The sequence below is a fragment of the Mycobacterium sp. 1245111.1 genome, from assembly GCF_001673405.1.
GTDB lineage: Bacteria > Actinomycetota > Actinomycetes > Mycobacteriales > Mycobacteriaceae > Mycobacterium.
On record NZ_LZLV01000119.1, the window covers coordinates 1 to 55,529 of the forward strand.

The 55,529-nt window shown below is 66.4% G+C and carries 57 protein-coding genes and 1 pseudogene (1 of these 58 running past the window's edge); 36 read left to right on the forward strand and 22 right to left on the reverse strand.

The genetic code is table 11. From position 1 onward, the window contains the following. Window positions 1-175 (reverse strand): annotated as a pseudogene (locus tag A5658_RS28225) (hypothetical protein); the annotation flags it as partial. Window positions 176-243: 68 nt separating this feature from the next. On the opposite strand from A5658_RS28225, the gene A5658_RS19395 reads away from it, so the two are divergent. Further along, window positions 244-1,647: a PH domain-containing protein gene (locus A5658_RS19395; protein WP_067339010.1), complete on the forward strand. Its 1,404-nt coding sequence runs from the start codon at window positions 244-246 to the stop codon at window positions 1,645-1,647. Window positions 1,648-1,660: 13 nt separating this feature from the next. On the opposite strand, the gene A5658_RS19400 is transcribed toward A5658_RS19395, so the two are convergent. After that, window positions 1,661-3,349: a DEAD/DEAH box helicase gene (locus A5658_RS19400; protein WP_067339012.1), complete on the reverse strand. Its 1,689-nt coding sequence runs from the start codon at window positions 3,347-3,349 to the stop codon at window positions 1,661-1,663. A 126-nt stretch (window positions 3,350-3,475) separates the two neighbouring features. Between A5658_RS19400 and A5658_RS19405 the strand changes: the two genes are divergently transcribed. Together A5658_RS19405 and A5658_RS19410 are read left to right on the forward strand one after the other, a co-directional pair. Beyond that, window positions 3,476-3,955 carry a VOC family protein gene (locus tag A5658_RS19405; RefSeq protein WP_067339014.1) on the forward strand — a complete coding sequence of 160 codons (480 nt, stop codon included), beginning with the start codon at window positions 3,476-3,478 and terminating at the stop codon, window positions 3,953-3,955. Between the two features lie 34 nt (window positions 3,956-3,989). Continuing rightward, complete coding sequence (locus A5658_RS19410; protein WP_082993303.1) at window positions 3,990-4,691, forward strand: M24 family metallopeptidase; 702 nt, start codon at window positions 3,990-3,992, stop codon at window positions 4,689-4,691. On the opposite strand, the gene A5658_RS19415 is transcribed toward A5658_RS19410, so the two are convergent. Further along, on the reverse strand, window positions 4,688-5,599 hold the full coding sequence (locus A5658_RS19415; RefSeq protein WP_067339016.1) for an SDR family NAD(P)-dependent oxidoreductase: 912 nt from the start codon (window positions 5,597-5,599) through the stop codon (window positions 4,688-4,690). The genes A5658_RS19410 and A5658_RS19415 overlap by 4 nt on opposite strands. A 104-nt stretch (window positions 5,600-5,703) precedes the next feature. Here A5658_RS19415 and A5658_RS19420 point away from each other — a divergent pair, with 104 nt between their 5' ends. The 4 genes from A5658_RS19420 (at window position 5,704) to A5658_RS19435 (ending at window position 9,562) form a co-directional block, all read left to right on the forward strand. After that, window positions 5,704-6,279: a TetR/AcrR family transcriptional regulator gene (locus A5658_RS19420; protein ID WP_067339018.1), complete on the forward strand. Its 576-nt coding sequence runs from the start codon at window positions 5,704-5,706 to the stop codon at window positions 6,277-6,279. 178 nt (window positions 6,280-6,457) lie between these two features. Beyond that, the gene (gene groL, locus A5658_RS19425; protein ID WP_067339020.1) at window positions 6,458-8,083 is read left to right on the forward strand and encodes a chaperonin GroEL; all 1,626 of its coding nucleotides are present in this window, start codon (window positions 6,458-6,460) and stop codon (window positions 8,081-8,083) included. Between the two features lie 122 nt (window positions 8,084-8,205). Next, window positions 8,206-8,568: a heme-binding protein gene (locus tag A5658_RS19430; RefSeq protein WP_231997379.1), complete on the forward strand. Its 363-nt coding sequence runs from the start codon at window positions 8,206-8,208 to the stop codon at window positions 8,566-8,568. 130 nt (window positions 8,569-8,698) lie between these two features. After that, window positions 8,699-9,562 carry a DUF559 domain-containing protein gene (locus A5658_RS19435; protein ID WP_067339024.1) on the forward strand — a complete coding sequence of 288 codons (864 nt, stop codon included), beginning with the start codon at window positions 8,699-8,701 and terminating at the stop codon, window positions 9,560-9,562. A gap of 70 nt (window positions 9,563-9,632) precedes the next feature. Here A5658_RS19435 and A5658_RS19440 read toward each other — a convergent pair whose 3' ends face one another. Then, the gene (locus A5658_RS19440) at window positions 9,633-11,366 is read right to left on the reverse strand and encodes an amidohydrolase family protein (protein ID WP_067339026.1); all 1,734 of its coding nucleotides are present in this window, start codon (window positions 11,364-11,366) and stop codon (window positions 9,633-9,635) included. 46 nt (window positions 11,367-11,412) lie between these two features. Here A5658_RS19440 and A5658_RS19445 point away from each other — a divergent pair, with 46 nt between their 5' ends. Genes A5658_RS19445 through A5658_RS19460 form a run of 4 tightly spaced genes read left to right on the forward strand, consistent with a single transcriptional unit; the run spans window position 11,413 to window position 14,734 of the window. Then, window positions 11,413-11,778, forward strand: coding sequence for a VOC family protein (locus tag A5658_RS19445; protein WP_067339028.1), 366 nt, complete (start codon window positions 11,413-11,415; stop codon window positions 11,776-11,778). Between the two features lie 11 nt (window positions 11,779-11,789). Continuing rightward, on the forward strand, window positions 11,790-12,308 hold the full coding sequence (locus tag A5658_RS19450; RefSeq protein ID WP_067339030.1) for a mycothiol transferase: 519 nt from the start codon (window positions 11,790-11,792) through the stop codon (window positions 12,306-12,308). A 48-nt stretch (window positions 12,309-12,356) separates the two neighbouring features. Then, window positions 12,357-13,892 (forward strand): aldehyde dehydrogenase family protein, encoded by a 1,536-nt coding sequence (locus A5658_RS19455; RefSeq protein ID WP_067339032.1) that lies wholly within the window; start codon window positions 12,357-12,359, stop codon window positions 13,890-13,892. Further along, window positions 13,892-14,734: a hypothetical protein gene (locus tag A5658_RS19460; protein WP_067339034.1), complete on the forward strand. Its 843-nt coding sequence runs from the start codon at window positions 13,892-13,894 to the stop codon at window positions 14,732-14,734. The genes A5658_RS19455 and A5658_RS19460 overlap by 1 nt, the downstream gene beginning before the upstream one ends. On the opposite strand, the gene A5658_RS19465 is transcribed toward A5658_RS19460, so the two are convergent. The 5 genes from A5658_RS19465 to A5658_RS19485 are packed head-to-tail and all read right to left on the reverse strand — an operon-like array spanning window position 14,699 to window position 19,495. Next, window positions 14,699-16,126: an NAD(P)-binding protein gene (locus A5658_RS19465; RefSeq protein ID WP_067339037.1), complete on the reverse strand. Its 1,428-nt coding sequence runs from the start codon at window positions 16,124-16,126 to the stop codon at window positions 14,699-14,701. The genes A5658_RS19460 and A5658_RS19465 overlap by 36 nt on opposite strands. 30 nt (window positions 16,127-16,156) lie before the next feature. Continuing rightward, entirely contained in the window at window positions 16,157-16,846 is a 690-nt protein-coding gene (locus A5658_RS19470; protein ID WP_067339039.1) for an anti-sigma factor, read from the reverse strand. Further along, window positions 16,843-17,403 (reverse strand): sigma-70 family RNA polymerase sigma factor, encoded by a 561-nt coding sequence (locus A5658_RS19475; RefSeq protein WP_067339161.1) that lies wholly within the window; start codon window positions 17,401-17,403, stop codon window positions 16,843-16,845. Before A5658_RS19475 ends, A5658_RS19470 begins: the two co-directional genes overlap by 4 nt. Before the next feature lie 35 nt (window positions 17,404-17,438). Then, window positions 17,439-18,254 carry a DUF1295 domain-containing protein gene (locus A5658_RS19480; RefSeq protein WP_369830549.1) on the reverse strand — a complete coding sequence of 272 codons (816 nt, stop codon included), beginning with the start codon at window positions 18,252-18,254 and terminating at the stop codon, window positions 17,439-17,441. After that, a complete protein-coding gene (locus A5658_RS19485; RefSeq protein ID WP_067339165.1) occupies window positions 18,224-19,495 on the reverse strand; it encodes a class I SAM-dependent methyltransferase in 1,272 nt (423 codons plus the stop codon). Before A5658_RS19485 ends, A5658_RS19480 begins: the two co-directional genes overlap by 31 nt. A gap of 335 nt (window positions 19,496-19,830) precedes the next feature. Here A5658_RS19485 and A5658_RS19490 point away from each other — a divergent pair, with 335 nt between their 5' ends. The 4 genes from A5658_RS19490 (at window position 19,831) to A5658_RS19505 (ending at window position 24,113) form a co-directional block, all read left to right on the forward strand. Further along, window positions 19,831-20,352 (forward strand): fasciclin domain-containing protein, encoded by a 522-nt coding sequence (locus tag A5658_RS19490; RefSeq protein WP_369830550.1) that lies wholly within the window; start codon window positions 19,831-19,833, stop codon window positions 20,350-20,352. A gap of 106 nt (window positions 20,353-20,458) precedes the next feature. After that, window positions 20,459-22,165, forward strand: coding sequence for a cytochrome c biogenesis protein DipZ (locus A5658_RS19495; RefSeq protein ID WP_067339167.1), 1,707 nt, complete (start codon window positions 20,459-20,461; stop codon window positions 22,163-22,165). Between the two features lie 86 nt (window positions 22,166-22,251). Beyond that, on the forward strand, window positions 22,252-22,821 hold the full coding sequence (locus A5658_RS19500; protein ID WP_067339043.1) for a fasciclin domain-containing protein: 570 nt from the start codon (window positions 22,252-22,254) through the stop codon (window positions 22,819-22,821). 5 nt (window positions 22,822-22,826) lie between these two features. Continuing rightward, the gene (locus tag A5658_RS19505; RefSeq protein WP_369830551.1) at window positions 22,827-24,113 is read left to right on the forward strand and encodes a class I SAM-dependent methyltransferase; all 1,287 of its coding nucleotides are present in this window, start codon (window positions 22,827-22,829) and stop codon (window positions 24,111-24,113) included. A gap of 31 nt (window positions 24,114-24,144) precedes the next feature. On the opposite strand, the gene A5658_RS19510 is transcribed toward A5658_RS19505, so the two are convergent. From A5658_RS19510 to A5658_RS19525, 4 genes are all read right to left on the reverse strand, one after another. Continuing rightward, window positions 24,145-25,047: a crotonase/enoyl-CoA hydratase family protein gene (locus tag A5658_RS19510; protein WP_067339047.1), complete on the reverse strand. Its 903-nt coding sequence runs from the start codon at window positions 25,045-25,047 to the stop codon at window positions 24,145-24,147. Window positions 25,048-25,325: 278 nt separating this feature from the next. After that, window positions 25,326-25,970, reverse strand: a complete 645-nt coding sequence (locus A5658_RS19515; RefSeq protein WP_067339169.1) for a hypothetical protein — start codon at window positions 25,968-25,970, stop codon at window positions 25,326-25,328. A 17-nt stretch (window positions 25,971-25,987) separates the two neighbouring features. Next, window positions 25,988-28,015 (reverse strand): prolyl oligopeptidase family protein, encoded by a 2,028-nt coding sequence (locus A5658_RS19520; protein ID WP_067339049.1) that lies wholly within the window; start codon window positions 28,013-28,015, stop codon window positions 25,988-25,990. A 26-nt stretch (window positions 28,016-28,041) separates the two neighbouring features. Continuing rightward, complete coding sequence (locus tag A5658_RS19525) at window positions 28,042-28,872, reverse strand: class I SAM-dependent methyltransferase (protein ID WP_067339051.1); 831 nt, start codon at window positions 28,870-28,872, stop codon at window positions 28,042-28,044. Window positions 28,873-28,969: 97 nt separating this feature from the next. Here A5658_RS19525 and adh point away from each other — a divergent pair, with 97 nt between their 5' ends. The 6 genes from adh to A5658_RS19555 all read left to right on the forward strand — a co-directional run bounded on the left by adh (window position 28,970) and on the right by A5658_RS19555 (window position 33,670). Then, window positions 28,970-30,493, forward strand: a complete 1,524-nt coding sequence (gene adh / locus A5658_RS19530) for an aldehyde dehydrogenase (RefSeq protein ID WP_067339171.1) — start codon at window positions 28,970-28,972, stop codon at window positions 30,491-30,493. Next, entirely contained in the window at window positions 30,493-31,026 is a 534-nt protein-coding gene (locus A5658_RS19535; RefSeq protein WP_067339054.1) for a DUF779 domain-containing protein, read from the forward strand. Before adh ends, A5658_RS19535 begins: the two co-directional genes overlap by 1 nt. Further along, complete coding sequence (locus A5658_RS19540) at window positions 31,023-31,301, forward strand: putative holin (RefSeq protein ID WP_067339056.1); 279 nt, start codon at window positions 31,023-31,025, stop codon at window positions 31,299-31,301. Before A5658_RS19535 ends, A5658_RS19540 begins: the two co-directional genes overlap by 4 nt. After that, a complete protein-coding gene (locus A5658_RS19545; protein WP_067339058.1) occupies window positions 31,294-31,884 on the forward strand; it encodes a hypothetical protein in 591 nt (196 codons plus the stop codon). Before A5658_RS19540 ends, A5658_RS19545 begins: the two co-directional genes overlap by 8 nt. A 78-nt stretch (window positions 31,885-31,962) precedes the next feature. Further along, the gene (lpdA, locus tag A5658_RS19550) at window positions 31,963-33,357 is read left to right on the forward strand and encodes a dihydrolipoyl dehydrogenase (protein WP_067339060.1); all 1,395 of its coding nucleotides are present in this window, start codon (window positions 31,963-31,965) and stop codon (window positions 33,355-33,357) included. Between the two features lie 31 nt (window positions 33,358-33,388). Further along, the gene (locus tag A5658_RS19555; RefSeq protein WP_067339064.1) at window positions 33,389-33,670 is read left to right on the forward strand and encodes a hypothetical protein; all 282 of its coding nucleotides are present in this window, start codon (window positions 33,389-33,391) and stop codon (window positions 33,668-33,670) included. Here A5658_RS19555 and A5658_RS19560 read toward each other — a convergent pair. After that, window positions 33,661-34,221, reverse strand: a complete 561-nt coding sequence (locus A5658_RS19560; protein ID WP_067339173.1) for a carboxymuconolactone decarboxylase family protein — start codon at window positions 34,219-34,221, stop codon at window positions 33,661-33,663. The genes A5658_RS19555 and A5658_RS19560 overlap by 10 nt on opposite strands. Window positions 34,222-34,271: 50 nt before the next feature. Beyond that, window positions 34,272-35,693 carry an acetate metabolism transcriptional regulator RamB gene (gene ramB / locus A5658_RS19565; protein ID WP_067339066.1) on the reverse strand — a complete coding sequence of 474 codons (1,422 nt, stop codon included), beginning with the start codon at window positions 35,691-35,693 and terminating at the stop codon, window positions 34,272-34,274. Between the two features lie 131 nt (window positions 35,694-35,824). On the opposite strand from ramB, the gene A5658_RS19570 reads away from it, so the two are divergent. From A5658_RS19570 to A5658_RS19595, 6 genes are all read left to right on the forward strand, one after another. Further along, complete coding sequence (locus A5658_RS19570) at window positions 35,825-36,619, forward strand: acyl-[acyl-carrier-protein] thioesterase (RefSeq protein WP_067339068.1); 795 nt, start codon at window positions 35,825-35,827, stop codon at window positions 36,617-36,619. A gap of 263 nt (window positions 36,620-36,882) precedes the next feature. Continuing rightward, window positions 36,883-38,169 carry an isocitrate lyase gene (aceA, locus tag A5658_RS19575; protein ID WP_067339071.1) on the forward strand — a complete coding sequence of 429 codons (1,287 nt, stop codon included), beginning with the start codon at window positions 36,883-36,885 and terminating at the stop codon, window positions 38,167-38,169. 178 nt (window positions 38,170-38,347) lie between these two features. After that, window positions 38,348-39,208 (forward strand): 3-hydroxybutyryl-CoA dehydrogenase, encoded by an 861-nt coding sequence (locus A5658_RS19580; protein WP_082993299.1) that lies wholly within the window; start codon window positions 38,348-38,350, stop codon window positions 39,206-39,208. A gap of 72 nt (window positions 39,209-39,280) precedes the next feature. Beyond that, window positions 39,281-40,531, forward strand: coding sequence for a KasA/KasB family beta-ketoacyl-ACP synthase (locus A5658_RS19585; RefSeq protein ID WP_067339076.1), 1,251 nt, complete (start codon window positions 39,281-39,283; stop codon window positions 40,529-40,531). Window positions 40,532-40,655: 124 nt separating this feature from the next. Then, window positions 40,656-41,582 (forward strand): cyclopropane mycolic acid synthase family methyltransferase, encoded by a 927-nt coding sequence (locus A5658_RS19590; RefSeq protein WP_067339078.1) that lies wholly within the window; start codon window positions 40,656-40,658, stop codon window positions 41,580-41,582. Between the two features lie 89 nt (window positions 41,583-41,671). Then, window positions 41,672-42,559, forward strand: coding sequence for a cyclopropane mycolic acid synthase family methyltransferase (locus tag A5658_RS19595; RefSeq protein ID WP_067339081.1), 888 nt, complete (start codon window positions 41,672-41,674; stop codon window positions 42,557-42,559). Here A5658_RS19595 and A5658_RS19600 read toward each other — a convergent pair. Both A5658_RS19600 and A5658_RS19605 read right to left on the reverse strand, forming a co-directional pair. Then, window positions 42,556-43,575, reverse strand: a complete 1,020-nt coding sequence (locus A5658_RS19600) for a prenyltransferase (RefSeq protein WP_067339083.1) — start codon at window positions 43,573-43,575, stop codon at window positions 42,556-42,558. The two genes, A5658_RS19595 and A5658_RS19600, sit on opposite strands and share 4 nt — an antisense overlap. Window positions 43,576-43,670: 95 nt before the next feature. Beyond that, window positions 43,671-44,372, reverse strand: coding sequence for a TetR/AcrR family transcriptional regulator (locus A5658_RS19605; RefSeq protein WP_067339085.1), 702 nt, complete (start codon window positions 44,370-44,372; stop codon window positions 43,671-43,673). A gap of 231 nt (window positions 44,373-44,603) precedes the next feature. Between A5658_RS19605 and A5658_RS19610 the strand changes: the two genes are divergently transcribed. From A5658_RS19610 to deoC, 6 genes are all read left to right on the forward strand, one after another. After that, window positions 44,604-45,941 carry a DUF445 domain-containing protein gene (locus A5658_RS19610; RefSeq protein WP_156751562.1) on the forward strand — a complete coding sequence of 446 codons (1,338 nt, stop codon included), beginning with the start codon at window positions 44,604-44,606 and terminating at the stop codon, window positions 45,939-45,941. Between the two features lie 117 nt (window positions 45,942-46,058). Then, a complete protein-coding gene (locus tag A5658_RS19615; protein WP_067339087.1) occupies window positions 46,059-46,451 on the forward strand; it encodes a helix-turn-helix domain-containing protein in 393 nt (130 codons plus the stop codon). A 59-nt stretch (window positions 46,452-46,510) separates the two neighbouring features. Continuing rightward, window positions 46,511-47,119 (forward strand): heparin-binding hemagglutinin, encoded by a 609-nt coding sequence (locus A5658_RS19620; protein WP_067339091.1) that lies wholly within the window; start codon window positions 46,511-46,513, stop codon window positions 47,117-47,119. 129 nt (window positions 47,120-47,248) lie between these two features. After that, the gene (locus tag A5658_RS19625) at window positions 47,249-47,476 is read left to right on the forward strand and encodes a DUF2516 family protein (RefSeq protein WP_067339177.1); all 228 of its coding nucleotides are present in this window, start codon (window positions 47,249-47,251) and stop codon (window positions 47,474-47,476) included. Window positions 47,477-47,480: 4 nt separating this feature from the next. Next, window positions 47,481-47,906 (forward strand): DUF2599 domain-containing protein, encoded by a 426-nt coding sequence (locus tag A5658_RS19630; RefSeq protein WP_067339093.1) that lies wholly within the window; start codon window positions 47,481-47,483, stop codon window positions 47,904-47,906. Further along, window positions 47,906-48,571 carry a deoxyribose-phosphate aldolase gene (gene deoC / locus A5658_RS19635; RefSeq protein WP_067339096.1) on the forward strand — a complete coding sequence of 222 codons (666 nt, stop codon included), beginning with the start codon at window positions 47,906-47,908 and terminating at the stop codon, window positions 48,569-48,571. Before A5658_RS19630 ends, deoC begins: the two co-directional genes overlap by 1 nt. Window positions 48,572-48,625: 54 nt before the next feature. On the opposite strand, the gene A5658_RS19640 is transcribed toward deoC, so the two are convergent. Genes A5658_RS19640 through A5658_RS19650 form a run of 3 tightly spaced genes read right to left on the reverse strand, consistent with a single transcriptional unit; the run spans window position 48,626 to window position 51,547 of the window. Next, window positions 48,626-49,774, reverse strand: a complete 1,149-nt coding sequence (locus A5658_RS19640) for a DUF2993 domain-containing protein (RefSeq protein ID WP_082993300.1) — start codon at window positions 49,772-49,774, stop codon at window positions 48,626-48,628. Beyond that, on the reverse strand, window positions 49,767-50,726 hold the full coding sequence (locus A5658_RS19645) for a DUF2993 domain-containing protein (protein WP_067339098.1): 960 nt from the start codon (window positions 50,724-50,726) through the stop codon (window positions 49,767-49,769). Before A5658_RS19645 ends, A5658_RS19640 begins: the two co-directional genes overlap by 8 nt. Continuing rightward, window positions 50,723-51,547 (reverse strand): carbon-nitrogen hydrolase family protein, encoded by an 825-nt coding sequence (locus tag A5658_RS19650; protein WP_067339100.1) that lies wholly within the window; start codon window positions 51,545-51,547, stop codon window positions 50,723-50,725. The genes A5658_RS19645 and A5658_RS19650 overlap by 4 nt, the downstream gene beginning before the upstream one ends. Window positions 51,548-51,662: 115 nt before the next feature. On the opposite strand from A5658_RS19650, the gene A5658_RS19655 reads away from it, so the two are divergent. Next, window positions 51,663-52,097, forward strand: coding sequence for an SRPBCC family protein (locus A5658_RS19655; RefSeq protein ID WP_067339180.1), 435 nt, complete (start codon window positions 51,663-51,665; stop codon window positions 52,095-52,097). 3 nt (window positions 52,098-52,100) lie between these two features. Here the strand turns inward: A5658_RS19655 and A5658_RS19660 are convergent, their stop codons facing one another. Next, window positions 52,101-52,607: a DUF2505 domain-containing protein gene (locus A5658_RS19660; RefSeq protein WP_067339102.1), complete on the reverse strand. Its 507-nt coding sequence runs from the start codon at window positions 52,605-52,607 to the stop codon at window positions 52,101-52,103. Here A5658_RS19660 and A5658_RS19665 point away from each other — a divergent pair. Continuing rightward, the gene (locus tag A5658_RS19665) at window positions 52,588-53,721 is read left to right on the forward strand and encodes a UDP-N-acetylmuramate dehydrogenase (RefSeq protein WP_082993301.1); all 1,134 of its coding nucleotides are present in this window, start codon (window positions 52,588-52,590) and stop codon (window positions 53,719-53,721) included. The two genes, A5658_RS19660 and A5658_RS19665, sit on opposite strands and share 20 nt — an antisense overlap. Window positions 53,722-53,768: 47 nt before the next feature. Then, window positions 53,769-55,088: an Ig-like domain-containing protein gene (locus tag A5658_RS19670; protein WP_067339107.1), complete on the forward strand. Its 1,320-nt coding sequence runs from the start codon at window positions 53,769-53,771 to the stop codon at window positions 55,086-55,088. On the opposite strand, the gene A5658_RS19675 is transcribed toward A5658_RS19670, so the two are convergent. Next, a protein-coding gene (locus A5658_RS19675) for an SDR family oxidoreductase (RefSeq protein ID WP_067339109.1) crosses the window boundary here: on the reverse strand, window positions 55,063-55,529 show its 3' portion. 322 nt of this gene lie beyond the right edge of the window; 467 of the gene's 789 nt are visible here — the last part of the coding sequence; the start codon falls outside the window, past its right edge — the gene reads right to left on this strand; it ends in the stop codon at window positions 55,063-55,065. The genes A5658_RS19670 and A5658_RS19675 overlap by 26 nt on opposite strands.

Consider the following 55,529-nt stretch of genomic DNA (forward strand, 5'->3'; position numbering starts at 1 on the left):
CGGCCACGGTCCACGACTGGTTACCTGTTGTGGTACCCAGCACGATGGCGCCGATCAGAAACGGCAGTTCGCGCAGCAGCTCGTGTACCGGGTGGACCAACAACATCCTGGGACTCAACCGCTGCCAAGCGGTTTCGATGACTTGGCGCCGCTCCTCAGCACTGGCGCCGCTCATGCGGCGCACGGCCGGGTCTTCGGCGCTCACGTCGCGTCCTCGGCGCCGATCGCCGCGATGTCGGTCAGCTGCGCGAACTGCCGTTTCTGATCGGCGCCATCGTGCTGGGTACCACAACAGGTAACCAGTCGTGGACCGTGGCCGTGGTCGCCTACACGGTCGTGATCGGTGTGGCGCGCTGGGTCACCACCAGCTACCGCATCGATGCCAGTCAGCTGCAGCTTCGGACGGGCCTGCTGCAGCGCAAGGTATTGTCGTTGCCGCTCAACAGGATTCGCTCGGTGAGCAGCGATGCGCGGCTGCTGCACCGTCTGATGGGCTTGGCGGTCGTGCGGGTGAGCACCGGACGGGAGGCCAAGGGCGAGAGCGGGTCCGGCGTCTTCGAGCTCAACGCCGTCGAGGTCGGTCGGGTGCCGCGGCTGAAGGCGATTCTGCTGGCCGACTCGGCCGAGCCGGACGAGGTCACGACCGCGCAGCCGGACGACGTGTTGGCCCGCTGGCAACCCGCCTGGCTGAGGTATTCGCCGTTGAGTGTGTCCGGTCTGCTGTCTCTTCTCGCCGCGTCCGGAGTGATCTATGAGAGCGGATTCGTTGGGCCTCTGCAGCATTCGCGGATCGTCGAGTCATTCATCGACGAGTCCCGACAGCTGGGCACGGCCGGCACGATCGGGGTCATCGGCGGCGTGATCCTGGTTGCGTCGGTGTTGCTTGCCGTACTGCGGTCGCTGCTCACCTGGGGCAATTTGGTGCTGCTGCGCCAAGGCGATGTCCTGCACCTGCGGCACGGGCTGCTGCGCCTTCGCGAGCGCTCCTACGACATGAGCCGGCTGCGCGGTGGGACTCTGCGCCAACCGCTGTTTGTGCGGATCTTCGGCGGCGCCCGCTTGGATGCGGTGATGACTGGTGTGCACGGTGCCGGTGAGGCGTCGGTGTTGCTGCCGCCATGTCCGGCGTCGACCGCCGAGGCGGTGCTTACCGAGTTAGTCGGAGATCGCGAGGTCGTCTCGGGCCCGTTGCGTGGCCATGGCGGGCGGACGGCGACTCGGCGCTGGACGCGGGCTCTGAGCTTACCGGCGCTGATCGGTCTGGGGCTGGCGCTTTTGGTCGTCGTCGAGGGGAAAACCGCTGTGCCCGTGTGGGTTTGGCCCGCCTGGATTGCGGTGACGGCGTGGTGCGCGTTGCTGGCTGTGGACCGGATCGGCGCGCTGGGGCACCGGCTTCACGACGGCTGGCTGGTGATGCGCTCCGGGAGTATCGAGCGACGCCGCGACTGCCTCGCGACCGCGGGGATCATCAGCTGGACGGTGCGTCAGACGCCGTTTCAGCGCCGGGCCAAGGTCGCGACTTTGGTGGCGGCCACCGCTGCGGGCGTCAAGCGCTATCCGCTGATCGACGTGCCGGATGACCTGGTGTGGTCGATCGCGGCAGAGGCGTCGCCGTGGGTGGCCGACAGCATCTGGGCGACGCGCTAGACGGTCAGGCGCGCTAGGCCGTCAGCCCGCGGACCGCGATGATGCGGGCCGCGAGTTGTTCGCTGGTGGCCGCGGCCACCGGTGGGCCACCGCACAGCCGGCGCAATTCGTTGTGAATCCAGCCGTGCGGCTTACCAAGTCGATAATGCGCGGCCGACACCAGCGCGTTGAGTTCGCGGCGCAGGTCGCGTAGTTGGCCGTGGCGGGTGACCGGTTCGACGGTGGCGGCGCCGTCGCGGGTACGACGGTCGAACTGCTCTTCTTGCTGGCGGCGCAACAGCTCTCGCATCTGTCCGGCGTCCAGCAGTCCGGGGATGCCGAGGTAGTCGGCCTCTTCGTCGCTGCCGGCCGGCGTCGCGGTACCGAACGACGAGCCGTCGAAAATCACCTGGTCCAGCTCGGCGTCGGCGCCCAGCGACTCGAATGTGTTGTCGATCTCGGACGGCTCGTCCTGGCGGCGCTGCGCCTCCTCAAGCTCGTCCTTGGGCTCCCGATCCGGTTGACCGAGAACGTGATTGCGCTGTGCCTCCAATTCGCTGGCCAGCAGCAGCAGTGAGGGCACCGACGGCAGGAAGACGCTCGCGGTCTCCCCGGGCCGCCGCGACCGGACGAACCGGCCGATGGCCTGGGCGAAGAACAGCGGGGTGGATGCGCTGGTGGCGTACACGCCGACCGCCAGCCGCGGCACGTCGACGCCTTCGGACACCATCCGCACCGCGACCAGCCAGCGGGTGTTCGACGCGGAGAACTGCGCGATGCGCTTCGAGGCGCCCGGATCGTCGGACAACACGACCGTCGGCTCTTCGCCCGTAATCCGTTTCAGCAGAACGGCATACGCGCGGGCGGCCTTCTGGTCTGAGGCGATCACCATGCCGCCGGCGTCCGGAACGCCGCCGGCGCGCAGTTGTTGCAGCCGGGTATCGGCCGCGGTGACGACCGCGGGCATCCATTCGCCGGCCGGGTCCAGCGCGGTTCGCCAGGCCCGCGCGGTGTGCTCGGCGGTGGCCGGCTCACCGAGTCGCGCGGCATACTCCGCGCCGGCGCTGTCGCGCCACCGCGTCTCGCCCGAGTACGCCATGAACACCACCGGGCGCACCACGCCGTCGGCGAGCGCGTCGGTGTAGCCGTAGGTGTGGTCGGCCTGCGACCGCAACACGCCCGCGGCGTCCGGCTCGTACCGCACGAACGGGATCGGGGAGTCGTCGCTGCGGAACGGCGTGCCGGTCAGTGCCAGCCGGCGGGTCGCGTCGCCGAACGCTTCCAGGAGCGCGTCGCCCCAGCTCTTGGCCTCGCCGCCGTGGTGGATCTCGTCGAAGATGACCAGCGTTCGTCGGGCCTCGGTCCGCACCCGGTGGCGGCTGGGATGGCTGGCCACCTGGGCGTAGGTGACCACGACGCCGTGATACTCCGCGGAGGTGTGTGCCGCGCTGTTGCTGAACTTCGGGTCCAGCGCGATGCCGTCGACGGCGGCCGCCGACGCCCACTGCACCTTCAGGTGTTCTGTGGGCACCACGACGGTGATCGCGTCGACGCTGCGGTCGGCCAGCAACTCCCCGGCGATCCGCAGGGCAAACGCGGTCTTACCCGCGCCAGGGGTGGCGACCAGCAGATAATCGCGCGGTTTGGCGGTCAGATAACGCACCAACGCGCGACGCTGCCAGCCCCGCAAAGCCCGGGTGCTGGGCGCTTCAACTGCCCGCACCCGAGACTCCAATCTGATCGAGATGCAGTCTAGGGCAAGGACATCGGGCCACGCATCTTGGCACGACGGCGGCGAGTCGTGGCATTCCTCTGGCGCCGCGACCACACTTTTGACATCGTCAGATCGATGATCACCGGACTGGCCCACAGCGGCGTGTGCGTGCCCGACTGCGAGGCCGCGGTCGCGTTCTATCGGGACGTGTTGGGCATGCGGGTGCTCTCGCCGCCCTACGTGATGGCCGGCGACGCGATCCGCGAGGACATGGGCGAGCTGGTCTCCGATCCGACGATGAAAGCGGCGATCGTGGGATTCCACGACGACGGTGACCGGGTCCTCGAGGTGATCGAATACCTCGGCGTCGAAGGCGGCGCTCAGCGAAGCTCCGCGGCCCTGACCGACCATGGTTTGTCGCATGTGGGGCTGATCTGTGCGGACCTCGACGCGACCCGCGCCCAGCTCGAGGCCAAAGGCGTCCGCTTTCTGGTCGACGGCATCGCAGATGTGGCGGGCGTGCGCACGACGTGGTTCGTCGATCCCTGGGGCGTGGTGTTCATCCTCGTCGAGAAGAGCAAGCCGGGACGGCCGTACTTCGCGCAGTGGGGCTGACGCCTAGTCTGCTCCCGTCCGTAGCATCGGTGTGGTGACCGAGCCGATCGTCGACGAAAACGCCCGCACGGAACGGTTACTCGATGCGCAGGACAAGGCGGCGCAGCTGTTCGACGAGATCGAGCGCCGCGGCCTGATCCGTCCGAGCGTGGGCGAGAAGGAGCTGTCCGACGAGATCAACCAGTTGGCCGCGGAACTGCTCGGCGTCACCCGGCATTGGCACCGGCGGATCGTGCGCGCCGGCGAGAACACGTTGCAGCCGTTCAAGGAACGGCCACCGGACCGGGTCGTCGCCGATGACGACATCGTGTTCCTCGACCTCGGCCCGATCTTCGAGGAGTGGGAAGCCGACTTCGGCCGGACCTTTGTCCTCGGCGACGACCCGGACAAGCTCGCTCTGCGCGACGCGCTGCCGAAGGTGTGGCAGGCCGGGCGCGACTACTTCGACAGCCATCCCGACGTCACCGGCGCCGAGTTATTCGACGCCACAGTCGAAATCGCTCGTCGAGAAGGCTTCGGGTGGGGCAGCCACATCGCCGGCCATCTCGTCGGGGAGTTTCCGCACAAGAAGATTCCCGGGACGGACACCGAGTGGTACGTCATGCCCGGATCCACCAAACCGATGCGGCGGCACGACCCCAGCGGCCGGCGGTGCCACTGGATTCTGGAAATCCATCTGATCGATCCGCAGCACCGGTTCGGCGGGTTCTACGAGCAGCTGCTCGATCTGGCTTAGACGGGGTACGTGACTCCGGTCAGCTCTTCCGACACCGCCCATAGCCGGCGCTGCCGATCGGCGTCGTGCGACTTCTTGCTGGAGCCGACGACCTTCGGGTAGCCCTGCGTCTGACCGAATCCGTCGGGGCCGTAGTACTGGCCGCCGAGCACGGACGGGTCGGTGGCGGCACGCAGGGTCGGCAACGCGCCCATTGCGGCTTCCTGCGACAGTCGCGAGAAGAACAGTTCGACGGCGGGCCGCAGCGGCCCGGTCATGTAGCGACCCAGCTCGGTATTCGAACCGCCAGGATGGGCCGCCGCCGCGATCGTGCTGCCATGCGCGGCGAGCCGGCGCTGAAGCTCGTAGGTGAAGAGCAGGTTGGCCAGCTTGGCCTGCCCGTAGGCGCGCACTCGGTTGTAGCTGCGCTCCCACTGCAGATCGTCAAAGTGAATGTCAGCCAGGATGCGGTGGCCGATGCTGCTGACCGTCACGACCCGCGAGCCGGCCACCGGGAGCATCCGGTCGAGCAGCAGGCCGGTGAAGGCGAAGTGGCCGAGATGGTTTGTGCCGAACTGCAACTCGAAGCCGTCCTTGGTTTTCCCCTTCGGGGTGTACATCACGCCGGCGTTGTTGATCAGCAGGTCGATGCGGTCGTGGTCGGCACGTAATTGCTCAGCGGCGGCGCGCACGGACTCCAGCGAGGTGAGGTCGAGCTCCTGCAGGGCCAGGTCTGCGTTGGGGGAGCGCCGCTTGATCAGGAGCTCGGCGTCCTTGCCCTTGTCGAGGTTGCGCACCGCGAGCACGACGTGCGCGCCCTTGTCGGCCAGCGCCGCGGCGGTCTCAAAGCCGAGGCCGGTGTTGGATCCGGTGATGACGGCGACGCGGCCGGTCTGGTCGGGGATGTCGGCGGTCGTCCACTTCGCCATGAAAAGCTCCTTAAGCTGTAAGGTAAACGGGGCGTGCGCCCCGGTTGATCCCTCGACTATACGGAACGTACGCCCCGTTTTGTCAACCCGCTAGGTGGTGAGCAATGTCCGTACCCGCTAAGCCGCTGCGTGCTGACGCGGCCCGCAATCGGGCCCGGGTGCTGGAAACCGCCTACGAGACCTTCGCGGCCGAAGGCCTGTCGGTGCCGATCGACGAGATCGCCCGTCGGGCCGGCGTGGGCGCCGGCACCGTCTACCGGCATTTCCCGACCAAAGAAGACCTGTTCATGGCGGTGGTCGACAGCCGGCTCCGGCACATCATCGCCGGGGGTCACGCGCTGCTCGGCGACCCCGGCCCGGGAGAGGCGCTGTTCACCTTCCTGCGGTCGATGGTTCTGGACTTCGGCGCCACCGACCAGGGTCTGGTCGACGCGCTCGCTGGAATGGGTATCGACATCAACTCCGCCGCTCCCGACGCCGAGCAAGGCTTCCGTGACCTGCTCGGCGAGCTTCTGCGGGCCGCGCAGCGGGCCGGGACTGTGCGGGCCGATGTCGACGTTCCTGAGGTCAAGGCACTGCTGGTGGGTTGCCAGGCAATGCAGGGCTACGACCAGGAGCGGGCCGAACGGGTCACCGATGTGGTCATCGATGGTCTACGAACGCCCCGCGACAAGGGGTGACCTCTTCTTGCACTCGATATAGGCGAGTGCTAAAAATGACACTGGCACTCGCGACCGGCGAGTGCTAGGTCGGGACGGTGAGGCAAGGGCCGCGCCAGCGGAGACACCCAAGCCGTCCGTCGCGGGCACTGCACCCGGCCACAGACTCGTCATCCCCTATCGGAGGAATCACTTCGCAATGGCCAAGACAATTGCGTACGACGAAGAGGCCCGTCGCGGCCTCGAGCGGGGCCTGAACAGCCTCGCCGACGCGGTAAAGGTGACGTTGGGTCCCAAGGGCCGCAACGTCGTCCTGGAGAAGAAGTGGGGCGCCCCCACGATCACCAACGATGGTGTGTCCATCGCCAAGGAGATCGAGCTGGAGGACCCCTACGAGAAGATCGGCGCCGAGCTGGTCAAGGAAGTCGCCAAGAAGACCGACGACGTCGCCGGTGACGGCACCACCACGGCGACCGTGCTTGCACAGGCGCTCGTCAAGGAAGGCCTGCGTAACGTCGCGGCCGGCGCCAACCCGCTGGGCCTCAAGCGCGGCATCGAGAAGGCCGTCGAGAAGGTCACCGAGACCCTGCTGAAGTCGGCCAAAGAGGTCGAGACCAAGGAGCAGATCTCGGCCACCGCAGCAATCTCGGCCGGTGACACCCAGATCGGCGAGCTGATCGCCGAGGCGATGGACAAGGTCGGCAACGAGGGCGTCATCACCGTCGAGGAGTCCAACACCTTCGGCCTGCAGCTGGAGCTCACCGAGGGTATGCGCTTCGACAAGGGCTACATCTCGGGGTACTTCGTCACCGACGCCGAGCGTCAGGAAGCGGTCCTCGAGGACCCCTACATCCTGTTGGTGTCGTCGAAGGTCTCGACGGTCAAGGACCTTCTGCCGCTGCTCGAGAAGGTCATCCAGTCGGGCAAGCCGCTGCTGATCATCGCCGAGGACGTCGAGGGCGAGGCCCTGTCGACCCTGGTCGTCAACAAGATCCGCGGCACCTTCAAGTCGGTCGCCGTCAAGGCGCCGGGCTTCGGTGACCGCCGCAAGGCCATGCTGCAGGACATCGCGATCCTGACCGGTGGCCAGGTCATCAGCGAAGAGGTCGGCCTGTCGCTGGAGACCGCGGACATCTCGCTGCTGGGCCAGGCCCGCAAGGTGGTCATCAACAAGGACGAGACCACCATCGTCGAGGGCGCCGGTGACTCCGACGCCATCGCCGGCCGGGTTGCTCAGATCCGCGCCGAGATCGAGAACAGCGACTCCGACTACGACCGCGAGAAGCTGCAGGAGCGCCTGGCCAAGCTGGCCGGTGGTGTTGCGGTGATCAAGGCCGGTGCCGCCACTGAGGTGGAGCTCAAGGAGCGCAAGCACCGCATCGAGGACGCCGTGCGTAACGCCAAGGCAGCCGTCGAAGAGGGCATCGTGGCCGGTGGTGGCGTGGCCTTGCTGCAGTCGGCTCCTGCGCTGGACGACCTGAAGCTGAGCGGTGACGAGGCGACGGGCGCGAACATCGTGCGCGTGGCACTGTCGGCTCCGCTGAAGCAGATCGCGTTCAACGGTGGGCTCGAGCCCGGCGTCGTCGCGGAGAAGGTCACCAACTCCAAGCCGGGCGTCGGCCTCAACGCCGCCACCGGTGAGTACGAGGACCTGCTCAAGGCCGGCGTTGCCGACCCGGTCAAGGTGACCCGTTCGGCGCTGCAGAACGCGGCGTCCATCGCGGCGCTGTTCCTGACCACCGAGGCCGTCGTGGCCGACAAGCCGGAGAAGGCCGCCGCTCCCGTCGGCGACCCGACCGGTGGCATGGGTGGTATGGACTTCTAGTCCGCGTCAGTCAACGGAAGGCCCGGTCCCCATGTGGGGCCGGGTTTTTCGTATTTCTGGGTAACTGGTCTACTGAGGTTTCAAACGGTTGGGGATGAAGGGGCTAGACAATGCGTAAATCGATGCGAACAATCCTCGGAGTAATCCCCGCCTGCATTCTCGGCGTCCTCGTCGCGCCAACCGCGGGTGCGGCACCTGATCCGTGCTCGGCGAGCGGGCTGGCTGCGACCTCCAGCGGGGTGTTGAACGCGGCGAGCGGGTACCTCGACGGCCACCCGGACGCCAACAACGTGCTGACCGCTGCGGTCAACCAACCGCCCGCCGAGGCCAAGTCGTCGGTGCGGGGGTATTTCCTCGGCCACCCGGGCGAGGCGCTGGAGCTGAAGGGCATCGCCCAGCCGCTGCTCGACCTGCGCGGCCGGTGCAACGCCTCGGTGTCGCCGGATCAGTTGGCGGCGCTGTTCGACGCGCTATCGACCAACTGACGCCCATCCGCCACGAGTGTGCAGGTTCTGCACGCCGTCACGCGGTTTTCACGAACAAAAGCTGCACACTCGAATGCCCCGGTGCATAGTCGCGCGCGGCTTCGGCCTGCCCTGATCGAAGATCTCGGCCATGAGCGAGGACGAGTGGCCAATTCTCGGACGCCATGCCGTCCCGCGAGGCGAGCTCTCGTCCTGGCAGCTGCAGCGCGATTACCGGCGCGTCTACCGAAACGTCTACGTATCGAAGCGATCGACGCTGACAGCACTCACCCGGGCTCGCGCGGCTTGGCTTTGGTCAGGGGGCGACGCCATCCTGACCGGGCTTTCCGCGGCGGCGGTGCTGGGCACCAGGTGGCTAGACGCCGGGGAACCTGCAGAGTTATGCCGTCCCAACCGGCACGCCCCAACTGGGATCGTGGTCCGTTCATACACCTTGGACACCCGAGAAACCAGCATCCGCAACGGGATTCGGATAACCACCCCTGAGCGGACTGCATTCGATATCGGACGATCAGTGTCGGCGAACCGCTCGATCATCATCCTGGATGCACTCGCCAACGCGACCAATTTCAAGGTCGACGACGTCGTCGCCCTGGCCGTTGCCAACCCAGGCGCTCGGGGTATTCGACGGCTGCAGTCGGCGTTGGCGTTGGTTGACGGCGGGGCAGAGTCTCCGCAGGAGACTCGGGTGCGGTTACTGCTAGTCGATGCGGGTTTGCCGGCGCCCGAGACCCAAATCGAGTTCACCGACGAGTTCGGCGTCGCGCGGATCAGGGTCGACATGGGCTGGCGCGAATGGCGGGTGGCTGTCGAGTACGACGGCGTGCAGCACTGGTCCGACCGATACCAGCGATCATGGGACATCGACCGCATCGCGATGCTTGAGTCGATGGGATGGTCTGTCATCAGGATCAGTGCCGAGATGCTGTCCAGACCAGAGGTAATCATCGAACGCGTGCGCAGAAAGCTCAGGGCGGCGGGCTGTGCCGTCTAGCGCCGAGCGTGCGGGTTATAGGCGTAGATATTCCATATTCGCGTGCACAACCTGCACAGTCGGCACGGGATCAGGCGGGCACCGGCTGGCGGCCGCGGACCAGCTTGCCGGGACGCGCGTCGGTCGGCACACCGTTCTCGGCGATGATCTCACCGCTGACGATCGTGGCCACGTAGCCGTCGGCGGTCTGGTCGAGCCGCCGCCCGCCGGCGGGCAGGTCGTGGGTGATCACCGGCTTGTGGATCCGCAGCGCCGAGTGGTCGATGACGTTGAGGTCGGCCTTGTATCCGACGGCGATCCGGCCGCGGTCGGCGAGCCCGGCGACCCGGGCCGGCACCGAGGTCAGTCGGCGCACGGCTTCGGGCACCTCGAAGCGGCCGGACTTGCGGTCGCGGGCCCAGTGCGCCAGGAAATACGTCGAATAGCTTGCGTCGCAGATCATTCCGTAGTGGGCGCCGCCGTCACCCAATCCGAGCACCACGTCGTCGCGGTGCAGCAACTCGCCGACGGTGTCGAGTGAACTGTTCTCCAGGTTGCTGGTGGCGACCAGCAGCATGGCGTGGCCGTCGTCGTCGAGCAACCGGTCGTAGGCCTCTTCCATCGGATGCACTCCCCGCGCCCGGGCCCGCGCGCCGATGCTGGTCGACGGGTCCGGCTCGTAGTCGGGGTTGTCGCCAAGCGGGAAGATCCAGTCCCACATCTGGGTCACGATGAGGATCGGGTGTCCCACGCCGGGCTTGTCGGCCAGGATGCGGTCCCGGACCTCGGGCTTGCGCATCTCGGCGACCCGCTCGGCCAGCGGCAGCCCAGCGATCTCCTGGTAGGAGGGGTAGAGCACGAACGGGTTCGCCGAAAGCTCCAGCCCCATCACCAAGCCGATCGGCCGCGGCAGCAGCTGTGCGGTGACGTCACCGCCGGCAGCGTTGGATTTTTCGATCATGTTGATGGCGTCCGGCCAGGTCGGGTCACCGGCATTGGCGACGACGAGCGTGAAGGTGACCGGCAGCCCGACGTCCTCGGCCACCTCGAACACCGTCTGCAGCACCGACTGGTAGCCGCCGGCGGGGATGTCCGGCACGAACTGCAGCAGGCCGCCGCCGCCGTCGACGACACCGCGGGCGATCTCTTCGATCTCCTCGCGCGCCGCTTCGTAACTCGGTATCGGCGAACCGCTTTCGGTCTTGTGGATGGTGAAGCGCGACGTGGCGAAGCCCAGCGCGCCGACCTCGATCGCCTCCTTGGCCAGCTTCCGCATCATCGCGAGGTCCTCGGCGGTGGCCGGCTCGCGGTTGGCGCCGCGCTCGCCCATCACGTAGACCCGCAGCGGGGAGTGCGGCAGGTAGGCCGCTACATCAATGTCGCGCTTACCGGCATCGAGGGCATCCATGTACTGCGGGAAGGTCTCCCAGTTCCAGGGCAGGCCGTCGGTCATCACCACGCCGGGAATGTCTTCGACCCCGGCCATCACGTCGACCAGCACGTCGTGGTCCTCCTGCCGGCAGGGCGCGAAGCCCACGCCGCAGTTGCCCATCACCACGGTGGTCACCCCGTGCGCGGAGGACGGCGTCAATCGCTCCGACCAGATCGACTGCCCGTCGTAGTGCGTATGCAGGTCGACGAAGCCGGGCGTGACCAGCAGCCCAGCGGCGTCGATCTCGCGTGCGGCATCCGCGCCGTTGACGGGGTCTGTCTGTGGCCGAACGGCCACAATGACACCGTCGCGCACGGCGACGTCACCGACAAAAGGCTCGCCGCCCAGCCCGTCCACGATGGTGCCGTTGCGAATGATCAGGTCGTAGGTCATCTAAAGAATCTACGACCGTGTCGGTGGTAGATGCCAGGATCGGATCATGATCGATCACTTCGGAATCAACTGTCAGGACTACGCCAAGGCGCAGGAGTTCTACGACCGGGTGCTGGGCGTGCTGGGGTATTCGCGACAACTCGATTTCGGTGAGGCCGTCGGCTACGGGCCGGCAGGCAGCCCGGACTTTTGGATCGCCGAGGGCGCGGGCATGGGGCCCAACCGCGAGACGCATTTCGCGTTCACCGCGGCCGACCATGACGCGGTCAACGCGTTTCATCAGGCCGCCCTCGAGGTGGGAGCCGAGTCGCTGCACGCGCCCAAACTGTGGCCGGAATACGGCGAGGGCTATTTCGCCGCGTTCGTCCGCGACCCCGACGGCAACAACGTCGAAGCCGTCTGCCACGCGTAGGGTCGGCGAGTATGTCTGATGACGCCGTTCGAGAGTTGTTGCGCGACTCGTTCACTCGTCTGATCGAGCACGTCGACGAAGTGACCGACGGTCTGACAGAAGAACAGGCCATCTACCGGCCGGCGACGACTGCCAACAGCATCGCCTGGCTGATCTGGCACAGCGCGCGGGTCCAGGATCTGCAACTCGCCCCGATCGCCGGAGTCGAGCAGGTGTGGACGGCTGGCGGATGGGTGGACCGGTTCGGTCTCGACCTGCCGCGCAACGACTCCGGCTACGGCCACGGCCCAGCCGAGGTGGCCAAGGTGCGTGCGCCGGTCGAGTTGCTGGCCGGCTACTACCACGCGCTGCACGACATGACGCTGACGTTCGTCGATGGTGTCACCGCCGCGGACCTCGCGCGCATCGTCGACCGCAACTGGGACCCGCCGGTGACCGCCAGCGCCCGGATCGTCAGCATCATCGACGACTGCGCCCAGCATCTCGGCCAGGCGGCTTATCTTCGGCCGCTCGCGCCCAGCCCGGACTAAAACTTGACACCTGTCGACCAGTGGCGGCAGGCGTCTACGATGGCGGGTATGACCACGATCACACCCGCTACCCCCGCGACTGAATCTGACTTCACCGGCACCGGCACCATCCACAACCCCGCGACCGGCGCCGTTGCCGGGCAGGTGCAGTGGACCGACGCCGCCGACGTGCCGGGCATCGCTGCCGGGCTGCGCACCGCTCAGCGCGAGTGGGAACAGCGTGGACCCGACGGCCGCGCCAAGGCGATGGCCCGTTACGCGATCTGGCTGGCTGACCACCGCGGTGAGATCGAAGAACTGCTGATCAAAGAAACCGGCAAATCGGCCGTCGACGCGGCACAAGAGGTGCCGATGCTGATCATGATCATGTCGTACTACATCAAATCGGCCGCAAAGGCGCTGGCACCAGAAAAGCGCCCGGCCGCACTGCCATTCATGGCGATCAAGAAGGTCACCGTGCACTACCGGCCGCGGCCCGTGGTGGGCATCATCGCGCCGTGGAACTACCCGGTCGCCAACGCCTTGATGGACGGCATCGGCGCCTTGGCCGCGGGCTGCGCAGTGCTGCTCAAGCCGTCCGAGCGCACCCCGCTGACCGCCGAGGTGCTGCGGCGCGGCTGGCTGGAATCCGGCGCACCCGACGTGTTCGCGGTGGTCCAGGGTGCCCGCGCGGTGTCCGAGGCCGTCATCGACAACTCGGATTATGTGCAGTTCACCGGCTCGTGCGCCACCGGAAGCAAGGTGATGGAGCGAGCCGCCCGGCGGCTGACGCCGGTCAGCCTCGAACTCGGCGGCAAGGACCCGATGATCGTGCTCGACGACGCCGACGTCGACCTCGCCGCGCACGCAGCGGTCTGGGGCGCGATGTTCAACGCCGGCCAGACCTGCGTCTCAGTGGAGCGCGTCTACGCCATGGACGCGGTTTACGACCAGTTCGTCAAGGCCGTGGTCCGCGACGTGCAGTCGCTGCAGATGGGGGCCGGTGAAGGGAACACCGTCGGCGCCCTGATCGACGAGCAGCAATTGGCGGTCACCGAGCGCCACGTCCGCGAGGCGTTGGCGGCCGGCGCGCGTGCCCTGACGGGCGGCCAGCGCACCACCACCTCCGGCAGCTTCTACCCGCCGACGGTGCTCGTCGACGTCGACCACTCGATGACCTGCATGACCGAGGAGACCTTCGGCCCGACGCTGCCGATCATGAAGGTCGGCTCGGTGTCCGAAGCGATCCGACTGGCCAACGACAGCGAATACGGGTTGAGCGCATCGGTGTTCTCCAAGGACGTCGACCGTGCCAAAGAGGTTGCGCTGCAGCTTGATTGCGGTGCTGTCAACATCAACGACGTGATCAGCAACCTGATGTGCACGACGGCGCCGATGGGTGGCTGGAAGACCTCGGGCATCGGGGCGCGGTTTGGTGGCGCCGAAGGGCTGCGCAAGTTCTGTCGGGTCGAGACCGTCGTCACGCCGCGCACGAATATCGGTGCGGGCCAGACCTATTACAACAATTCGCTGAAGGCGATGAAGCGGATGAACAAAATGATGACCAGGCTGGCGCTGTCGCGCCCGCGGCGCGTCGCCAAGTAGTGCGCTTCGCGCTGGCGGCGCTGCTGTGGCTATGCACCACGGCCACCTTGGCCGTTGCGGTGCCGGTGGTATGGACTCAAACCCACATCGTCGACGTCAACGGGTACACGGCGATGGCACGCAAGGCGGCGGGCGACAAGGCGCTACAGTCCGCCGTTGCGGCCGAACTGGCCACCAGGGCAACCGTTCTGATCAACGAGCACAATGGCCACGTCGACTCGGCGCAAGTCCATGGCGTCGCGGCCGGCTACACCGCCGGGCCTGACTTCCCGGCGCAGTTCGCCGATGCCAACCGTTTGGCGCACGACTGGATGTTCACCGGTGCCCACACCCAGGCCGAGGGCAACGAGTGGGTGGTCGATCTGTCCGCCATGCTCAAGGACTCCGCCTTCGACACGCTGCTGGCGAACAATAACGCCAAGGTGCCCGATACGGTCCGGGTCCCAGTGACGGTGTCGACACCAAAGGTGTTGCGGCCCGGCGAGTTACGGCCGCTGGCGACCTGGGGTCTGTGGGCCAGCATCGGGGTGGTGGCGTTGACCGGGTTCTTCGCGCTGCTGACGCTGGTCGCCGTGCGGAGCCGCGGCCGCGGGCTGGCAGCTCTGGGGGTCGCCGGGCTGGTGGTCGGCGCCGCGGGCTGGATCGCAATCGAACTCTCTCGCTATCCACTCAACGACACGCTGAACAACACCACCGGCGGCATCCGCGGGGTCGCCGATGTGATGGTGGGCCAGGCCGAGAGCAGCCTGCACGACTGGCTCGACTTCACCTTGGCCGCAGGCGGCGCGCTGGTGCTGCTCGGTGTGCTAGTGGCTGGCCTGGGCAGCCTGCGCAGGGGCTGAAAGGTGTTGATTCAGTAGGGCTTCCAGCTTCTCGTTGGCCGAGCGCAGGCCCTTGATGATCAGGCTGAAGACCTTGTTGCGCACTTTGTCCGACTGATCGATCAGCGGGGCATACATGTGCCGCATCAGGTCCAGTCGCGCCCCGCACAGCCAATTCATCAGCTCCGGATCCTCGAACCAGGTGATCTGGTTGCGCTGCTCGGCGAGCGTGGTGGTGAGCCAGTCGACGTCGGTGTTGGGGTGAGGCACCGGGCGGCACAGCCGGTTTCGAGTCTCGTCATCGGCGTAGCGGGCTTCGACGTGGGCGATCATCCCGGAGCTGAACACCTGCTGGCAACCGCGAATGCTCTGCAGGGTGATCCGCTTGCCGTCGAAAACCGTTACCGCCGGCCGCTTTTCCAGGCCATCGGCGCTGCAGTCGACGTACAGCGCTGGGTCGTCGATGCGGACCTCGCCGTCATCCAGCACCACCTTGCCCGGTTCGATGCTCTGCACGCGACCCATCCGCACCACGTTATCGATCCGGCGCAACTGCTCGAGTTCGGTCTTCGTCACGTTCGCACAGCGATACATCGTCGGCCGCACCGCCGGATCCAGGCGGAGCAGATTGCCGCACTCCTCCAGGCGGTTGAACAGGTCGCTCACATCGGTAGCGGCCTCGATCGCGACCAGTCGCTGCGCGAACCCGGTCTGGAATCGGTCCAGGAACAGTGGGCCGGGCTGAATGTTGGCGCGATCCATCAGCCACGAATCGCGGGGCATGATCCAGGTCAGCCGCTGCGGCGGAATACCGTTGCGCAGCAACCACAGGCACGCGTCGATACCCGTCTTGCCGGCGCCGACGATGACGAAGCGCTCACGCCCGACCGCGTTGGCCGGCATGTCGTTGGGCGGCACGCAGTCGACGCCGTCGGCGACGGAGTAGGCCGGTGGCCGCATCGAGGGCACGGTGGTCTGCAGGTAGGTGGCATCGACGATTCGGCGGCGCGCGTTGACCGTGTGGTCGCCGCCGGCCAGCGAGCGAAACCGGCCGTCGCCGAGATACTCGGCCATCGGAAAATAGGACACCTGCCCGCTGGGCAGCAGGTCCTGGTGCATCACCTTTTCGAAGTAGGCGCAGATCTCGCCGACGGTGGCCAGTTCGTAAAGTCCTTCGTTCCAGCCGAGTTGGTCGATCGTGTCGCTGCCCAATGCGCGGGAGTTGACGCCGTAGTAGGCGGACGGCTGATGCAGACGGACGAACGGATACGCATTGTTCCAGTGACCGCCCGGCGAATGCCCGCGGTCGACGATCACCACGCTCGCGTCGGTCTCGGCCACCAGCGTGTCGGTGAACGCCATCCCCATTGCCCCGGCCCCGACGACCAGGTAGTCGGTGTCAATCGTTGTCACGCCAAGTCCTCCCCTTGTTGGCGTACGCAATCACGTCAGGGGCAGTTTCGCGAAGATCTTCCCGGTCGGTTGCGGTGACCCCTCGCCGGGTTCGACGGTGAAGGCGAGCACGCTGGAGTTCTGCAGGGTGGTGAAGGTATGCGTGGTTGAGGGTGTGATGGCCGCGGCGTTCATCGTGCCCGCCGACTGCGGGCCCTTGTCGCCGACCAGCCACATCTGGTAGACGGTGCCCGGCGACGGCGGCGGCACGTTATTCATCAGCAGCACAGCGCCATTCATGTCCCGCGAGAACACGACCGTCGCAGTCCCGCCGGCCATCGGGGTCGAGACCGTTCGCATGTCGGGCGCCGACATGATCTGCTCGGCCATCGTCGGTGTGTGCGCTGGACGCAGCGCGATCCCCGCGCCGAAGGCCGCCAACGCCACCACGATCGCGGCGGCGGCAGCCAATATCGCAGTGCGCCAACGCGGTGACTTGTCGTGGTGGATGCCGGCCAGCACCGCGGCGCGCAGGCGATCGGGCGGTTCGACGGCTGTCGTGGCCGACACCATGGCCATCGCTTCGCGCACGGCGCGCACCTCGTCGCCGAAGGCTCTCGCGACCGGGCCGGGTGCCGCCGCGAGTTGTCGGTCGATGGCGATGCGTTCGTCCTCGGAGACGGCGTGCAGCGCATAGGGCGTGGCCAGTTCGAGCAGGTCGAATTCAGCGGGCCCGGTCATGACGCCTCCAGGCAGCCGCGAAGTCCGCGAAGGGCGTCCCGCATCCGTGATTTGATCGTCGACAGGTTGGCCGACAACCGTTGTGAGACTTCGGTGTAGGTCAATCCGCCGTAATACGCCAATTCGATGCACTGCCGTTGCAGGTCGGTCAGCGAGTCCAGGCATGCCGTCACTCGGCGGTGTTCGTCGGCGGCGATCGCGGAGTCGGCGACCAGATCGCCGGGTCGCTCGACCGTCGCGGCGCCGTACCGCGATTCGCGCTGACCCGCGGACTGCTCGGCGCGCACCCGGTCGACGGCCCGCCGGTGCGCCATGGTCAGCAGCCAGGACAGCGCCGATCCCCGGGTGGGGTCATATGCGTCCGCGGTCCGCCACACTTCGAGGTACACCTCTTGGGTGGTTTCCTCGCTGTAGCCGGGGTCGCGCAGCACACGGGTGACCAGCCCGTAGGCCCGGGATCGGGTGAGGTCGTAGAACCGGGCGAATGCCCCGGCATCGCGGCGCGCCACCTGGCGCAGCAATGAGTCCAGGTCGGCGCCGTGCCTCGGTGCGGTCATCGATCGGTAGCCTAACGGCTCGGCAACAACGGTCGTCATGTTCGGCGCGATCGGGGTGGCCGCGGGACGAAAAACGATGTCCGTTGCTGGTATTCGCCGAAGCCGGACCGGCCCCGCATGTATTTCTCGGTCAGCCGCGCTCCGGTGACCTGGACCAGGAAATAGGTCATCAGCGCGGGCGAGAACACGGTGGCCAGCGACCACCAGCCGGCCAGCGTGATCAACCACAACCCCCACCAGACGCAGGCGTTACCGAAGTAATTGGGGTGGCGGGTCCACGCCCACAACCCGCGATCCATCAGCAGGCCCCGATGCGCGGGGTCGGACTTGAACGCCCGCAGCTGACGGTCGCCGATCGCTTCGAAGAGCAGACCCGTCAACCACACCAGCGCGCCGACGACGGTGGCGGCCAGCCAGGTCCGTGGGGTCGGGCCGCTGACCGCCGAGAGTTGCAGCGGCAGCGAGATGAACCAGGTGGCGAAGGCCTGCACCACGAACACCTTGACCACCACCTGGCCGACGCCGGCGCCGCGCAGCATGTCGGCGTACCGCGGGTCTTCGCCGTGTCCCAGCGATCGGCGGTAGATGTAGCCGCTGAGCCGCAGCGCCCAGATCGCGACCAGTGCCAGCAGCAACCACCGGCGCGCCGGATCGCCGTCGCCGAGGACTGCCGCGACGGCAGCGACCACGATGAAGCCCAGCCCCCAGGCGACGTCGACGACGTTGTAGCGGCCGATCCGATGGCCGATGCTGAACGTGATCGTGTGCAAGACCAGCAGCGCGACTGCGGATGCCGCGGACAACCCGACGAAGTCGGCGATCACGGCGTGGCCGGGTTGACGAACGTCCACTGGTAGACGTTGAGGTTGCCCGATCGGAAGCCGGCCTCACGGTCGGCCAGATACAGCTCCCACATTTTCGCGAACACCTCGTCGAAGCCGATGTGCGCCAACGTCTTTCGACGCTGCATAAATCGTTCCCGCCACAGCCTCAGGGTTTCGGCGTAGTGCTCGCGCAGCGACAGCGTGTCGATCGGCCGTAAGTTGGTCTGGCGCTGGGCGATAGCGAGTAAGGCGTTAGCCGACGGAATCGTGCCGCCGGGAAAGACGTACTTCTGCAACCACGTCTGGCTGTCGCGGGTGGCCAGCATCCGTGCATGCGGGCTCACGACGGCCTGGATCGCCACCTTGCCGCCCGGCCTGACCAGACGGCCGATCGTGTGCAGGAAATCCGGCCACAAGCGATGCCCCACGGCCTCGATCATCTCCACCGAAATCACGGCGTCATAGCTTCCGTCGATCTCGCGATAATCGCACATTTCGACGCGCACCCGCGCGGATTGGCCTGCGGCGAAAACCCGTTGGCGGGCCAGCCACGTCTGGCGCTCCGAGGGGGTGACGGAGTGGACGTCGGCGCCGCGCGCCGCCGCGCGGATGCACAGCTCGCCCCAGCCGGTGCCGAGCTCCAGCAGGCGCGTCCCGGGGCCCACCCCGGCGGCATCGAGCAGTCGATCGATCTTTCGTCGCTGCGCCTCGGCCAGGTCGGCCCACGACACCGGCAACCGGTCGAACAGTGCGCCCGAGTATGTCATTGTCTCGTCGAGGAACTCGACGAACAGGTCGCTGGACAGATCGTCGAAATGTGCCGCGACGTTTCGTAGCACTTGGGCGCGGCTCAGACGAGGCGTATGTGGTTGCGCCGCAAGCGTGACCGGCCTCAGCCAGCGCAGTCCACTAGGGACCATGTCATCGAGCGCCGGAGCCAGGACGCTCAGCACCCCGGCGAGATCAGGCGACTCCCATTCGCCGGCCATGAAGGACTCGCCGAAGCCGATCAGCCCATGGCGCCCCATCCGGCGCGCCAGCCGGTCCGGTGCGTTCACCAGCAGGGTCGGTGCACTCTCGCCACCGGCACCGATCACGGCTCCGTCTGGATACACCAGCCTGATCGGCAGGGCAGCAACCGCGCGGCGGAGCAGCCAATCGGCGACGACCGCCAACGCGGCGGCGACGGCCCCGGAAGGCGCCGTGAAGATCTCCGGCCACGTCGCGGGGTCTGTGGCCGGCGGCCGGCGGGGGCGGTCTGCAGTCAACGCAGGGCGCTCGAAGGTGATCTTTGTGACGTCATCGACGACCGACAGATGGCATGGCTCGTGCACATCACGTATTCGGAGCGGAGCGCCCCACGGATGACGGCGCAACCCTTCGATCGACGTGTCGCGACCCATCCGTGTCGGCCATTGCTTCGAATGCCGTGCGGTAGGCCCTGACAAAGGAGTTATGCGGAATGAACAACGGTCACAGCAAGACACTCGCGGTCAGCCTCGCGGCCCTGGCGGCGCTGGGGATTTCGGGGTGTTCGAGCAACAAGTCGGACTCTGGACAACACAGCAGCGCGCAGCCGACCAGCAGTTCGGCGGCACCGGCCATGACCGGCGAGGTAGCGGCTCCGTCCGGTGACCTGATTGGACCCGGTTGCGCGGACTACGCTGCGTCGCACCCCAACGGGCCCGCGTCGGTGGCCGGGATGGCGCAGGACCCCGTCGCGACGGCGGCGTCGAACAATCCGATGTTGTCGACCCTGACGGAGGCACTATCGGGCAAGCTCAATCCGCAGGTGAATCTCGTCGACACGCTGAACAACGGTCAGTACACCGTGTTCGCGCCGACCAACGATGCGTTCGCCAAATTGCCCGCGAGCACGATCGACGAACTGAAGACCAACGCTGACAAGTTGAAGAGCATCTTGACTTTCCATGTGGTGCAAGGACAGTCGAGCCCGGCCAAGGTCGATGGCATGCACAAGACGCTGCAGGGCGCCGAGGTGAGCGTGACCGGTCAAGGCAACGGTCTCAAGGTCAACGATGCCGGTCTGGTGTGCGGAGGGGTGCACACTGCCAACGCGACGGTATACATGATCGACACCGTGCTGGTGCCCCCCAGCCCGTAACGATCGCAGCACGTCGCCTAGATAGGGCAGTCCGTTTCCGGGCTGCCCTATCGCTCATCGCGGGCACCGGACCAATCCGAAAGCGCGACGGTGGCGAATAATGATCATGGTGTCACTCGCTTTGATCGGTCTCATCGGAGGCCTCATCACCGGCATCTCGCCGTGCATTCTCCCGGTACTACCGGTGATCTTCTTCTCCGGCACCACGAATGCCGGCGGCGGGTCGGTGGCCGTCGATACCAAACGCGATGTGTCGCGGCCTTATCGGGTGATCGCCGGCCTGGTGCTGAGCTTCAGCCTGGTCACTTTGGTCGGCTCGGCGGTGCTGTCGTTGCTGCATCTGCCGCAGGACGCCATTCGCTGGGTCGCGCTGGTCGCGCTGCTCGCGATCGGGCTTGGTCTGATCTTCCCGGGTGTCGAAGAGCTGCTCGAAAAGCCGTTTGCCCGAATTCCGCAGAAGCGAATCATGCGCCACGCCAATGGGTTCGGTCTTGGGCTGGCCTTAGGGGTGCTGTACGTCCCGTGCGCCGGCCCGGTACTCGCGGCCATCGTGGTGGCCGGAGCCACCGCCCAGATCGGCCTGCCGATTATCGTGCTCACCCTGACGTTCGCGGTGGGCACCGCGATACCGCTGTTGTTCTTCGCGGTGGCCGGTGAGCGAATCACTAATCGAATCAGTGCTTTTCGACGCCGGCAACGGGTGATCCGGCTCGCTGCGGGGGTGGTGACGATCCTGCTGGCGGTGGCGCTGGTGTTCAATGTGCCCGCCACATTGCAGCGTGCGATTCCCGATTACACCGGGTCGCTGCAGGACAAACTGGCCCACGACAAGGAGGTGCAACAGCAGCTCGGCGGCATTGTCAACGACCAGAACAAAGAGTTGTCGAACTGCGCAAAGCTATCTGAGCAACTGCAGAACTGCGGGCAGGCACCCGACCTCCAAGGCATCGTCGCGTGGCTGGGCACACCTGGAAACCAGCCGGTTGACCTACACGCGCTGCGCGGAAAGGTGGTGCTGATCGACTTCTGGGCGTACTCGTGCATCAACTGCCAGCGCGCCATACCGCACGTCGAGGGCTGGTACAAGGCTTATCACGATGCCGGCTTCGACGTGATCGGCGTGCACACACCGGAGTACGCGTTCGAAAAGGTCACCGAGAACGTGAAAAAGGGCGCAGCCGACTTGGGCATCACCTACCCGATCGCCCAGGACAACAACTACTCGACCTGGACGAACTACCGAAATCGTTACTGGCCGGCCGAATATCTCATCGACGCCAACGGCGTTGTGCGCCATGTGAAGTTCGGTGAAGGCGACTACGACGGCACCGAGAAGCTGATCCGTCGGCTACTCACCACGGCTCAGCCTGGAATTTCTTTGCCTCCGCCGGTGGAGGCGCCCGACACCACGCCGACGGCGGATCTGACCCCCGAGACGTATTTCGGGGTCGGCAAGATGTCCAACTATGCCGGTGTCGGCACCTACGACCAGGGACGCGCGACCTTTGCGTACCCACCGACACTCCCAGCGGACACCTTTGCGCTGCAAGGGCCGTGGGCGCTGGACTACCAGGGAGCGACCGCCGACGGTGACGGCTCGAGCATCCGACTGAACTACCACGCGAAGAACGTTTACATCGTCGTCGGCGGAGCCGGCAGTCTCAGCGTGACCCGTGCCGGAAAGACGACGACGCTGCCGATCAGCGGGCCGCCGACGTCGCACGAGATCGCCGCGGCCAACGACGTGGGCCCGGGATCGCTCGACATCGGTGTCAGCAAAGGGTTGCAGGTTTTTTCCTTCACCTACGGTTGATTTCCCACGGCGGCCAGTCCGCTGCGTGTTCGGCTCCGAAGCACCTGTGTCACCAACACACATTGAGGAGCCCGAGAGTGATCACAATGTACAAGGCCGTGCCGGCCGCGGCGGCCGCCGCCGTGGGCGTCGCGCTGTCCACCTGCGCGCCCGCAGTAGCCGCGCCGAACCTCGTCGGAGCCGGCTGCACCAATTACGCTGCGCTGCACCCGAACGGCCCCGCATCGGTATCCGGCATGTCTCAGGATCCGGTTGCGGTGGCGGCGTCGAACAACCCCGACCTCACCACGCTCACCGCCGCACTGTCGGGCAAGCTCAATCCGCAGGTGAACCTCGTCGAGACGCTGAACAACGGTCAGTACACGGTTTTTGCGCCCACCGATGCGGCGTTCAGCAAGCTGCCGGCCGCGACACTCGATGACCTGAAAACGAATTCGGACAAACTGAAGAGCATCCTCACCTACCACGTGGTCTCGGGACAGCTGAGCCCGGCGCAGGTCGAGGGCTCGCACAACACGGTGCAGGGAGCACCGGTGACCGTGACCGGTATGGGTGACGGACTCAAGGTCAACGAGGCGGGCCTGGTCTGCGGCGGGGTGCCCACTGCCAACGCGACGGTGTACATGATCGACACGGTGCTGATGCCGCCCGCGTAGTGAAGATTTCCCATCACACGTCGACGGGCGCGACGACCGCCGTAGCAGCCGTGCTGGCAGCCGCCATCGAGCCGCTTATCGGTGGCGAGCTGCCGGTACGGCTCATCGCATGGGACGGTAGCGTCGAGGGGCCGGCGGGAGCGCCCGCCGTATGGCTGCGCAGCGCGGCTGCCCTGCGCCGAATGCTTTGGTGCCCAGGGGAGCTGGGAGCTGCACAGGCTTATGTTTGCGGTGATTTCGATGTGGACGGGGATCTGGCTACCGTGTTGGACCACGTCTTTTCGCAGATCACCGAAGAGCGGCTGACTCTGGTCGAGCCGACCGCCGCGGTGCTGGCACGGCTCGGGGTGGTCGCCATGCGGCTGGGCGCTTTCGGCGCGCCGCTGCCGCCTCCCGTTACCCAGGCCAAGATGCTTGGCCGGCTGCGAGGTTCAGCCCGCGAGAAGGTGCTCTCCGGCCATTACCACGATCTGACGCAGGAGTTCTTTCGGCTGCTGCTCGGCCCCTCCATGGCCCACTCGTGCGGATATTGGTATGCGGCGCAAGGGAATGCCACGCTAAATCATGCGCAGCGCGACAAGCTGGACCGTGTCTGCCGCAAGCTCGGCCTCGACCAACGACCCGACATGTGGCTCCTCGATGTCGGTTGTGGATGGGGCTCACTGAGCCTGCACGCCGCCGAGCGATATGACGCGCAGGTGGTGGGCATAACTCCGTCCCGTGAGCAGAAGGCCCACATCGACGCCGCGATCGCAAAACGGGGTCTCGTCGACCGGGTCGACATTCGGGTCCAGGACTATCGCACGTTCACCGACGGGCCGTTCGACGCCGCGGCAGCAATTGAAATGGGTGAACACGTTGGGCAGCAGCATTATTCGACATTCGCCGGCATCCTGCATGACTGCGTCCAGCCACACGGGCGAGTGCTGATCCAGCAGATGTCGCGACATGGCAGCCACCGGGGCGGTGGCCCGTTCATCGAAGCGTTCATCGCCCCCGACATACACATGCGTCCACTCGGGGAGACGATCGGGTTACTGGAAGACGCCGGCCTGGCGACAATTTCGGTCGAAGCGATGAGCTCGCATTACGTGCACACCATCGACGCGTGGATCGATAATCTCGAAAACAATTGGGACAGTGCGGTGGCGATGGTCGGTGCGGAGACCGCGCGGGTCTGGCGCCTCTACTTGGCCGGTGCCCGGCTGGGCTTCGCGCACCGCCGGGTGGGCGTCGACCAGATCCTGCTGAGCCGCCCCGCCGCAGCCACGGGCGGTGACGCATGGCGCTGACTGCGACCAGACGCTCGTGCGCCGATCCGGTCTATGGCGTGATGACGTGCGACGGGTCGGGCCGCAACTCCGGCGGCGCCTGGCTGTAGTCACCGAACGGCCCGTCGCGCCCCTCGACGGCGGCGCGAACGCCCTCGTTCGCGGCGGTCTGTATGAAGCCAAGCGCCTCCGGGGTATTGCGCATCAGGCCGTCGAGGATGCCGCCCAGCGTCTGAGTCGACGACAGCCCCATGTTCTCGTAGGCCTGATTGACGATCAGCTTTTGAGCTTGCAACTGCGACAACGGGATTCGTGACAGCTCGGTCGCGATTTCGGCCACTCGTGCCTCGAGTCGCTCGAACGGGACAGCTTCGTTGATCAACTCGACCTCGGCGGCCTGTACACCGGTCAGCGGCCGGCCGGTCAGCGAATGCCACTTCACCTTGGCCAGGCTGAGCCGATACAGCCACATCCCGGTCAGGTAGGCGCCCCACATCCGGCTGTACGGCGTGCCGATCACCGCATCCTCGCTGGCGATGACGATGTCTGCGCAGAGCGCGTAGTCGCTCGCGCCACCGACGCACCAGCCATGAACCTGCGCGATCACCGGCTTCGAGGCCCGCCAGATCGCCATGAACTTCTGCGTCGGGCCGGTCTCGCGGGAGGTGACCATGGCGAAATCCTTGCCCGGGTCCCAGCGGCCATCGGTGTTCATCGCCTCGCCCCACTGCTGGAAGCCGTCCCCGAAGTTGTAGCCGCCCGAGAACGCCCGGCCGGCTCCCCGCAGCACGATCACCTTCACCGCCGGATCACGCTCGGCCAGGCCCACGGCAGTCTCGATCTCGTCGGGCATCGGCGGCACGATGGTGTTGAGCTGGTCGGGACGGTTCAGGGTAATGGTCGCGACGGACCCCGTCGCGGAGTACAGCAGTGTCTCGAAATCAGTGGTCGGCATGCCTGAATGCTGACATTGTTGCGCTTCGGCTGGGAAGTGGCGTCCGGAGACGATGTGCGGCGTCAGTCTTCGGCGTGGCGCTGCTGATCCCACCGTTCGAGGTTCGCTTGCAGCTTGAACAGCCCTGTGCCGAAGAGTGGGGCGACCACCGCAATGATGCTGAAGAAGAGCAGGTGCATCTCGACCCCTTCCCAGCGCGTTTCTTAGCTTTATCTAAGGTACACCTCAGGTTACCCACATCAAAGCACATTGGCGATCTTTGTTCGGACCGTGACGAGCTAGCCGCCGTCGGGCGGCAGCATTTGAAACCCGGTGAGGACGGTCCCGCTGTCGCGCGTATACACGGCGTTGTCGGGATCGGTGGACTGAACCGTCACGGTAGCGACGTAGGTGGTGCCGTTGAACGGGCCGGCCACCATCAGGGTCTTGATCTTGCGCGGGGGAATCCGGCCCATGGTCGGGGCGTCGTAGTCGACCAGCTCGGCGTCGTTCCCGCAGCGGGTTGTCTCGGAAATCTGTAGCCCCGTGGCACCTAAGCGGTCGACCAACGCGGCCCGCTCCTGGTCGAAGATCGCCTTGGTGTCGGCATCGCCGCCGGGGATGGATTCGAGCGTCACGACGGCGGTGGGCATGAAGTTGTCGGCCACCAGGCCCTTGTTGCGCATCGTGAACCGGATGACCTCGGAGTCGAGCATCGACGTGCGTTCCCAGCCGGGCGGCTGCGGAATCTTCAGCTGTGGCTCGCCCGTGGCGCGCGGGTCGATGGGCGTCAGCGGTGCCGAAACCTGTTCGCAGTCAGTGGGTTTGTGCGGCGGCACATGCGGATCCCGGGCCGCGCTACCGGTGACGACCTTCGAGCAACCCGGCACCGCAAGCAAGGTCACGGCCGCGACCGTCGCACACAGCATGTACGGCACGCGCATTGCACCCCACCACATTTTCATGAGTTTTGTTGTCGACTTCCCAGCATTTGCCACAGGAACGCAAACGCCAGCGCCGTCTTGAACGCGCTCTGGGCGTTGTCGGCCGCACCGGCGTGGCCGCCTTCGATGTTCTCGTAGTACCAGACCTGGTGGCCGGCCGCCTCCAGCGCCGCGGTCATCTTGCGGGCGTGCCCGGGATGCACCCGGTCGTCACGGGTGGACGTGGTCAGCAGCACCGGCGGGTAGTCGGCGTCGGCCGAAATGTTGTGATACGGCGAGTATTCGGCGATGAACGCCCAGTCGTCCGGGTCGTCGGGGTTGCCATACTCGGCGACCCAGGACGCACCCGCCAGCAGCAGGTGGTAGCGGCGCATGTCCAGCAGCGGAACCTGGCAGACCAGCGCACCGAACAGCTCGGGGTATTTGGTCAGCATGATGCCCATCAACAGGCCGCCGTTGCTGCCGCCCTGCGCACCGAGCTGCGGCACGGTGGTAATGGCGCGATCGACCAAATCCTTTGCCACTGCGGCGAAGTCCTCCGCGACCAGGTGACGGCCCTCGCGCATGGTCTGGGTGTGCCAGCTCGGCCCGTACTCACCGCCGCCGCGAATGTTGGCCAGCACGTAGGTGCCGCCCCGGGCCAGCCAGAGCCGGCCCATCACCGGGCTGTAACCGGGCGTGTAGGAGTTTTCGAATCCGCCATAGCCGTACAGCAACGTCGGTCCCGGACCGTTGGCATCGCCGGGCCGGACGACGAAGTACGGAATCGCCGTGCCGTCCTTAGATGTGGCGAAATATTGCGCTATCGACAGGTTTTCGGCGTCAAAGAAGCCGGGAGCGGACTTGATCTGCTCGAGCGGCCCCGTGCCGGTGCCGCGTAGCAGACGCGACGGACTGTCGAAGCCGCTGGAATCCAGGAAGAACTCCTCGCCGGTGTCGTCGGCCGCGACGATCACGCTTTCGGTGGCGGGGGGAATGCCCGCCAGCGGTTTGCGCTCCCAACTGCCCGGCGTGACGATCTCGACGCGGCTGGCCACGTCGGCCAGCGTGACCAGCAGCAGCTGGTCGCGGGTCCAGGCGTACTGATGCAGGCAGGTGTGCGCGTCCGGCTCGAAAATCACGGCCAATTCGCGGCCGCCGTCAAGGAATTCGTCGTATTTGGCGGCCAGCAGCGAACCGGCGGGATAGGTGGTCGTGCCGAAGTCCCAGTCCGTACGCGGTTCGATCAACAGCCATTCGCGGTGGATCGAGATGCTGCTCGCGTCGGAGGGAACGTCGAGGCGGATCAATTCGGTGCCCCGCAGCTCGTAGCGATCGCTGTTCCAGAAGTCCGTCGATCGCGAGACAAAGGTGCGCTCGAAACCCGTTGTGCGATCGGTTGATCCGCCGACGCTGACGTCGGTGCGCGCACCTTCGAAGATCAATTCCGCGGTGTCGAGGGGGGTGCCGCGCCGCCACCGCTTGACGATCCGCGGGTAGCCGGAGTCGGTCAGCGAGTCGGGACCGAAATCGGTGCCCACCAGCACGGTGTCGCGATCGTCCCAGCCGATCTGCGTCTTGGCCTCCGGAAGTTCGAATCCGTCCTCGACGAATTTCCTTGTCTCGATGTCGAATTCGCGCACGACGACCGCGTCGGCCCCGCCGCGGGACAGATTGACCAGGGCGCGGTCGAATTCGGGTTCGATGACGATGGCGCCCGACCAAACCCAGTTCTCGTCGTCGTCGCGAGCCAGCTGGTCGACATCGATCAGCACGTCCCAGTCGGTGGCGTCGCTGCGGTAGCTGTCGAGCGTGGTTCGCCGCCACAGCCCCCGCGGGTTGGCCGCGTCGCGCCAGAAGTTGTACAGGTATTCGCCGCGGCGGCGCACGTACGGGATGCGGGCATCGGTGTCGAGCACCTCGAGTGCCTCGGTGCGCATCCGCTCGAACTCCTCGCCGGCGAACTGGGCGACCGTCGGGTCGTTGCGGTTGCGCACCCAGTTCAGCTGCTCCTCGCCGAGGACGTCCTCCAGCCACAGGTAGGGGTCGTCAGTCATGACCGCCATTCTGCTTGCCGCCGACGATCGGGGTGTCAGGCCATGCTGGTGACGGTGGCCGTCCACGGGATTTCCAGTGCGCCGTCCTGCCCGAACGGCGCAAGCGATGGGTCGAGGGTGCCGCGAATGGCCTCGACCTGTTCGGCGTCGAGCGAGTCGACCAGCTCGGCCACCGGTCCCGCGACCGCGGTGATGTGGGTCCAGTAGTCGTCGGGGTCGTCGAAGCGCATGGTGCCGGTGAGCTCGTCGACGGTGACGTCGGAAAAACCCCCGGCGGTGGCGAGTGCGTTGTTGCTCTCGGGGGTGGCCAGCGAGAAGAGGCCCCCGGGCGCGAACGGGTCGCCTGGCGGCGCGACACCGTTTTGCAGCAAGGCCGCGACGACGTTGAAAATCCACGGGTTGTGCTGGGGCAGTCCCCATGTCGCGTAGGCGCACCGCCCGCCCGGGCGCAGCACCCGCCGCATTTCGGCGATCGCGCGCTTCTGGTCCGGCACCAGCATGAGCCCGAACCGGGAGAACACGCCGTCCACACTGCTATCCGGTAAATCGATGTGCTGCGCGTCGAGGACCCGACACTCGACGTTGTCCAAGCCGCGCTCGGCGGCTCCACGACGAGCGGCCTCCACCATGGCGGGGACGAGATCGCTGCTGATGAGGCGGCCTGCGGGACCGAGGCGGGCGGCGGCGAGGAAGCCGGTCTCGCCCGGACCCGCGGCCAGCTCCAGCACCGTCTGGCCGGGCTGCGGGTCAACCTGGTCGACGAGCCAATCCGACACCGAGTGGACGTCGGTGAACAGGCGGTCCCGGTAGCTCTCCCACGCCGCGGCGACCGTGCTCCAGTGCCGCAGGACATCCTCGTCAGACATGGCGACCCCTCTCCGCGAGTGCTTCGGCTGATGACTTTACGGTCGGCCGCGGGCGGTACTGTGAGTTTTGTCACGCACGACCGAGGAGCTGATACTGATGACCGTCTTCGCACGTCCTGGAGCCGCCGGGGCCCTGATGTCCTTCGAGGCGCGGTACGACAACTTCATCGGCGGCGAATGGGTGGCCCCGGCCGCCGGCCGGTACTTCGAAAACCTGACGCCCGTGATCGGGCAGCCGTTCTGCGAGGTGGCGCGCTCGGACGCCGACGACATCGAGAAGGCGCTCGACGCGGCCCACGCGGCCGCCCCGAAGTGGGGCAAGACCGCGCCGGCCGAGCGGGCGGCGATCCTGAACAAGATCGCCGACCGGATCGACGCCAACCGGGACTCGCTGGCGCTGGCCGAAGTCTGGGACAACGGCAAACCCATCCGTGAAGCGCTGGCCGCCGACATCCCTTTGGCCGCTGACCATTTCCGTTATTTCGCCGGCGCGATCCGGGCCCAGGAGGGCTCGCTGTCCCAGATCGACGACGAGACCGTCGCCTACCACTTCCACGAACCGCTCGGCGTGGTCGGGCAGATCATCCCGTGGAATTTCCCGATCCTGATGGCGACCTGGAAGCTGGCGCCGGCGCTGGCAGCCGGCAACTGCGTGGTGCTCAAACCCGCCGAGCAGACGCCGGTCTCGGTGCTCTATCTGATGTCGCTGATCGGCGACCTGTTGCCCGCCGGCGTGGTTAACGTCGTGAACGGATTCGGAGCCGAGGCCGGCAAGCCGTTGGCGTCGAACAACCGGATCGCCAAGGTCGCTTTCACCGGGGAGACCACCACCGGGCGGCTGATCATGCAGTACGCCAGTCAGAATCTGATCCCGGTGACCCTCGAGCTCGGCGGCAAAAGCCCCAACATCTTCTTCAACGACGTGATGGCCGCCCACGACGACTTCCAGGACAAGGCGCTGGAAGGGTTCACAATGTTCGCTCTCAACCAGGGCGAGGTGTGCACCTGCCCGTCGCGCAGCCTGGTGCAGACCGACATCTACGACGAGTTCCTCGAACTGGCGGCGATTCGCACCAAGGCGGTCCGCCAGGGTGACCCGCTGGACACCGAGACCATGGTCGGCTCGCAGGCCTCCAACGACCAGCTGGAAAAAGTGTTGTCCTACATAGAGATTGGCAAAGACGAGGGCGCCAAGGTGATCACCGGAGGCGAGCGCGCCGAACTGGGTGGCGACCTGTCGGGTGGCTACTACGTGCAGCCCACCATCTTCGCCGGCAACAACAAGATGCGGATCTTCCAGGAAGAGATCTTCGGACCGGTGGTCTCGGTCGCGTCGTTCAAGGACTACGACGACGCCATCGCCACCGCCAACGACACCCTCTACGGTCTGGGTGCGGGCGTGTGGAGCCGTGACGGGAACACCGCCTACCGCGCCGGTCGCGACATCCAGGCCGGCCGGGTGTGGGTCAACTGCTACCACGTCTACCCGGCGCACGCCGCGTTCGGCGGCTACAAGCAGTCCGGCATCGGCCGGGAGAACCACAAGATGATGCTCGACCACTACCAACAGACCAAGAACCTGTTGGTGTCGTATTCGCAGAAGGCACAAGGGTTCTTCTGATGGCGACCGATCGAGTCGTCGTTACTGCGGACGCGGCCGCGCTGCTCGATCAGCTGCGAGAACAGCACGGCCCGTTGATGTTTCATCAGTCGGGCGGCTGCTGCGACGGATCGTCACCCATGTGCTACCCGGACGGCGACTTCATCGTCGGTGACCGTGACGTGCTGCTCGGTGTACTCGACGTCGGAGCCGACGGGGTGCCGGTGTGGATCTCGGGCCCGCAGTTCGAGGCGTGGAAACATACCCAGCTCGTCATCGACGTGGTGCCCGGCCGGGGCAGCGGGTTCAGCCTGGAAGCTCCCGAGGGAAAGCGATTTTTGTCCCGCGGACGCGCGTTCACCGATCGCGAAAACGCCGAGCTGGCTGCGACTTCGGTGCTGACCGGCGCCGCCTACGAGCGCGGCGAACGGTTGCCGGCACGCGCGCCGGTGGTCGCGGCCGCCGTCGACGCGTGCCCCCAGCCCAGTTCCGGCGGGGCGCGCCGAACCGGTAAAGCCGTAGCGGGCGGCGCCGGCAGTATCTTTGAATCGTGATTCCGCTGCCGCGGCCCTGGCTTTTGGCCAGCGCGATGCTGCTCGGTGTCGCCGCCGGGCTGCTGGGCGGCACAGCGGCGCTGACCGTCGAACACGCCCGCATGCGCCCCGACATCGCGATCGCGTTGGTGGTCGGATTTCCCAGCGCCGTCGGGCTGCTGGTGGTTCTGTTGGCCCGCCGCCGGTGGCTGACCGCGCTGGGCGCGTTCATCCTGGCCCTGGCGCCCGGCTGGTTCGGCGTGCTCGCCCTGGTCGAGGTCGTGACCCGTGGCTGACCACGAACGGGTAGAGACCGAGTCGCTGCCGCTCACCGAGCCATACAAGCCCACCTTCGACACCGGAATGCAGCCGAAGGCCGAACCAGCGTTCATCGAGCCCGAGGCGGCGCCTCCTCGCCGCCGCCGGTGGCTGCGTCGACAATCGACCGACGATGCCGACCAGCCGGCCAGCGGCATCATTCCGACGGCATACACCGAGGCCGAAGCGCCACCGTCCGAAGCGCTTCCGGCGGCCGCCGCCGGGGGTCACCTGTACCTGACATGGTGGAAGTTCATCCTGATGCTGCTCGCAGTCTGGGTTCCGGCGGCCGCGGCCGGGGCGGGCCTGTTTTATTGGTGGAGCCACGACCCCTCCAAACACAAAACCGCCGTGGTCTTCGTGGTATTGGCCTACGTCGTCGTGACGACGGTCGCCGGGCTGATCCTGGCCATGGTTTCCGACCGCCCGCTGGTGTCGGCGCTGTCGATAGCGATGTTCTCGGCGGTGTTCGCCGCCGTCGTCGGCGCGGCCCCTGTCTACGGCAAGTTCTACTGCGAGCACAGCCACCACCGGTGCGCGGCCGGCATCCTGCCGTACTGAGAGGGCCCGCAGGATCGATACTGCATCTGCGATGGCGCTGAAATCACGACCCCGAGTTCAGCCGTTAGGGTAGGTGCCGTGACCCACTATGACGTTGTCGTCCTCGGTGCCGGACCCGGCGGATACGTGGCGGCCATCCGCGCCGCGCAGCTGGGGCTGAATACCGCGATCGTTGAACCGAAGTACTGGGGCGGAGTCTGCCTCAACGTCGGATGCATCCCGTCGAAGGCGTTGCTGCGCAATGCCGAACTCGCGCACATCTTCAACAAGGAAGCCAGGACCTTCGGCATCAGCGGCGAGGTGACGTTCGACTACGGCGCCGCCTTCGACCGCAGCCGCAAGGTGGCCGAAGGCCGAGTGGCCGGTGTGCACTTCTTGATGAAGAAGAACAAGATCACCGAGATCCACGGCTACGGCCGATTCACCGACTCCCACACCGTCGCCGTCGAACTCAACGAGGGCGGCACCGAGACGGTTACCTTCGACAACGTCATCATCGCCACCGGAAGCAGCACGCGGTTGGTCCCCGGCACCTCGCTGTCCAAGAACGTGGTCACCTACGAAGAGCTGATCCTGTCCCGCGAACTGCCCGAGTCGATCATCATCGCCGGCGCCGGGGCCATCGGCATCGAGTTCGCCTACGTGCTGAAGAACTACGGCGTCGACGTGACCATCGTCGAGTTCCTGCCGCGCGCGCTACCCAACGAAGACGCCGACGTCTCCAAGGAGATCGAGAAGCAGTACAAGAAGCTCGGCGTCAAGATCCTCACCGGCACCAAGGTCGAGTCGATCGACGACGACGGCTCGGTGGTCAAGGTGACGGTGAGCAAGGACGGCAAAACCGAGGAACTCAAGGCCGCGAAAGTATTGCAGGCCATCGGTTTTGCGCCCAACGTCGACGGCTTCGGCCTGGAGGCGGCCGGCGTCGCGCTGACCGAGCGCAAGGCCATCGGGGTCACCGAATACCTGCGCACCAACATCGAGCACATTTACGCGATCGGGGACGTCACCGGATTGCTGCAACTGGCCCACGTCGCCGAGGCTCAGGGCGTGGTGGCGGCCGAAACCATCGCCGGCGCAGAGACGTTGGCTCTCGGTGACATTCGCATGTTGCCGCGCGCGACCTTCTGTCAGCCGAACGTGGCGAGCTTCGGGCTCACCGAGCAGCAGGCCCGCGACGAGGGGTACGACGTGGTGGTGGCCAAGTTCCCGTTCACCGCCAATGGCAAGGCGCACGGCGTGGGTGACCCGAGCGGCTTCGTCAAACTCGTCGCCGACGCCAAACACCTCGAATTGCTGGGCGGACACCTGGTCGGCCACGACGTTTCGGAGCTACTGCCCGAGCTGACGCTGGCGCAGAAGTGGGACCTGACCGCAAATGAGTTGGCGCGCAACGTCCATACCCACCCGACCATGTCGGAGGCGCTGCAGGAGTGCTTCCACGGCCTGACCGGACACATGATCAACTTCTGACGCCGACTGCTTGGAGGCGAACATGGCGAGGATGAAAGCGGTTCGAGCCGAATCGGTTTGGGCCGCGCTGGGCGGTGTTCTCGCTGGCTACGTGCTGTGGTTGATCGCGATCTCGATCGGCGATTTTTTCACGACCGCGGGCATGTGGGCTCCGATCGTGTTGGCGGTTGCGGTGGTCTTCGGCCTGGGCGCCACGCTGTGGGGACGACGGGTGCGGGCGCAAGGGAATCGCTCCCTGGCGACGTTCGCCGTTGCGCTGCCGGTGCTCCCGGTGCTGTTGTCGCTGCTCGTGGTAGCCGACAGCTACTTGTGACTTCCCGGATTGTCCAGCGGGATCTCCAGCGCCGCCATCGTTGCGGCTAGAGCATCGTATTGCCCTGCCAGCAAACAGAATTCGATGAGCTGACGCCGGTCGAGATGCTGGGACAGCCGCTGCCAGACCGCATCGCTGATCGATCGATTCAAGACGAATTCATCGGTCGCGCTGAGCAGCGCTCGCTGCCGGTCTGTCAGCGTTTCGCCGGGCTCCGACTCGGGCCAGGCGAAGATGAGGTCCTGCGTCGCATCGTCGAGGCCACGACGTCGTCCGATCCAGCGATGGTGTTGCAGTTCGTATTCCGACTTACGCAGATGCGCGACGCGCAGGATCACCAGTTCGGTGTCGACCTGCGGTAGCCGGCCTCGCAGCAGCCGGGCGCCGTAAACTGCCCAGGCCCAGAACAGGAATCGACGCTGACCAAGCGTGGTGAACAGATGCATCTCCGGAGCGTTCACCGTGCGGGCGCCGAGCTTGGCGAGTACCCAGTTGATCGGGCCGAGTTCGCGGAATCGGCCGGGCGGGATACGGCCACTGTGCTGGTTCATTCGCCGCTCCTCAGCATCGCTGCGCTCTGCATCGTCACCGGCGGGCTGGCTCATGCGTGCCTCACTAAGTAGGGCGACACCGTGCTGCGGTGCTCGTCGAGGTCGAGGGCGCGACCCAGCGCGGGGAACGCCCGTTGCGGACAGGTGTCGCGCTCGCAGACTCGGCAGCCCGCGCCGATCGGGGTGGCCAGCAAGGCTGGGTCGCCGGACAAGTCGAGTCCTTCCGAGTAGACGAGCCGGTGGGCGTGCCGCAGTTCGCAGCCAAGCCCGATCGCGAAGGTCTTACCGGGCTGACCATAGCGCGATGCCCGCCGCTCGACGGTGCGGGCCACCCACATGTAGCTGCGTCCGTCCGGCATCTGGGCGATCTGCACGAGAATCTTGCCCGGGTTGGCGAACGTCTCGTAGACGTTCCACAGCGGGCAGGTGCCGCCGGCTGACGAGAAGTGAAACCCGGTGGCGGACTGGCGTTTCGACATGTTGCCGGCGCGGTCGACGCGGACGAACGACAACGGGACACCGCGCATCGAGGGCCGCTGCAGGGTGGACAGCCGGTGGGCGATGGTCTCGTAGCTCACCGCGTAGAACGCCGACAGTCGCTCGACGTCGTAGCGGAAATTCTCGGCGATCTGGTGGAACTGCCGGTAGGGCAGCACCGTCGCCGCGGCGAAGTAGTTGGCCAGCCCGAGCCGGGCCAGTGTGCGGGACTCGTCGCTGGTGAAGCTCCCTTCTTCCACCAGGCGATCGATGAGGTCGCCGTGCTCCAGGTAGGCCAGTTCGGCGGCCAGCTTGAACGCGTACTGCCCCGACGGCAGATGGCCGCCGATTTCCAGCGTCCGGGTTTCAGGGTCGAAGCGGTGAAGGACGTTGTCGCCCAAGTCGGTTCGCTTGATGCGGACGTCGTGCACCGAGGTCAGCCGGTCGGACAGGTCGCGGACCAGGTCGGCGCGGTGCATCCGCATCCGCACAGTCAGCTCCTCGGCGGCGGTGTCCAGCTCGTGCAGGTAGTTCTGCCGCTCGTAGAAGTAATCGCGCACCTCTTCGTGCGGCATCGTGATCGATCCGGTGCCGCTGCCGTCGGAGAACCGGTCCTCGGTGGCGGCCGCCAGCTGCGTCGTGGTGAGCCGATAGCGCCGGTGCAGGTTGACCAACGCCCGGGCCAGTGCCGGGTGGGCGTTGACGACGTCGGCCAACTCCGACTGGTCGACATCGACGCCGAGGTCGTGGTCGAGGGTGACCTCGCGGAGTTCGGCGAGCAGTCGGGTGTCGTCCTGCGAGGCGAAGAATGTCGCGTCGACGCCGAACACCTCGGTGATGCGCAGCAGCACCGCAACCGTCAGCGGCCGGACATCGTGCTCGATCTGGTTCAGGTAGCTGGGGGAGATGTCCAGCATCTGCGCCAGCGCGGCCTGGCTGAATCCGCGCTCGCTGCGGAGCTGGCGGACCCGCGAGCCAACGAATGTCTTGGCCATCCGCCCAGCGTACCCATGTTGTGAAGGGACGATTTGCAGACTTGGCACGGCGCTGTGCATTGGCGCCGCAGCAAGGTCGTTTGGCATGATCGCCGGAGGGGGAGCGCGAATTGCAGCCAGGAAGTGAAGCCGTGAGCCTGGACAAGAAAATGATGCCGGTGCCCGACGGGCATCCCGATGTCTTCGACCGGGAATGGCCGCTACGCGTCGCCGACATCGACCGCGGGGGCCGGCTCCGGTTCGACGCCGGCGCCCGTCATATCCAGGACATCGGCCAGGATCAGTTGCGGGAGATGGGGTTTGAGGAAACCCACCCGCTGTGGATCGTGCGCCGCACGATGGTCGACCTGATTCGCCCTGTCGAGTTCGGCGACATGCTGCGGATGCGCCGCTGGTGTTCGGGGACCTCGAACCGCTGGTGTGAGATGCGGGTCCGCATCGACGGCCGCAAGGGCGGGCTGATGGAATCCGAGGCGTTCTGGATCAACATCAACCGCGAGACCCAGATGCCGTCGCGCATCTCCGACGACTTCCTCGACGGGCTGCGCAAGACCACCGATGTCAACCGGCTGCGGTGGAAGGCTTATCTCAAGGCGGGCAGCCGCGAGGACGCCGCCGAGATCCACGAGTTTCCGGTTCGGGTCACCGACATCGACCTGTTCGACCACATGAACAACTCGGTGTACTGGAGCGTGATCGAGGACTACCTCTGGTCGTTTCCCGAATTGCTCAAGGCGCCGCTGCGGGTGGCCATCGAGCACGACGCGCCCGTCGCGCTGGGCGACAAGCTGGAAATCATCTCGCACGTGCACCCGGCAGGCTCGACCGATCGGTTCGGCGAGACCCTCGCCGACCGCACTGTTAGAACGCTCACATATGCCGTCGGCGACGAGGTCAAGGCGCTCGCCGCGATCTTCCCGCTTTAACCGTACGAGCGTTATGCAAACCGCCGGGCTGACCTGCGGATTTAAGTTACCGGCTGGTAAAAACTGAACCGGTTCAGCTGACACATATCTTCGCAATCTTTGCAAAAAGCGGCTGGCCCCTAGCCAAAATTGGCATGAAATTAGGTGGACCTGCAGCGCTGACCTGTGCCATCTTCGACTTAGCAGATCAGCAACGATGCTGAGGTCCTTAGCAAGTGTGGAAATCCGGGGTCCTCAGGTCACTAACTTTTGAGGAGAGCGCTATGTCGAGCGTTGGCCAGCCGAAGAGCCCCGAAGAGATCCAGAAGGACTGGGACACCAACCCCCGCTGGAAGGGCATCACCCGCACCTACACCCCCGCCGACGTGGTGGCCCTGCAGGGCTCGGTCGTCGAGGAGGCCACGCTGGCCCGTCGCGGCGCCGAGGTGCTGTGGAGCCAGCTGCACGACCTGGAGTTCGTCAACGCGCTGGGCGCGCTGACCGGCAACATGGCCGTCCAGCAGGTGCGCGCCGGCCTGAAGGCCATCTACCTGTCGGGTTGGCAGGTCGCCGGTGACGCGAACCTGTCCGGGCACACCTACCCGGACCAGAGCCTCTACCCGGCCAACTCGGTGCCGCAGGTGGTCCGCCGGATCAACAACGCGCTGCTGCGCGCCGACGAGATCGCCAAGGTCGAGGGCGACACCTCGGTCGAGAACTGGCTGGCCCCGATCGTCGCCGACGGCGAGGCCGGATTCGGTGGCGCGCTCAACGTCTACGAGCTGCAGAAGGCCATGATCGCGGCCGGTGTCGCCGGTTCGCACTGGGAAGACCAGCTGGCCTCGGAGAAGAAGTGCGGCCACCTGGGCGGCAAGGTGCTGATCCCGACCCAGCAGCACATCCGCACCCTGACCTCGGCTCGCCTCGCGGCCGACGTCGCCGACGTGCCGACCGTCGTCATCGCCCGCACCGACGCCGAGGCGGCGACGCTGATCACCTCCGACGTCGACGAGCGTGACCGCCCGTTCATCACCGGTGAGCGCACCGCCGAGGGCTTCTACCGGGTCAAGAACGGCCTGGAGCCCTGCATCGCCCGCGCCAAGGCCTACGCGCCGTACTCCGACCTGATCTGGATGGAGACCGGTACCCCGGACCTCGACCTGGCCCGCCGCTTCGCCGAGGGCGTCAAGAGCGAGTTCCCGGACCAGATGCTGGCCTACAACTGCTCGCCGTCGTTCAACTGGCGCAAGCACCTGGACGACTCGACCATCTCGCGGTTCCAGAAGGAGCTCGGCGCGATGGGCTTCAAGTTCCAGTTCATCACGCTGGCCGGCTTCCACGCCTTGAACTACTCGATGTTCGACCTGGCCTACGGCTACGCCCGCAACCAGATGAGCGCCTACGTCGAGCTGCAGGAGCGCGAGTTCGCGGCCGAGGAGCGCGGCTACACCGCGACCAAGCACCAGCGCGAGGTCGGCGCCGGCTACTTCGACCGGATCGCCACCACCGTGGACCCGACCTCGTCGACGACCGCTCTGGCCGGCTCCACCGAAGAAGGTCAGTTCCACTGACCCGCAGTGCCGAACGTCGAGTTTCGTGAGCTTCCGGCTGATTTCGCCCGACAACTCGACGGTCGGCGATAGTCACCACTAAGCCCAAGCCGTAGCCACAAGCATTCGGCTTGACAGCGCAGGCCCCGCCCGGAAACCCTGGGCGGGGCCTGCCGCATATCGAGAGGACAACCTGCAAGTGAGCAATGCGATTGAGCGCGTTGGCGTTATCGGTGCCGGGCAGATGGGCGCGGGCATCGCCGAGGTATCGGCAAAGGCCGGCGCCGACGTGGTGGTCTACGAGCCCACCGAGGAGTTGGCCGCCGCGGGCAAGGCCCGCATCGAGGCATCACTGGACCGGGCCGTCAGCAAGGGCAAGTTGCCCGCCGACGAGCGCGACGCGGCATGCAAGCGGCTGCGCTACACCAGCACACTGTCCGACCTCGCCGATCGTCAGCTGACCATCGAAGCGATCGTGGAGAACGAGGCTGTCAAGGCGAAGCTCTTCGCCGAGCTCGACGAGATCGTCACCGATCCCACGGCGGTGCTCGCGTCCAACACCTCGAGCATCCCGATCATGAAGATCGCTGCGGCGACGAAGAATCCGGGCCGTGTGCTCGGTCTGCACTTCTTTAACCCGGTGCCGGTGCTGCCGCTGGTCGAGCTGATCAACACGCTGGTCACCAACGACGAGGCGATCGGGCGCGTCGAGCATTTCGCCAGCGAAGTGCTCGGCAAGAAGGTGGTCCGCTGCGGCGACCGCTCCGGCTTTGTGGTCAACGCGCTGCTGGTGCCGTATCTGCTGTCGGCCATCCGGATGGTCGAGTCGGGCGTCGCGTCGATCGAAGACGTCGACACCGCGATCGTCGCCGGCCTGTCGCACCCGATGGGACCGCTGCGGCTGTCCGACCTGATCGGGCTCGACACCATGAAGTTGATCGCCGACGCGATGTACGACGAGCTCAAAGACGCCCACTACGCCCCGCCGCCGCTACTGCAACGCATGGTCGAGGCCGGTCAGCTGGGCAAGAAGTCCGGCAAGGGCTTCTACACCTACTAAACGCGCTAAACGCGGCAGTGTCAGGTAGCTTGCTGAGGTTGAGTCGTGGGCGAGCTGGGGTATTTGACTGCGATGGCGAACTTGTCGACCGGCAACGGTTTCCCGGATGTGGTCGTCACCGGAATTGCGATGACTACCGCACTGGCCACCGATGCCGACACCACCTGGGCGAAGCTGCTTGGCGGACACAGCGGCATCCGCAAGCTGGACGCCGCATTCGTCGACGAGTTCGCGCTGCCGGTCCGCATCGGTGGGCCGCTACTGGAGGACTTCGACCCGTACCTGACCCGGATCGAGCTGCGCCGCTTTCTCTACCTGCAAAAGATCGCAACCCAGGTGGGGCGGCGACTGTGGGACAGCATCGGCACGCCCGAGGTCGACACCCGCCGCTTGATGGTGGCGATCGGAACCGGGATGGGCTCGACCCAGGAGTTCATCGAGGTGAACGACGACTTCCTGAAGCGGGGCCTCAAGGCGATTTCACCGGTGGGTGTGCAGAAGGCGATGCCCAACGCGGCAGCCGCGGCGGTCGGTCTGGAGCGCGGCGCCAAAGCGGGAATCCTGACGCCGGTGTCGGCCTGCGCTTCCGGCGCCGAGGCGATCGCGCTGGCGTGGCGCAACATCGTGCTCGGTGAGGCGGACATGGCGATCTGCGGCGGCGTCGAGACCAAGATCGAAGCGGTGCCCATCGCCGCGTTCAGCAACCAGAACCTGCTGTCGACCAACAACGACGACCCGGCCGGTGCGTGCCGACCATTCGACAAGAACCGCGACGGGCTGGTGTTCGGCGAAGCCGGAGCGCTGATGACCATCGAAACCGAGGACCACGCAAAAGCACGCGGCGCCAACATCATTGGGCGGCTGATGGGCGCGGGCATCACGTCTGATGGCTACCAGGTCGTGCTCGCCGATCCGACCGGCGAGCGGGCAGGCGACGCGATGACGCGGGCGATACAGCTCGCCGGGCTCACCGCGGGCGACATCGACCACGTCAACGCGCACGCCACCGGCACGGTCGACGGTGACCTCGCCGAAGCCAAGGCCATCAATCGCGCCTTGGGTTCGCACACGCCAGCCGTCTACGCCCCGAAGGCGGCGCTGGGTCATTCGATCGGCGCGGGCGGTGCGGTTGAGGCGATCCTGACCGTGCTGGCGCTGCGGGACGGTGTCATCCCGCCGACGCTGAACCTGCAGCAGATCGATCCGGCGGTCGATCTGGATGTGGTGACCGGCGAGTCGCGGTCGGACGACTACCGGTTCGCGATCAGCAATTCGTTCGCTTTCGGCGGCCACAACGTTGCCTTGGCGTTCGGTAGGTACTGATGCGCGGACCAGACTTGCGGCAGCGGCTACGCTAACTACTTGGGGGCGGCGCGTAGCCTCGTCAAGTGTGTCGAGCGGCCGGCACATTCTCGTCGATATCCATCCGGAATTGTCAGGACAAACGGTGTCAGATACTTCAAGCGCAACGGCTCAGTCCAAGTGGTTGTCCAAGTCGGCGGCACAAACCCGCGGGTCGGACAAGAAAGAAGTCCAATTCCACTACGACATCTCCAACGACTTCTTCCGGTTGTGGCAGGACCCCTCCCAGACCTACAGCTGTGCGTACTTCGAGAAGGACGACTACACCCTCGAGCAGGCGCAGCTCGCCAAGGTCGACCTGTCGCTCGGCAAACTCGGACTCAAGCCGGGCATGACGCTGCTCGACATCGGCTGCGGCTGGGGCTCGACCATCCAGCGGGCGGTGGAGAAGTACGACGTAAACGTGATCGGCTTGACGCTCTCGGAGAACCAGAAGCAGCACATCGAGGAGAACCGGTTCCCGAACATCGACACCACACGCAAAATGGAAGTGCGCTTGCAGCCGTGGGAGGAGTTTGACGAGCCCATCGACCGCGTCGTGTCTATTGGCGCATTCGAGCACTTCGGCTTCAACAAGTACGACGACTACTTCAAGAAGACGTTCAACTTGATGCCCGACGACGGGGTGATGATGCTGCACACAATCATCATTCCGAGCGACGAAGAGATCAAAGAGCGCGAACTGCCCTTGACGATGTCGAAGGTGCGGTTCATCAATTTCATCATGAAAGAGATCTACCCGGGCGGTCGGCTGCCGCTGGCCGCGCAGGTCGAGGACGCCGCGGTCAAGGCCGGCTACACGGTGACGTTAAAGCAAAAGCTGCGACCGCATTACGCGCGCACCCTGGACACCTGGGCGAGCAACCTGGAGTCCAAGAAGGACGAGGCCATTGAGATCACCTCGGAGGAGATCTACGAGCGCTTCCACAAGTATTTGACCGGATGCGCCGATCTGTTCCGCGACGGCTACACCGATGTCTGTCAATTCACCTGCGAAAAAGCCCCCGTGTAGAAGAATCGGGAAAAGTGCGTTATACAGATCGTTCAAAACAGCAGAACCTAACGACCTGAACGAGATTCACTGTGAAAGGCTCATCTCAGATGACCGACAGCGGGTCGGAGCACCCGTCGAATTTGCGGCCGGCCTACGAGGACGTGCAAGCCCACTACGACACCTCCAACGAATTTTTCGGCCTATTCCAGGATCCGACGCGTACGTATAGCTGCGCGTACTACGAACGCGACGACATGACGCTGGAAGAAGCTCAGATCGCGAAGATCGACCTCGCGCTCGGCAAGCTGGGCCTGCGGCCCGGCATGACGCTGCTCGACGTCGGCTGCGGCTGGGGTTCGGTGATGAAGCGCGCCGTCGAACAGTACGACGTGAACGTCGTCGGGCTCACCTTGAGCAAGAACCAGCACACGTTGGGGCAGCAGATTCTCGACGAGGTCGACAGCGCCCGCACGCGGCGCGTGCTGTTGCGCGGGTGGGAGGAGTTCGACGAGCCGGTCGACCGGATCATCAGCATCGAAGCCTTCGAGGCGTTTCCCAAGTCGCGCTACAAGGCGTTCTTCGACACCTGCTACCGGGTGATGCCGGACGACGGCCGGATGGTGTTGCAGACGATCATGGGTCATCCGCTCAAGCGCTGGCCGGAGATGGGTATCCCGATCACGATGACCGACCTGCGGTTCATGCGGTTCATCGCGGCGGAGATTTTCCCCGGCGGCGCGGTTCCCTGCGACGAGGACGTCGTCGAATACTCCGCCAACGCAGGGTTTTCGGTGGAGCACCTGCAGAAGATGACCCCGCATTACGTTCGGACGCTGGACACCTGGACGGCCAAGCTGGAAGCGGCACGCGAGGAGGCCATCGCGGCGACCTCCGAAGAGGTCTACGACCGCTACATGCGGTACCTGGTCGGATGCTCAGACTTCTTCCAGCGCAACGTCTCTGAAGTCGGTCAATTCACTCTGGTGAAGAGCTAACGACCCGGTAGTCCGGGCACGAACGCGCCGATCGCCAGGCCTACCACCAGCAGCGCACCCGCCTGACGGACGTGCAGCCAGGCCAGGGCCGCGTACCACAGCGGCCAGACCGGGAAGTCGGCCGGCGGTTCGTCGGGCGGCGGGCGCCGGAAATACGGCCACACCTTGATCAGCCGTGGCAGCGCCAACACCACGATCAGCGCCGGCCATGGCATCGCTTTGGCCAGCACCGCAGTGGCCACCAGTAGGTAGAACCCGACCATCATCCCCAATGTGATTGCGCGGGCCCGTCTTTCGCCGAAGAGCACTGGCAGCGTGTGGATGCCTAACGGTGCGTCATAGGGGATCTTGTCGGTGTGCTTGCCCATCAACACGGTCGTGCAGAGCAGGCCGTAGGGCAGCGACGCCAGCAGCACCGACCAGCCGACCTGGCCGACCGCCGAGTAGTAGGTGCCGCAGACCATCATCGGGCCCCAGACCACGAACACGTCCGGCTCGCCCAGGCCGCGCTTCTTCAATCGCAGGGGTGGCGCGGTGTAGGCGAAGCTGAGCACGAACCCCGACAACGCGAACGCGACCACGGGCCAGCCCCGCGCCCACGTCAGCACGATCAGGATGACCAGATCGGCCAGGTTCACCAGGCCGATCGCTACCAGCAGAGTGCGACGGCTGACCAGACCGGAAAGCACCGGGTGCGGCGCGTAGAGGGCCCGCGGATAGGTTTCGCTGTCGAGGCCGGTCTGCGTGTCATACAGGTCGTTCATCAGGTTATTCGCGGTGTGCGCCAACAGGATTCCGACGATCGCGAGAGTCAGCCAGTGCCAATCCAATCCGCGTTGCCCCACCGCGAGCAACGCCGCGACGAGTCCGGCGAACAATGTCATCGGCAATACCGCCGCGCGGGTGACGACCAGCCATCGGGTGACGAAGTCGACCGGCCCGTCCGGCGGTGGATTGGTGGTGCGCAGGGCGTACGCCCAAGAGCTGAACCGAGAGCGCGTCGTTACGTTAGTCATGGGCGTCGCTCTCCCCCCGCAAGCGGGAGGTGCCCCCACCTCATCGTTCTGCTCTGCATCGTCGCGGCGCGCGTCATACGCCGCAACCTAGTCCGCTAATCGGTCAGAGGCGGCACAATCGGCGAGGCATGCGGCTGGCCGCGGAACTTCTCCAGCGAGCCGCCGACCTCGACGATCCCGCACAGCGCGCTCCAGCTCAGCATCGTCAGGTAGTCGACCAGCTCGTCGGAGCTGATCCGCGGATCCAGCAGCCACGAGTGCGTGGCCAACTGGACGCCGCCGACGATGTGATACGCCCACGGCTCCACGCCGCCGAGATCCATGCCCGCGGCCCGCATGCGGCGGCGCAGCATCACCGCGAGCATGCGGGCGATGATCCGCTCGGAATCGGCGACGACCTTGTTCTTGCCGGCCGAGTTGTTGGCCATCACGAAACGATACGGCTCGGGCTCCGAGGCCACCGTCTCGACGTAGACGTGGATGATCTCCCGGGTGAGCTCGAAACCGTCCAGGTTCGACGACAACGCCTTGGCCATGTTCGGGATCAGGGTGGTCTGCGTGAACCGCATCATCACCGCGGTCGTCAGGTCGTTCTTGTCGACGAAATACCGGTAGAGGACGGTCTTCGAGACACCGATCTCACCGGCGATCTCGTCCATGCTGACGTATTGGCCACGCCGACGGATAGCCTCGATCGTCCCGTCGATCAGCTCGTTGCGGCGTTCCACCTTGTGCTGGTGCCAACGTCGCTTCCGGCCATCGGTCTTTACCGTCCCGGCCGGGAGTTGCTTTGCCACTATGCCGGTTCCTATCCAGTCAATCTTTTACATAGTAAGCCTTATCTCTGACGATTTCCTGTCTGGACCACATACAACGGCGTCGAGTCTGGAGCCGGTAACAGTTACCGGGCAAAATCAGTGCACATCGTTCCCCGAGCATCGAGGTCGATAGCGGATGATGGGGGAGTGGCAGTCGGACTGAACGGGAAACCCGCGGCGGGACCCAAGCACCGAGCCGATCCGCAGCGCCTGCCGGCGCGCGCGGACGTGGCACCGCTGCCGCTCGGCGAAGAGACCAGACCGGCGTCGTTCGCCGAGTCGTTTGCCGGAGCCGACCCGCAAGCCGATGCGGAGCGGCAGCGCGCCCTGCGCCGGATGAAGGTCGTCGCGCTGAGCTTCCTGTTCGGTGCGACCGCGGTGTTCCTGGGTTGCCGGTGGGCACAGGCCAGCGGCATGACAGCCGCGTGGATCGGCTACGTGGGAGCCGCCGGCGAAGCCGGGATGGTCGGCGCGCTCGCGGACTGGTTCGCGGTGACCGCGCTGTTCAAGCATCCGCTGGGCATCCCGATCCCGCACACCGCGATCATCAAGCGCAAGAAGGACCAGCTCGGTGAGGGCCTGGGCACCTTCGTGCGGGAGAACTTCCTGTCGCCGGAGGTCGTCGGCACCAAGATCCGTGACGCGCAAGTCCCGAGTCGGCTGGGCAAGTGGCTCTCGGAACAGTCGCACGCCGAGCGGGTCGCCGCCGAATCGGCCACCGTACTGCGGGTGTTGGTGGAGCTGCTGCGCGACGAGGACGTCCAGCACGTCATCGACCGGATGATCGTGCGGCGCATCGCCGAGCCGCAGTGGGGGCCGCCGGTGGGCCGGGTGCTGGCCACACTGCTGGCCGAGCACCGGCAGGAGGCGTTGATCCAGCTGCTCGCGGACCGCGCGTTCCAGTGGTCGCTAAATGCCGGCGAGGTGATCCAGCGGGTGATCGAGCGCGATTCGCCGACCTGGTCGCCGCGGTTCATCGACCATCTCGTCGGTGATCGCATTCACCGCGAGCTGATGGATTTCACCGACAAGGTGCGCCGCAATCCGGAACACGAATTGCGCCGCTCGGCGACCCGATTCTTGTTCGAGTTCGCCGACGACCTGCAGCACGACGACGCCACGATCGCCCGCGCCGAGGCGGTCAAAGAGCAGTTGATGTCGCGCGAAGAGGTGACCAATGCCGCCGGAACGGCCTGGAAAACCGTCAAGCGGCTGGTGCTCGAGGGCGTCGACGACCCGTCCAGCGCGTTGCGCACCCGAATTGCCCACGCGGTGGTTCGAATCGGGGAATCGCTACGCGATGACGCGGAATTACGCGACAAGGTCGATAACTGGATCGTGCGGGCCGCCGAGCATTTGGTGGCCCAATATGGGGTCGAGATCACAGCGATTATTACTGACACCATCGAACGCTGGGATGCCGAAGAGGCCAGCCGGCGCATCGAATTGCATGTGGGCCGTGACCTGCAGTTTATCCGGATAAATGGGACGGTGGTGGGCTCGCTGGCCGGGCTGGTCATCTACGCGATCGCCCAGTTCCTCTTCTGAGAGTGCTTGCAAAAGTTCTTCGGCCTGCTAACAGTGCTTGCAAAAGCTAGCACCCGTTAGCTACCGTGGGCCGCGTTCGCACCTACAAGGCCGAGTTAAGGACTGGGGGAATCGTCAATGCCGCAGGAAGAAAACCTTGCTGCTGTGGTGACAACCGCCGCGTCGGACATCGGCAGCTTCATCAAAGCGCAGCGTGAGGCGGCGCAGGTCTCGGTGCGGCAGCTGGCGGAAAAGGCCGGCGTCAGCAATCCATATCTCAGCCAGATCGAGCGTGGATTGCGCAAACCTTCGGCCGGCGTGCTCAACCAGCTCGCGAAGGCGTTGCGAGTCTCCGCCGAGGTGCTCTACGTGCAGGCCGGAATGCTCGAACCCGGCCCGAGGAGTGAAGTCCGCGACGCCATCGTTGCCGACGCGACGATCACCGAAGGACAGAAGCAGGTCCTGCTGGACATGTACACGTCCTTCGTTCAGCAGAACGAGGCCGCCCGGGAGGAGAACACCTCTGCATAGACCGGGTGACCCAGACCCAATCCCTGACGCACGAACTTGAACGACGAAAGGAAACACCAATGGCAGAGAACAACCCGTCGATTGATGACCTGAAGGCCCCGCTGCTTGCCGCGCTGGGCGCCGCCGACTTGGCCCTGGCCACGGTCAACGACCTGCTCGCCGAGCTGCGTGACCGCGCCGAGGAGACCCGCACCGACACCCGCAGCCGGGTCGAGGAGAGCCGTGCTCGCCTGACCAAGCTGCAGGAGGAACTGCCCGAGCAGCTGCGCGACCTGCGCGACCGTTTCACCGCTGAGGAGCTGCGTAGCGCCGCCGAGGGCTACGTCGAGGCCGCGACCTCGCGCTACAACGAGCTGGTCGAGCGCGGCGAGGCCGCGCTGGAGCGCCTGCGCAGCCAGTCCGGTCTGGACGACGCCTCGGCGAATGCCCAGGGCTACGTCGACCAAGCGGTCGAGCTGACCCAGGAAGCGCTGGGCACCGTTGCGTCGCAGACCCGCGCAGTCGGCGAGCGTGCCGCCAAGCTGGTCGGCATCGAGCTGCCTAAGAAGACCGACGCCACCGCCAAGAAGGCGCAGAAGGCCGTCGCCAAGAAGGCTCCGGCCAAGAAGGCGCCCGCCAAGAAGGCTCCGGCCAAGAAGGCTCCGGCCAAGAAGGTCACCCAGAAGTAATTTCGCCTCACCACTCGACTCCGAGTCGCCCGCAAGGGTGACTCGGAGTCGACGTTTCTGGCGGCGCCCGCTTACGCTTAGTGGGTGGACTTGGTGAATATCGTCGTTTTCTACCTGCAAATCGGCGTAATGCTGATGACGCTCTACGCGTTCGTGCACGCGGCGATGCAGCGACCCGATGCCTACACAGCCGCCGACAAGCTGACCAAGCCCGTGTGGCTGGTGATCCTGGGCGTCGCCTTGCCGCTCGCCTACCTCCTCAACGTGATGGGCGCGGTCGGCGCGGCCTGCGCCGCCGGCGTGTACTGGGTCGACGTGCGGCCCAAACTCCTTGAGATTCAGGGTAAGTCGCGATAGCGGTATGCGAGTCTGCGTTCTCGCGGTGGCCACGATGGGCGCGCTCAGCGCGGCCGCTCCGGCGTCCGCCGACCCTGGTCCGGTGAGCGCCCCCTCCTATGCGCCGCCGTTCGTCGATCACGTGCAGTGGGCGCAGTGGAGTGGTTTGCCCAGCCTGCGTGTCTATCCGACGGCGTCGGGTCGCGCGGCCGCCAAGCAGCTCGGGTCGCCGAGCCCGGAGGCCGACGAGGCCTGGGCCGAGGTGGTGGGGCTGACGCCGCAAGCCGACACCCCCGGGATGCGCGACCAGTTCCGCTGCCACTGGGATTTCGCCGAGACCGTCGAGCCCGGCAAGACGAGCTGGAATCTGGAGCCGTGGCGACCCGTGGCCGATGCGGCGACGATGGTCGCCACCGGCTGCAATCCCGGCGGTCCGCGAGAGTCGTTCTGATGACCCGGACCCGGGAACAAGTCGCCGCGCTCGTCGACCACACGCTGCTCAAGCCGGAGGCCACCGCCGCCGACGTTGTCGCCGTCGCGGAAGAGGCTGCGGCGCTTGGTGTTTACGCCGTCTGCGTCTCGCCGTCGATGGTTCCGCATGCCGTGTCTGCCGGGATCCCGGTCGCCACGGTCGCCGGATTTCCGTCAGGCAAGCACATGCCCGAGATGAAAGCGGGAGAGGCGACGCTGGCGGTGGCGTTCGGCGCCAGCGAAGTTGACATGGTGATCGACGTCGGCGCCGCGATTGCCGGAGACATCGACGCCGTCCGGTCGGAGATCGCCGCAGTGCGCGCGGCCGTGCCCACCGCGGTGCTCAAGGTCATCGTCGAATCGGCCGCCCTGTTGACACTTGCCGACGAGCAGACGCTGGTGGCGGTCTGCCGTGCCGCGGAGGACGCCGGGGCCGAGTTCGTCAAGACGTCAACGGGTTTCCATCCGGCCGGCGGCGCATCACCGGCCGCCGTCGCGCTGATGGCCGAGACCGTCGGCGGCCGGCTGGGAGTCAAAGCCAGCGGCGGCATCCGCACCGCGGAGGCCGCCCTGGCGATGCTCGACGCGGGCGCCACCCGGTTGGGGTTGTCCGGCACCCGCGCCGTGCTCGACGAGCTGGGTTAGATTGCCCGCCTCCTCCTCATCGCGCTCCGCGCTCTGCATCGTCGACGGGCTGGGCTAGATCGCGCTGAAGCAGTCCTGACCCGATTGGGACTGCGATGACGACGTCGGGATCGTTGCGTTTTGAGTGGAGAACGTGGCTTCGACGCCGTCGCCGGTGACCTTCACGCTGTCGGCGTGGATGCCCAGCGGATAGTTCTGGGTCGCCTTCGAGGTGAGGTCGTCGAGATTCTTTTGGACGTCGCCGGTCGACATGTTGGAGCCCAGCGCGCTCAAGCTGACCACTTGCAGCGACAGCCCGTTGTTGACGATCTGCGGCTTGACGACGGCGCTGTTCAGCAGGCCTTTGAGCGTGACGGTGCCGTCACTGGGGTTGGTGGTGACCTGCCCGGTGACAAACTTGCCCAGCACCGGGATGGCGTCCTGGATCGACTGTTTGATGCCGTCGGACGACCAAGTGATGGTGCCGTTGATCGACCCGATCGTGCCCGCAGAGTTGTTGGTCGGGCTCAATTTGATGTTGCGGATGTCCAGGCTCACCTTCATGCCTTTGGCCTGGCGTACCTGGTTGCCGCCGGTCTGCACGGAGATGTCGCTGTAGTCCTTGGACAGGTACTGCCACAACACCGGTGGGGTCGGCGAGAACGACACCTTGGCGGTGTCCTGCACCTCGCACTGCACCGCGTTGGCCACCTTGGTGCTCGCGACATGGCGGGCGTAGAGCTCGCCGCCGATCGGAATCGCGATCACCACCAGCGCGACGATCAGCAGGATCAACAGCAACGACGTCCGGTTGGCGAAGAAACCGCGTCCGCCTGAGTCGTCGGCGGGTTGTGCGGCCCCCGGCGGAGGCGTCGGTATCGAAATCCGGGTGGTGAGGTTCTCGTGCGCGGGCGGCGGCGGCCCGGGCTGCTGCGGCCGCGGGTTGGGTGGCAACCCGGGTTGCGGCGGAGCCGGTTGCTGCGGTGCTCGATTCGGCGGCGGCGCCGGTTGCTGCGGCGGACGGCCCGGCGGGCGCCCGGGCTGCTGCGGCCGCGGCACGTCTCGCGCCGACGGCTGCGGTGGGCGGCCGGGCTGCGGGATGTGCCGGGTCGGCGATTCCGACGGCGGTGGCGGTACGCGGCGCGGCGGGAAGCCGCGGTTGGGTGGCCCGGATGGACGACCGCGCTGCGGGTCGTTGCTCGGGGGGCCTGGCGGGTTAGACATGCGCGAAGCAGGGGTCGTTTTGGGCCGCCGGTATCGACGCGTTCTGCGTCGAGAAGTGTGCTTGCACACCGTCATTGGTCACTTGCACGCTGTCCGCCTTGATGCCGAGCGGGTACTGCTTGAGCAGCGCCGCGGTGAACGTGTTCAGCGCGGTCTGCGCCGTCTCGTGCGGGATGAGGACGCCGAGTGCGTTGACCTTGTAGACCTGCAGCGTGAGCTGGCCATCGGTGACCTGCGGCTTGACGGTGACACCACCCAGGCCCATCGCCCCGGTGAGCTCGATGGTGCCCGCACTGGGGTTGGTGGTGACGTTGTTGACCAGGCCGCCGATGAACGGGAGCGAGTCCTGGATGGTCTCCTGGATGCCGTCCGACGTCCAGGTGATGGTGGCGTTCAGCTTGCCGATGGTGCCCTTGGAGTCGGCGTTGCCGTGCAGGTCGACGTCATCGATCTCGATGTCGGCCTTCATGCCTTTGGCGTTCTTGATGTTGTGGCCGGCGGTGTGGATGGTGATGTCCTTGTAGTGGCCCATGATGTGCTGCAGCAGGAATGGGCTCGGCCCGAAGGATGCGGTGGCGCCGTCCTGGACCACGCACTGGGTCGCCGAGGCCACGACGTTGTTGGCCCGATGGCGGGCATACAGCTCACCGCCGACCAGAGCGGCGATGCCCAGGGCCGTGACGATGACCAGAACCAGGATGATCGACACCGGATCGCCGCGGAAGGCAAAGCGGCGCTTGGCTTTCACGGGCTCGGTGGCGTCCTGCGCCGGCGGTTGCTCATAAGCCGTGGTGGTGGGATATTCCTGGACCGGTGGCGGGTACGACGGCGGAGTGGGCGGCTGATAGGAGTATTCGGCCTGCGGCGCCTGCTCGGTGGGCGAATTCTGGTCGCCCGGGCGAGCCCACGGCGAAGACGGGTCCTGCTGTGGGGGCCCCTGAGGATTCGTCACCTGCGCGATTCTGCCTTATCACCATGAGCAAACGCTGTGTAGTTGCGAAGCACTGCGATCGTCTCGCGGGCCTTGGTCACCTGCTCGAGGTCCAAGTCGGTGACGAGCAGTTCCGGCTCGCCGCCGGCGGAAGCCACCACCGCGCCGAACGGCGACACCACCGCGCTGCCGCCGACTCCGGTCGGCGCGCTGGAGGCCAGCGGTTCGCCGGGGTCGGCCTGCCCGGCCGCGATGATGTAGCTGGTGGAGTCCAATGCGCGGGCGCGGGCCAGCAAACTCCACTGCTCGAGTTTTCCCGGTCCGGCGGCCCACGACGCGCTGACCACGATCACCTGTGCGCCGCGGTCGGCCAGCGTGGTGAACAGTTCGGGGAAGCGGAGGTCATAGCAGGTCGTCAGCCCCACCCCGACCCCGTCCACGGTGATCGTCACCGGCTCGCGCCCCGGCGCGACCGTGGCCGACTCGGTGAACCCGAACGCGTCGTACAGGTGGATCTTGTCGTAGTGCGCGTCCACGCCGGAACCCTCAGGACCTACCGCTAGCAGCGTGTTGTGGACCCGCCCGTGGTCGGCGGGAGTGAACATGCCCACCACCACGGTGACGCCCGCGTCGGCAGCGATCCGGCGCGCTCCGTCGGCCCACGGCCCGTCGACCGGCTCGGCGATCGGGGCCAGCGGGACCCCGAACCGGCACATCGTCGCTTCGGGGAAGACCACCAGCGACGCGCCGGCCTCGGCGGCCCGCCCGGCGTAGTCGCGCACGATCTGCAGGTTGGCGGCCGGGTCGGTGCCGCTGAGGAGCTGTGCCACCGCGATGCGCATGATTGCCAGCCTAGATGCTCCACGAGCGTCGAGTTGTTGGGCCAAAAGGCATGATTTCGCCCGATAAGTCGACGCTCGGGGCGAGATGGCGGTGGCCGGATGCTTGAATCCTCACATGATCGAGTTCACGCTGAGGCAGACGACGACGGCGCCGATCGAGAAGGTGTTCGACGCCCTCACCAACCACCGCGGGATCGCGGACTACGTGTCGATGGCGCGTCGCAGCACGCTGGACCGCGAGGGCGTCCCCGCGCCCAACGGGGTCGGCGCGGTCAGGCGGATCGAGGCGCTCGGACCCCCGTTCGTCGAGGAGATCATCGAGTACGAGCGGCCGACACGCTTCGCGTACAAGATGGTGTCCGGCGCGCCGGTGCGCGATCACGTCGGCACGGTGACACTGCGTGAAGCGGGCACCGGCACCGAGGCCGAGTGGCACCTACGCTCCACGCCGACGATCCCGGGTCTGGACTGGTTGCTGAAGCCGGTGATGAAGAAGGTGATCGGCGACCTGTTCAAGGGCGGGATCGCCGTGGCCGAGCGAAATAGCTGAGCGTCAGGCGGTTTCGCTGATCCAGGTCGTGGTGAAACGCTGCTCGCGGATCAGCAGCTCGACCAACTGGCCGCCGATGAAGTTCTCCAGCTTGCCGCCGACCAGCGGGATTTTCACCTCGACGGTGGCCCGGAATTGCAGCCTCGCGCCGCCGTCGGCCAGTGGCTCGAGCACCGCGGTACCGGTCAGCGAGGCCGGTGAATCCAGGACCGAGCCGGTGACGGTCGCGGTCGCGGACCCGTCGACGATCGGCTCCCAACGCTCCTCGCGCCGGATGCGCAGATCGCCGCGGTGGAACTGGGTGACCAGGGCGGGCATCCGATCCGCCCGCAACACCTGGGTGGTGACGACGTCGATGACGCCGTCGTCGACCTCCATGGAATCGACCGTGGAATCGTCGACGCCCGAGTCGGCCAGCCGGGCCAGCCAGTACTGCTCGTCGCCGAACGCCCGGAGAACCGCTTCGACGGATTCCGCGTAGTCGGTAGACATGTCGAACGAACGCGGCATAGCAGGTCAGGCTACCGTCAACAACCAGGTAACCGGGTTTGAAGGGGGCACCGTGGGAACGGTTTTCGCCGGTGCGCGCGTCGAGGAGGACGTGCCCCTGGCGCCGCTGACCACGCTGCGAGTCGGCCCGGCCGCGTCGCGACTCATCACCTGCACCAGCACCGACCAGGTGGTCGCCACCCTGCGTCATCTCGACGGTGCCGGCGCTGGCTCGCTGTTGGTGTTGGCCGGGGGCTCGAACGTGGTGATCGCCGACACGCTGACCGACCTGACCGTGATTAGGTTGGCCACCAACGGTATTCGCGTCGACGGGAACATCTTGCGCGCCGAGGCGGGGGCGGTCTGGGACGACGTGGTGGTCGCGGCGATCGACGCCGGGCTGGGTGGGCTGGAATGCCTGTCGGGGATACCCGGCTCGGCGGGAGCCACCCCGGTGCAGAACGTCGGCGCGTACGGCGTCGAGGTTGCCGACAGCATCACTCGGGTTCGGTTGCTGGACCGCCGCAGCGGCGAGGTGCGCTGGACGCCCGCCGACGACCTCGGGTTCGGGTACCGGACGAGCGTGCTCAAGCGCTCCGACGCGGCGACAGTTCTCGAGGTGGAGTTCGCGTTGGACGCGACGGGCCGCAGCGCCCCCCTGCGCTACGGCGAGTTGGTCAGCGCGCTGGATGCCGAGGTCGGTGAGCGCGCCGAGCCCGCCGCGGTCCGCCGGGCCGTGCTGGGGCTGCGGGCCGGCAAGGGCATGGTGCTCGACGAGGCCGACCACGACACCTGGAGCGTCGGGTCGTTCTTCACCAATCCCGTTGTCGCACAGCAGGTTTACCAAGAGCTGGCCAGCCGGACCGATCGTCGGGTGCCGAGCTATCCAGCGCCGGACGGCTTCAAACTCGCCGCGGGCTGGCTGGTTGAGCAGGCCGGCTTCGGCAAGGGCTACCCGGATGTCGACGGCGCGCCCTGCCGGCTGTCGACCAAGCACGCGCTGGCGTTGACCAACCGGGGCGGGGCGAGCGCCGACGACGTGCTCGCGCTGGCCCGGACCGTGCGCGACGGGGTCCGGGATGTGTTTGGCATCACACTGATCCCCGAGCCGGTGCTGGTCGGCTGCACTTTGTAAGACGCGCGCGGAATGAGGGGTGTCGATTCCGCCGGTATCTTGATGTCGTGGACTCAGAGCGTGGCATCTCGCCGGTCACCCGGCGCCGGGCCCTGACGACTTTGGCGGTCGGCGTGTTCGCGCCCGGCGTGCTGGCGGCCTGCGCGGGCGGGTCGTCCAAGCAGGCCGAGAAGGCCAAGCCTCCGGCGCAGGCGGCGCTGACGTTCCGGCCGGCCGACAAGACCACCAAGGTGCTGCCGACGGCGCCGATCAGCGTCGAAGTGCGCGACGGTTGGTTCCAGCACGTCGCGCTGACCAACGCGGACGGCAAGGTCGTCGCCGGCACCCTCAACCGCGACCGGACCATCTACACGATCATCGAGCCGCTGGGCTACGACGGGACCTATACCTGGACTGGGACGGCGGTCGGTCACGACGGCAAGCCGCTGCCGGTGAAGGGCGAGATCACCACGATCGCGCCCACCAAGGTGATCGACGGCGGATTCCAGCTCGCCGACGGCCAGACCGTCGGTGTCGCCGCGCCGATCATCATCCAGTTCGACGCGCCGATCGCCGACAAAGCCGCGGTCGAGCGGGCGCTGAAAGTGACCACGGAGCCGCCCGTCGAGGGCAGCTGGGCGTGGCTGCCCGACGAGGTCGGCGGGGCCCGCGTGCACTACCGCACCCGCGAGTACTACCCGGCGGGCACCAAGGTCAACGTCGACGCCAAGCTCTACGGGCTGGCCTTCGGCGACGGCGCCTACGGCAAGCAGGACATGAGCCTGAAAATCGACATCGGCCGCCGCCAGGTGGTGAAGGCCGAAGTCTCGTCGCACCGCATCCAGGTGGTCCGCGACGAAGGCGTGATCATGGACTTCCCCTGCAGCTACGGCCAGGCCGACAAGGCGCGCAACATCACCCGCAACGGCATCCACGTGGTCAGCGAGAAATACGCCGACTTCTACATGTCCAACCCGGCCGCCGGCTACAACCACATCCACGAACGCTGGGCGGTGCGGATCTCCAACAACGGCGAGTTCATCCACGCCAACCCGAGCAGCGCCGGCGCGCAGGGCAACAGCAATGTGACCAACGGCTGCATCAACCTGTCGACGTCCGACGCCGAGCAGTACTTCGCCAGCGCGATCTACGGGGACCCGGTCGAGGTAACCGGCAGCACGATCGAGCTGTCGTACGCCGACGGCGACATCTGGGACTGGGCGGTCAGCTGGGACACCTGGGTGGGCATGTCGGCCCTGCCGCCCCCGAGCGGCGCCAAGCCCGCGCCGGTGTCGATTCCGCGCAGCGCGCCGGCAACGCCGCATGATGCACCGACGCTGTCGGGCACCCCGACCACGACGACTAGTCCTGCGGGGCCCGGCGGTTAAACCGGCTGCCCGGCGCCTGATCACGCGGCCGGATGACGATCTGATCGAGGTCGACGTGCGACGGCCGCGACGCCACGAAGCCGATCACCTCGGCGACGTCGCCGGCCGTCAACGGCGTGATCCCTCGGTAGACGGCGTCGGCGCGTTCCTGGTCGCCGTCGAATCGCACCAGCGAGAACTCCGTCTCGACGGCTCCGGGCGCAATCTCGGTGAGCCGCACCGGTTTTCCGAGTAGCTCGCCACGCAGGGTGCGGTGCAGCGCCCCCTGGGCGTGTTTGGCCGAGGTGTAGCCCGCGCCGTTGTCGTAGAGCTCCAATGCGGCGATCGAGGTGATGGTGACGATCAGGCCGTCGCCGGAGTCGATCAGCTTGGGCAGCAACGCGCGGGTGACCCGCAGCGTGCCCAGCACATTGGTCTCCCACATCCAGCGCCAATGCTCGA

Excerpts from the sequence above, each read along its gene's own strand:
- A5658_RS19535 (WP_067339054.1), top strand. The coding sequence starts at position 30,493 with ATGGCGACCGATCGAGTCGTCGTTACTGCGGACGCGGCCGCGCTGCTC.
- A5658_RS19640 (WP_082993300.1), bottom strand. The coding sequence starts at position 49,774 with ATGTCTAACCCGCCAGGCCCCCCGAGCAACGACCCGCAGCGCGGTCGT.
- A5658_RS19430 (WP_231997379.1), top strand. The coding sequence starts at position 8,206 with ATGCGAACAATCCTCGGAGTAATCCCCGCCTGCATTCTCGGCGTCCTC.
- A5658_RS19655 (WP_067339180.1), top strand. The coding sequence starts at position 51,663 with ATGATCGAGTTCACGCTGAGGCAGACGACGACGGCGCCGATCGAGAAG.
- A5658_RS19415 (WP_067339016.1), bottom strand. The coding sequence starts at position 5,599 with ATGGCGAAGTGGACGACCGCCGACATCCCCGACCAGACCGGCCGCGTC.
- A5658_RS19440 (WP_067339026.1), bottom strand. The coding sequence starts at position 11,366 with ATGACCTACGACCTGATCATTCGCAACGGCACCATCGTGGACGGGCTG.
- A5658_RS19560 (WP_067339173.1), bottom strand. The coding sequence starts at position 34,221 with ATGAACCAGCACAGTGGCCGTATCCCGCCCGGCCGATTCCGCGAACTC.
- A5658_RS19615 (WP_067339087.1), top strand. The coding sequence starts at position 46,059 with ATGCCGCAGGAAGAAAACCTTGCTGCTGTGGTGACAACCGCCGCGTCG.
- A5658_RS19520 (WP_067339049.1), bottom strand. The coding sequence starts at position 28,015 with ATGGCGGTCATGACTGACGACCCCTACCTGTGGCTGGAGGACGTCCTC.
- A5658_RS19500 (WP_067339043.1), top strand. The coding sequence starts at position 22,252 with ATGTACAAGGCCGTGCCGGCCGCGGCGGCCGCCGCCGTGGGCGTCGCG.
- groL (WP_067339020.1), top strand. The coding sequence starts at position 6,458 with ATGGCCAAGACAATTGCGTACGACGAAGAGGCCCGTCGCGGCCTCGAG.
- A5658_RS19620 (WP_067339091.1), top strand. The coding sequence starts at position 46,511 with ATGGCAGAGAACAACCCGTCGATTGATGACCTGAAGGCCCCGCTGCTT.
- A5658_RS19475 (WP_067339161.1), bottom strand. The coding sequence starts at position 17,403 with ATGACCGCACCGAGGCACGGCGCCGACCTGGACTCATTGCTGCGCCAG.
- ramB (WP_067339066.1), bottom strand. The coding sequence starts at position 35,693 with ATGGCCAAGACATTCGTTGGCTCGCGGGTCCGCCAGCTCCGCAGCGAG.
- A5658_RS19420 (WP_067339018.1), top strand. The coding sequence starts at position 5,704 with ATGTCCGTACCCGCTAAGCCGCTGCGTGCTGACGCGGCCCGCAATCGG.
- A5658_RS19555 (WP_067339064.1), top strand. The coding sequence starts at position 33,389 with ATGAAAGCGGTTCGAGCCGAATCGGTTTGGGCCGCGCTGGGCGGTGTT.
- A5658_RS19490 (WP_369830550.1), top strand. The coding sequence starts at position 19,831 with ATGACCGGCGAGGTAGCGGCTCCGTCCGGTGACCTGATTGGACCCGGT.
- A5658_RS19435 (WP_067339024.1), top strand. The coding sequence starts at position 8,699 with ATGAGCGAGGACGAGTGGCCAATTCTCGGACGCCATGCCGTCCCGCGA.
- A5658_RS19600 (WP_067339083.1), bottom strand. The coding sequence starts at position 43,575 with ATGACTAACGTAACGACGCGCTCTCGGTTCAGCTCTTGGGCGTACGCC.
- A5658_RS19470 (WP_067339039.1), bottom strand. The coding sequence starts at position 16,846 with ATGACCGGGCCCGCTGAATTCGACCTGCTCGAACTGGCCACGCCCTAT.
- A5658_RS19450 (WP_067339030.1), top strand. The coding sequence starts at position 11,790 with ATGTCTGATGACGCCGTTCGAGAGTTGTTGCGCGACTCGTTCACTCGT.
- A5658_RS19495 (WP_067339167.1), top strand. The coding sequence starts at position 20,459 with ATGGTGTCACTCGCTTTGATCGGTCTCATCGGAGGCCTCATCACCGGC.
- A5658_RS19665 (WP_082993301.1), top strand. The coding sequence starts at position 52,588 with ATGTCGAACGAACGCGGCATAGCAGGTCAGGCTACCGTCAACAACCAG.
- adh (WP_067339171.1), top strand. The coding sequence starts at position 28,970 with ATGACCGTCTTCGCACGTCCTGGAGCCGCCGGGGCCCTGATGTCCTTC.
- A5658_RS19515 (WP_067339169.1), bottom strand. The coding sequence starts at position 25,970 with ATGCGCGTGCCGTACATGCTGTGTGCGACGGTCGCGGCCGTGACCTTG.
- A5658_RS19510 (WP_067339047.1), bottom strand. The coding sequence starts at position 25,047 with ATGCCGACCACTGATTTCGAGACACTGCTGTACTCCGCGACGGGGTCC.
- A5658_RS19445 (WP_067339028.1), top strand. The coding sequence starts at position 11,413 with ATGATCGATCACTTCGGAATCAACTGTCAGGACTACGCCAAGGCGCAG.
- deoC (WP_067339096.1), top strand. The coding sequence starts at position 47,906 with ATGACCCGGACCCGGGAACAAGTCGCCGCGCTCGTCGACCACACGCTG.
- A5658_RS19455 (WP_067339032.1), top strand. The coding sequence starts at position 12,357 with ATGACCACGATCACACCCGCTACCCCCGCGACTGAATCTGACTTCACC.
- A5658_RS19625 (WP_067339177.1), top strand. The coding sequence starts at position 47,249 with ATGCTGATGACGCTCTACGCGTTCGTGCACGCGGCGATGCAGCGACCC.
- A5658_RS19650 (WP_067339100.1), bottom strand. The coding sequence starts at position 51,547 with ATGCGCATCGCGGTGGCACAGCTCCTCAGCGGCACCGACCCGGCCGCC.
- A5658_RS19660 (WP_067339102.1), bottom strand. The coding sequence starts at position 52,607 with ATGCCGCGTTCGTTCGACATGTCTACCGACTACGCGGAATCCGTCGAA.
- A5658_RS19630 (WP_067339093.1), top strand. The coding sequence starts at position 47,481 with ATGCGAGTCTGCGTTCTCGCGGTGGCCACGATGGGCGCGCTCAGCGCG.
- A5658_RS19525 (WP_067339051.1), bottom strand. The coding sequence starts at position 28,872 with ATGTCTGACGAGGATGTCCTGCGGCACTGGAGCACGGTCGCCGCGGCG.
- A5658_RS19405 (WP_067339014.1), top strand. The coding sequence starts at position 3,476 with ATGATCACCGGACTGGCCCACAGCGGCGTGTGCGTGCCCGACTGCGAG.
- A5658_RS19595 (WP_067339081.1), top strand. The coding sequence starts at position 41,672 with ATGACCGACAGCGGGTCGGAGCACCCGTCGAATTTGCGGCCGGCCTAC.
- aceA (WP_067339071.1), top strand. The coding sequence starts at position 36,883 with ATGTCGAGCGTTGGCCAGCCGAAGAGCCCCGAAGAGATCCAGAAGGAC.
- A5658_RS19585 (WP_067339076.1), top strand. The coding sequence starts at position 39,281 with ATGGCGAACTTGTCGACCGGCAACGGTTTCCCGGATGTGGTCGTCACC.